This is a genomic window from Streptomyces sp. NPDC001889, assembly GCF_053594535.1.
In genome coordinates this window covers 336,638-381,044 of sequence record NZ_JBSFER010000003.1, presented here as the reverse complement: position 1 = coordinate 381,044, position 44,407 = coordinate 336,638, and the positions used below count along the sequence as shown (strand labels likewise).

36 protein-coding genes and 2 pseudogenes (1 of these 38 only partly in view) are annotated in these 44,407 nt (G+C 72.1%); 22 read left to right on the top strand and 16 right to left on the bottom strand.

Annotated features, from left to right (window positions below):
• Nucleotides 1-466: 466 nt before the first annotated feature.
• Nucleotides 467-2,560 carry a TPM domain-containing protein gene (locus ACWCRA_RS05215; RefSeq protein WP_451066873.1) on the top strand — a complete coding sequence of 698 codons (2,094 nt, stop codon included), beginning with the start codon at nucleotides 467-469 and terminating at the stop codon, nucleotides 2,558-2,560.
• 107 nt (nucleotides 2,561-2,667) lie between these two features.
• Entirely contained in the window at nucleotides 2,668-3,381 is a 714-nt protein-coding gene (locus ACWCRA_RS05210; protein WP_351555490.1) for a PspA/IM30 family protein, read from the top strand.
• A gap of 77 nt (nucleotides 3,382-3,458) precedes the next feature.
• Here the strand turns inward: ACWCRA_RS05210 and ACWCRA_RS05205 are convergent, their stop codons facing one another.
• The 5 genes from ACWCRA_RS05205 to ACWCRA_RS05185 all read right to left on the bottom strand — a co-directional run bounded on the left by ACWCRA_RS05205 (nucleotide 3,459) and on the right by ACWCRA_RS05185 (nucleotide 8,697).
• Complete coding sequence (locus ACWCRA_RS05205) at nucleotides 3,459-6,122, bottom strand: SpoIIE family protein phosphatase (RefSeq protein ID WP_451066872.1); 2,664 nt, start codon at nucleotides 6,120-6,122, stop codon at nucleotides 3,459-3,461.
• Nucleotides 6,123-6,269: 147 nt separating this feature from the next.
• On the bottom strand, nucleotides 6,270-6,686 hold the full coding sequence (locus tag ACWCRA_RS05200) for an ATP-binding protein (protein ID WP_351555496.1): 417 nt from the start codon (nucleotides 6,684-6,686) through the stop codon (nucleotides 6,270-6,272).
• Nucleotides 6,687-6,888: 202 nt separating this feature from the next.
• A complete protein-coding gene (locus ACWCRA_RS05195; protein ID WP_451066871.1) occupies nucleotides 6,889-7,290 on the bottom strand; it encodes an NUDIX hydrolase in 402 nt (133 codons plus the stop codon).
• Between the two features lie 215 nt (nucleotides 7,291-7,505).
• The gene (locus tag ACWCRA_RS05190; RefSeq protein WP_351555502.1) at nucleotides 7,506-7,688 is read right to left on the bottom strand and encodes an SPOR domain-containing protein; all 183 of its coding nucleotides are present in this window, start codon (nucleotides 7,686-7,688) and stop codon (nucleotides 7,506-7,508) included.
• A gap of 256 nt (nucleotides 7,689-7,944) precedes the next feature.
• Nucleotides 7,945-8,697 (bottom strand): GntR family transcriptional regulator, encoded by a 753-nt coding sequence (locus tag ACWCRA_RS05185; RefSeq protein WP_351555505.1) that lies wholly within the window; start codon nucleotides 8,695-8,697, stop codon nucleotides 7,945-7,947.
• Between the two features lie 241 nt (nucleotides 8,698-8,938).
• Here ACWCRA_RS05185 and ACWCRA_RS05180 point away from each other — a divergent pair, with 241 nt between their 5' ends.
• Nucleotides 8,939-10,354, top strand: a complete 1,416-nt coding sequence (locus tag ACWCRA_RS05180; protein WP_451066870.1) for a glycoside hydrolase family 18 protein — start codon at nucleotides 8,939-8,941, stop codon at nucleotides 10,352-10,354.
• Between the two features lie 103 nt (nucleotides 10,355-10,457).
• Here the strand turns inward: ACWCRA_RS05180 and ACWCRA_RS05175 are convergent, their stop codons facing one another.
• Together ACWCRA_RS05175 and ACWCRA_RS05170 are read right to left on the bottom strand one after the other, a co-directional pair.
• Nucleotides 10,458-11,747 (bottom strand): DUF4190 domain-containing protein, encoded by a 1,290-nt coding sequence (locus tag ACWCRA_RS05175; RefSeq protein WP_451066869.1) that lies wholly within the window; start codon nucleotides 11,745-11,747, stop codon nucleotides 10,458-10,460.
• Nucleotides 11,748-11,890: 143 nt separating this feature from the next.
• Nucleotides 11,891-13,477 carry a S8 family peptidase gene (locus tag ACWCRA_RS05170; protein WP_351555513.1) on the bottom strand — a complete coding sequence of 529 codons (1,587 nt, stop codon included), beginning with the start codon at nucleotides 13,475-13,477 and terminating at the stop codon, nucleotides 11,891-11,893.
• A 288-nt stretch (nucleotides 13,478-13,765) separates the two neighbouring features.
• On the opposite strand from ACWCRA_RS05170, the pseudogene ACWCRA_RS05165 reads away from it, so the two are divergent.
• The 3 genes and pseudogenes from ACWCRA_RS05165 to ACWCRA_RS05155 form a co-directional block, all read left to right on the top strand.
• A pseudogene (locus ACWCRA_RS05165) lies at nucleotides 13,766-14,019 on the top strand (type II toxin-antitoxin system RelE family toxin); the annotation flags it as partial.
• 332 nt (nucleotides 14,020-14,351) lie between these two features.
• Entirely contained in the window at nucleotides 14,352-14,621 is a 270-nt protein-coding gene (locus ACWCRA_RS05160) for a type II toxin-antitoxin system Phd/YefM family antitoxin (protein WP_007266282.1), read from the top strand.
• Nucleotides 14,614-14,877: a type II toxin-antitoxin system RelE family toxin gene (locus tag ACWCRA_RS05155; protein ID WP_351555517.1), complete on the top strand. Its 264-nt coding sequence runs from the start codon at nucleotides 14,614-14,616 to the stop codon at nucleotides 14,875-14,877. Before ACWCRA_RS05160 ends, ACWCRA_RS05155 begins: the two co-directional genes overlap by 8 nt.
• 133 nt (nucleotides 14,878-15,010) lie before the next feature.
• Here ACWCRA_RS05155 and ychF read toward each other — a convergent pair whose 3' ends face one another.
• On the bottom strand, nucleotides 15,011-16,099 hold the full coding sequence (gene ychF / locus ACWCRA_RS05150; RefSeq protein WP_351555520.1) for a redox-regulated ATPase YchF: 1,089 nt from the start codon (nucleotides 16,097-16,099) through the stop codon (nucleotides 15,011-15,013).
• Between the two features lie 188 nt (nucleotides 16,100-16,287).
• Here ychF and ACWCRA_RS05145 point away from each other — a divergent pair, with 188 nt between their 5' ends.
• Nucleotides 16,288-16,860, top strand: a complete 573-nt coding sequence (locus ACWCRA_RS05145; protein ID WP_451066868.1) for a DUF6542 domain-containing protein — start codon at nucleotides 16,288-16,290, stop codon at nucleotides 16,858-16,860.
• A 59-nt stretch (nucleotides 16,861-16,919) separates the two neighbouring features.
• On the opposite strand, the gene ppgK is transcribed toward ACWCRA_RS05145, so the two are convergent.
• Both ppgK and ACWCRA_RS05135 read right to left on the bottom strand, forming a co-directional pair.
• Nucleotides 16,920-17,666: a polyphosphate--glucose phosphotransferase gene (ppgK, locus tag ACWCRA_RS05140; RefSeq protein ID WP_351555525.1), complete on the bottom strand. Its 747-nt coding sequence runs from the start codon at nucleotides 17,664-17,666 to the stop codon at nucleotides 16,920-16,922.
• Between the two features lie 30 nt (nucleotides 17,667-17,696).
• Nucleotides 17,697-18,728 carry a 4-hydroxy-3-methylbut-2-enyl diphosphate reductase gene (locus tag ACWCRA_RS05135; RefSeq protein WP_351555528.1) on the bottom strand — a complete coding sequence of 344 codons (1,032 nt, stop codon included), beginning with the start codon at nucleotides 18,726-18,728 and terminating at the stop codon, nucleotides 17,697-17,699.
• An 85-nt stretch (nucleotides 18,729-18,813) separates the two neighbouring features.
• Between ACWCRA_RS05135 and ACWCRA_RS05130 the strand changes: the two genes are divergently transcribed.
• From ACWCRA_RS05130 to ACWCRA_RS05115, 4 genes are all read left to right on the top strand, one after another.
• Nucleotides 18,814-20,202 carry an APC family permease gene (locus ACWCRA_RS05130; RefSeq protein ID WP_351555531.1) on the top strand — a complete coding sequence of 463 codons (1,389 nt, stop codon included), beginning with the start codon at nucleotides 18,814-18,816 and terminating at the stop codon, nucleotides 20,200-20,202.
• A gap of 537 nt (nucleotides 20,203-20,739) precedes the next feature.
• Nucleotides 20,740-21,948 (top strand): exodeoxyribonuclease VII large subunit, encoded by a 1,209-nt coding sequence (gene xseA / locus ACWCRA_RS05125; protein ID WP_451066867.1) that lies wholly within the window; start codon nucleotides 20,740-20,742, stop codon nucleotides 21,946-21,948.
• A 95-nt stretch (nucleotides 21,949-22,043) separates the two neighbouring features.
• Entirely contained in the window at nucleotides 22,044-22,307 is a 264-nt protein-coding gene (locus ACWCRA_RS05120) for an exodeoxyribonuclease VII small subunit (protein WP_351555537.1), read from the top strand.
• Nucleotides 22,308-22,452: 145 nt separating this feature from the next.
• The gene (locus tag ACWCRA_RS05115; RefSeq protein ID WP_351555540.1) at nucleotides 22,453-23,043 is read left to right on the top strand and encodes a malonic semialdehyde reductase; all 591 of its coding nucleotides are present in this window, start codon (nucleotides 22,453-22,455) and stop codon (nucleotides 23,041-23,043) included.
• 155 nt (nucleotides 23,044-23,198) lie between these two features.
• On the opposite strand, the gene ACWCRA_RS05110 is transcribed toward ACWCRA_RS05115, so the two are convergent.
• Nucleotides 23,199-23,741, bottom strand: coding sequence for a DUF4245 domain-containing protein (locus ACWCRA_RS05110; protein WP_351555555.1), 543 nt, complete (start codon nucleotides 23,739-23,741; stop codon nucleotides 23,199-23,201).
• Between the two features lie 160 nt (nucleotides 23,742-23,901).
• Between ACWCRA_RS05110 and glpX the strand changes: the two genes are divergently transcribed.
• Nucleotides 23,902-24,933: a class II fructose-bisphosphatase gene (gene glpX / locus ACWCRA_RS05105; protein WP_351555543.1), complete on the top strand. Its 1,032-nt coding sequence runs from the start codon at nucleotides 23,902-23,904 to the stop codon at nucleotides 24,931-24,933.
• Between the two features lie 135 nt (nucleotides 24,934-25,068).
• Here glpX and ACWCRA_RS05100 read toward each other — a convergent pair whose 3' ends face one another.
• Both ACWCRA_RS05100 and ACWCRA_RS05095 read right to left on the bottom strand, forming a co-directional pair.
• The gene (locus ACWCRA_RS05100) at nucleotides 25,069-25,422 is read right to left on the bottom strand and encodes a WhiB family transcriptional regulator (protein ID WP_351555546.1); all 354 of its coding nucleotides are present in this window, start codon (nucleotides 25,420-25,422) and stop codon (nucleotides 25,069-25,071) included.
• A 154-nt stretch (nucleotides 25,423-25,576) separates the two neighbouring features.
• Nucleotides 25,577-26,257, bottom strand: coding sequence for a DUF1707 SHOCT-like domain-containing protein (locus ACWCRA_RS05095; RefSeq protein ID WP_351555549.1), 681 nt, complete (start codon nucleotides 26,255-26,257; stop codon nucleotides 25,577-25,579).
• 163 nt (nucleotides 26,258-26,420) lie between these two features.
• Here ACWCRA_RS05095 and ACWCRA_RS05090 point away from each other — a divergent pair, with 163 nt between their 5' ends.
• A complete protein-coding gene (locus ACWCRA_RS05090; protein WP_351555552.1) occupies nucleotides 26,421-28,085 on the top strand; it encodes a fumarate hydratase in 1,665 nt (554 codons plus the stop codon).
• Between the two features lie 474 nt (nucleotides 28,086-28,559).
• Here the strand turns inward: ACWCRA_RS05090 and ACWCRA_RS05085 are convergent, their stop codons facing one another.
• On the bottom strand, nucleotides 28,560-30,101 hold the full coding sequence (locus ACWCRA_RS05085; RefSeq protein WP_351547120.1) for a ricin-type beta-trefoil lectin domain protein: 1,542 nt from the start codon (nucleotides 30,099-30,101) through the stop codon (nucleotides 28,560-28,562).
• A gap of 135 nt (nucleotides 30,102-30,236) precedes the next feature.
• Between ACWCRA_RS05085 and ACWCRA_RS05080 the strand changes: the two genes are divergently transcribed.
• From ACWCRA_RS05080 to ACWCRA_RS05065, 4 genes are all read left to right on the top strand, one after another.
• On the top strand, nucleotides 30,237-31,634 hold the full coding sequence (locus ACWCRA_RS05080; RefSeq protein ID WP_451066866.1) for a class II fumarate hydratase: 1,398 nt from the start codon (nucleotides 30,237-30,239) through the stop codon (nucleotides 31,632-31,634).
• A gap of 44 nt (nucleotides 31,635-31,678) precedes the next feature.
• Complete coding sequence (gene fomD / locus ACWCRA_RS05075) at nucleotides 31,679-32,359, top strand: cytidylyl-2-hydroxypropylphosphonate hydrolase (RefSeq protein ID WP_351547114.1); 681 nt, start codon at nucleotides 31,679-31,681, stop codon at nucleotides 32,357-32,359.
• Nucleotides 32,360-32,705: 346 nt separating this feature from the next.
• Nucleotides 32,706-34,580, top strand: a complete 1,875-nt coding sequence (locus ACWCRA_RS05070; RefSeq protein ID WP_351547111.1) for a SpoIIE family protein phosphatase — start codon at nucleotides 32,706-32,708, stop codon at nucleotides 34,578-34,580.
• A gap of 132 nt (nucleotides 34,581-34,712) precedes the next feature.
• On the top strand, nucleotides 34,713-36,176 hold the full coding sequence (locus tag ACWCRA_RS05065; RefSeq protein WP_351547108.1) for a catalase: 1,464 nt from the start codon (nucleotides 34,713-34,715) through the stop codon (nucleotides 36,174-36,176).
• Between the two features lie 96 nt (nucleotides 36,177-36,272).
• On the opposite strand, the gene ACWCRA_RS05060 is transcribed toward ACWCRA_RS05065, so the two are convergent.
• Nucleotides 36,273-38,543, bottom strand: coding sequence for a transglycosylase domain-containing protein (locus ACWCRA_RS05060; protein ID WP_351547106.1), 2,271 nt, complete (start codon nucleotides 38,541-38,543; stop codon nucleotides 36,273-36,275).
• A gap of 349 nt (nucleotides 38,544-38,892) precedes the next feature.
• On the opposite strand from ACWCRA_RS05060, the gene ACWCRA_RS05055 reads away from it, so the two are divergent.
• The 5 genes and pseudogenes from ACWCRA_RS05055 (at nucleotide 38,893) to ACWCRA_RS05035 (ending at nucleotide 43,933) form a co-directional block, all read left to right on the top strand.
• Nucleotides 38,893-39,828 carry an SPFH domain-containing protein gene (locus ACWCRA_RS05055; protein ID WP_451066865.1) on the top strand — a complete coding sequence of 312 codons (936 nt, stop codon included), beginning with the start codon at nucleotides 38,893-38,895 and terminating at the stop codon, nucleotides 39,826-39,828.
• Nucleotides 39,825-40,037: a hypothetical protein gene (locus tag ACWCRA_RS05050; protein ID WP_351547100.1), complete on the top strand. Its 213-nt coding sequence runs from the start codon at nucleotides 39,825-39,827 to the stop codon at nucleotides 40,035-40,037. The genes ACWCRA_RS05055 and ACWCRA_RS05050 overlap by 4 nt, the downstream gene beginning before the upstream one ends.
• A gap of 83 nt (nucleotides 40,038-40,120) precedes the next feature.
• A pseudogene (locus tag ACWCRA_RS05045) lies at nucleotides 40,121-40,636 on the top strand (PadR family transcriptional regulator); the annotation flags it as partial.
• A gap of 211 nt (nucleotides 40,637-40,847) precedes the next feature.
• The gene (locus ACWCRA_RS05040) at nucleotides 40,848-41,534 is read left to right on the top strand and encodes an ABC transporter ATP-binding protein (RefSeq protein WP_351547098.1); all 687 of its coding nucleotides are present in this window, start codon (nucleotides 40,848-40,850) and stop codon (nucleotides 41,532-41,534) included.
• A complete protein-coding gene (locus tag ACWCRA_RS05035; RefSeq protein WP_451066864.1) occupies nucleotides 41,531-43,933 on the top strand; it encodes an FtsX-like permease family protein in 2,403 nt (800 codons plus the stop codon). Before ACWCRA_RS05040 ends, ACWCRA_RS05035 begins: the two co-directional genes overlap by 4 nt.
• Before the next feature lie 80 nt (nucleotides 43,934-44,013).
• On the opposite strand, the gene ACWCRA_RS05030 is transcribed toward ACWCRA_RS05035, so the two are convergent.
• On the bottom strand, nucleotides 44,014-44,407 hold the end of the coding sequence (locus ACWCRA_RS05030) for a LysR substrate-binding domain-containing protein (protein ID WP_351547093.1). It continues 551 nt past the right edge of the window; only the last 394 of its 945 coding nucleotides appear in the window; its start codon lies beyond the right edge, outside the window; its stop codon occupies nucleotides 44,014-44,016.

Below are 44,407 nucleotides of genomic sequence, written 5' to 3'. Positions count from 1 at the left end.
GAGGACGGACCCTGTGCCACAGGACCCCGCACCCTGCGGGCCACGGTCGGGGGCCAGCCCCCGAACCCCCGCGCCTCAAACGCCGGCGAGGCTGGATGTTGCGCCCCAGCCCGCCAGCAAGGCCGGGTCTGCTCCGGTCACCGGCGAGGACGGATTCGCTCAGGTCACACGCGAGGCCGGGAACACTCGGATCACCCCCGAGGACAGGTTCACACGGGCCACCCGCGTGGGCGGATCGCACGAGCCACACACGAGAACAGGTTCACACGGGCCACACGCGAGGCCGGGTTCACACAGACCACACGCGAGGCCGGGTTCGCACGAGCCACCCCGAGCCCAGGAACCCTCGGGCCACCCCGAGCCCAGAAACCCTGGTCCCCCACACAAAACCCAGCTCCCCCAGGTCAGCCTCCGAGGCACCAGCGTCCGGTCGCGAGGGCGAGGAGCGGGACTTAGCCTCCGAGATGTGACGCGAATCGCCACCCCGGTGCTGCTCGCCGCGCTCCTCGCGGCGTGGACACCGACCGCGCCCCGCGCCCCCTCCACCCCCGACGACCCCCCCGCCCCCCTCTCCCGCCAGGGCCAGATCACCGACCGGGTCGACGCCCTCGCCGGGCGCAGGCCCCAGGTGGTCCGCGCACTCGACCGGCTCTGGAGCGACGAGCGGCTTCAGCTCTTCGTCGTCTACGTCCGCGACTTCTCCGGGCGCTCCGCACCCGAGTGGGCCGACGCCACCGCCCGGAAGAACGGCCTGGGCGTCGACGACGTCCTCCTCACGGTCGCCACCCACGACCGGCAGTACACCTACTGGGTGGCCGCCTCCTCCCGGCTGAGCGATCCCCAGCTCACCCGGGTCGCCACCACCGCCATCGAACCCGCGCTGCGGGAGAGCGACTGGGCGGGCGCGGCCATCGGCGCGGCCGACGGCTACGCGGCGGTGCTGAACGGGCGGCCCGTGCCCACCCCCGCGATCACCCCCGGCATCCCCGACCCCGGCGGCGACGGCGCGGGCAGCAGCGCCGGCGACCTGGTCCTCCCCATCGCCGTGGCCGGCGGCGCCGCCGCGCTCGGGGCGTACGCCTGGACCCGGCGCCGGCGGCGCACCGCGACCCGTACCACCCCCGGGGGCGACCGGGCCGGCTGGAGCAGCGGCCCGCCGCCCGAGGTGCCGCTCGCCGAGCTGGACACCCGGGCCCGGCAGGCCCTGGTCGACACCGACGACGCGCTCCGCACCAGCCAGGAGGAGCTGGGCTTCGCCGCCGCCCAGTTCGGCGACGACGCCGCCCGCCCGTTCCACGACGCGGTCGGCTGCGCCAGAACCCAGCTCATGGGCGCCTTCCGGCTGCGCCAGCGGCTCGACGACGCCCACCCGGAGGACGACACGGAGCGCCGGCGGATGCTCGACGAGATCCTCTCCCGGTGTACGGAGGCCAACAGACGGCTCGACGCGGAGTCGGACGCCTTCGACCGGCTGCGCGCCCTGGAGCGGAACGCTCCGGAGGCGCTGGCCTCGGCCCGGCGCGCGTTCGCCGGACTCGACGGCCGGGTGCTCACCGCGGAGGCGACGCTGTCGGTGCTGCGGGACCGGTACGCCGCGTCCGCCGCCGCGCCCGTCGCGGACAGCGCCGTACAGGCCAGGGAGCGGCTGCTGTTCGCCGGGCACAGCCTGGACCGGGCGGACGCGGCGGTCGCGGGCTCCGACAACGGGGCCGCGGCCGTCCAGGTGCGGGCGGCGGAGGGCGCGCTGGCACAGGCGGCCCGGCTGGTGGAGGCCGTGGACCGGCGCGCCCAGGAGCTGGCGGAGGCCGCGGGCCGGCTGCCGGGGGCGCTCACCGAGACGGACAGCGACCTGGCCGAGGCGGGCGGGCTGCTGAAGGGCACGGCCGAGGGGACGCCGACGGCCGGTCTCCAGGGCAGTATCGCGCGGGCCGGGACCGTCGCCGCCGAGGTGCGCGCGGAGCTGGCGGCCGGACCGTACGACCCGATCGACGCGCTGCGGCGGGTCGAGGAGGCGGACGCGGCCCTGGACGAGGCGCTGGCGGGGGCGCGGGAGAACGAGCAGGGCGCTCGGCGGTCCCGGGAGCTGCTCGGCCAGGCGACGCTGGGTGCCCGTTCGGCGATCGGCGCGGCGGCCGACTACATCACCACCCACCGGGGCGCGGTCGGCAGCGAGGCGCGGACCCGGCTGGCGGAGGCCCAGCGGCGGCTGCGGCGCTCGGACGAGCTGGCGGGCGGCCCGGGGGCGGGCCGGACCGACGCCCGGGGCGCGCTGGCCGAGGCACAGCAGGCGGACGCGCTGGCACGGCAGGCACAGCGCCTGGCCGAGGAGGATGTGCGCGGCTTCGGCGGCGGGGGCGGGGGCGGGGGCGGTTTCGGTCCCGGCGGTGCGCGGGGGCCGGGCGGTGGCCTCGGGGGCGCGGTGCTCGGCGGAATCCTCCTCGGCGGCCTCTTCGGCGGCGGAAGAGGCGGCGGCGGTTTCGGCGGCGGGGGCTTCGGCGGCGGTCCCGGGAGCTTCGGCGGCGGCGGGACCCGGGGCCGTATGGGAGGTGGCCGGTTCTGAACCCGGGTCCGGTCCCGGCTCCCGGCGCCCGTCCCCACCCGCTCCCACTCCACCCCCGGACCCCGGGCCCCCGGGCCTCCGGCCCCCGGCTCACCAGGAGAAGCACCATGACCAAGCAGACCGTCCTCGGCCGCGTCACCCAGTTGGCGAAGGCCAACATCAACGCCCTGCTCGACCAGGCCGAGGATCCGGAGAAGATGCTCGACCAGTTGATCAGGGACTACACCGACAACATCGCCGAGGCCGAGGCGGCGGTGGCGGGCACCATCGGCAATCTGCGGCTGATGGAGCAGGACCACGAGGAGGACGCGGCGGCGGCCCGGGAGTGGGGCGGCAAGGCGCTGGCGGCCAGCCGGAAGGCGGATGAGCTGCGGGTGGCCGGGCAGGGCGCGGAGGCGGACCGGTTCGACCATCTGGCGAGGATCGCGCTGCAGCGGCAGCTCCAGTCCGAGCGGGAGGCACGGACGGCGGAGCCGGTGATCGCCTCCCAGTCGGAGATCGTGTCCGAGCTGCGGACCGGTCTCGACCGGATGAAAGCGAAGCTCGGGCAGCTGGGGGCCAAGCGGGACGAGCTGGTGGCCCGCTCGCGGACGGCGGACGCCCAGAACCGGATGCTGGACGCGGTGAAGAGCGTCGATGTGCTGGACCCGACGAGCGAGCTGCACCGCTTCGAGGACAAGGTCCGGCGGGAGGAGGCACGGGCGCTGGGGAAGCGGGAGCTGGCGGCGTCCTCGCTGGACGCCCAGTTCGAGCGGTTGGACAGCCTGGGCGACACGGCCGAGGTGGAGGCGCGGCTCGCCGCTCTGAAGACCGGGGCCTGAGGTGCGGGCCGGAAGCGGGAGCAGGAGCCGGGGCCGGGGCAGAAGGGCCGCCCCGGAGCCGTGCGCCGGGCCCCGGGTCAGAACATGCTGAGCAGTTGCTCCACCGTGGGCTCGGCCGCCGGTCCCCCGGCGGGCAGCGCGAGTTCGAACCAGACGGTCTTGCCGATCGGGGTGCGCCGGGAGCCCCAGGCCGCGCTGAGCAGCCCGACCAGCTGAAGCCCCCGGCCGCCCTCGTCGGTGTCGCGGGCGCGCCGCCTGCGGGGCTGCACCAGACCCGCGTCCCAGACCTCGCAGACGAGGGTGCGGTCGCGCAGCAGCCGCAGCCGGATCTCGCCCTCGCCGTACCGCAGGGCGTTGGTGACCAGCTCGCTGACGAGCAGTTCGACGGTGTCCGTCAGGGCTTCGAGGTCCCAGGAGGCCAGCAGGGCGCGCGAGAGTTCACGCGCCCGGCCGACCGAGCGGGGCTCGCGCGGCAGCACCCAGTCGCCGACGGCCTCGGCGGGCAGCCCCTGCACCCGGGCCATCAGCAGCGCGATGTCGTCCTCGCCGTGCCGGGTGTTGAGCGTGTTCAGCACGTGGTCGCAGACGTCCTCCAGCGACCGGGAGAGATCGGCCCGCACCGCCTCGGCGGGAGCGCCGGCGCGGACCGCCGGGTCGGACCCCACCGTCCGTACCGCCGGCTCGGACCCCGCCGTCCGGGTGCGCGAGGGCTCGGCGAGGGCGGTGCGGAAGGCCCGCAGCCCCTCGTCCAGCGGATGGTGCCGGGATTCGACCAGACCGTCGGTGTAGAGCGCGAGGAGCGCCCCCTCGGGCAGCTCGACCTCCACCTCCTCGAAGGGCTCGCCGCCCACGCCGAGCGGCATCCCCGGCGGTACGTCGAGCAGCAGCGCCTCCTGGCCCGGCTCGACCAGCACCGGGGGCAGATGCCCGGCGTTGGCGAAGGTGCAGCGGCGGGTGACCGGGTCGTAGACGGCGTACACACAGGTCGCGAGGTAGACCTCGGAGAGGTCGGCCCCGGGGGACTTGTGGGCCGTCCGGGACGCCTGCTGGGCGCCGATCGGGCTGCCGAGCCCCCGGGCGATCTCGTCGAGCGCGGAGAGCACCTCCGCCGGTTCGAGATCGAGGAGGGCGAGGGTCCGCACGGCGGTGCGCAGCTCCCCCATGGCGACGGCGGCCCGCAGCCCGCGCCCCATCACATCGCCCACGACCAGGGCGGTGCGGTGGCCCGGCAGTTCGATGACGTCGAACCAGTCGCCGCCGACCTCGGTGGCGGTGTTGCCGGGGAGGTAGCGGCAGGCGATGTCCAGCCCGGCGGCCTCGGGGTCACCGGGGGGCAGCAGGCTGCGCTGGAGGATGAGGGCGCGCTCGTGCTCCCTGCGGTAGAGCCGGGCGTTGTCGATGCAGACGGCGGCGCGGGCGGCCAGCTCGACGGCGAGCGCCCGGTCGCGCTCCCCGAAGGGTTCGCTGCCCTTGGTGCGGGAGAACTGGACCAGCCCGACGACCCGGTCGTGGGCGACCATCGGGACGGCGAGGGTGGACTGCACCAGGCTGCCGTCCCGGCCGGGTATGGACTGGACCCTGGCGGTGCGCAGCGCGGCGGCGCACGGCGAGTGGAAGGAGTAGCGGTGGACCTCGCCGACGGCGGTGGGCGCGCCGTCGCGGGAGCCGCACCCCGGGGTGGTGATCAGCGGGGAGTCGGAGACGGCGCTGGCGAAGGCGACCCGGCGCAGGGCGGCGCTCCCGCCGCCGAAGTTCTCGGCCCCGGGCGAGTCCCACCGGCCGGGCGGTGCCTCCTCGCCGGTGAGCAGATCCTGGACCAGGTCGACCGAGGCGAGGTCGCAGAAGCCGGGGACGGCGACGTCGAGCAGTTCGCGGGCGGTGGTCTCCAGATCGAGGGAGTTGCCGATCCGGGCGCTGGCCTCGTTGAGCAGGGCGAGGTTGCGGCGGGCGCTGGCGGCCTCGCGGACGGCGGCGTGGCGGCGGGTCACATCGGTGCCGACCCCGGCGACGCCGATGGGGCGGCCGGAGCCGCTGTGCACCCGGTAGAGGTTGACGGACCAGTGCCTGCGGTCGGCGCCGTCCCGGGCCACCCCGACGAGCTGGAGGTCGACCGCGGGCTCCCCGGTCTCCAGGACCCGGCGGAGCGCCGCGTCCATCCGTTCGGCCTCGGGGCGGGAGAGGTAGTCGTGGACGGTGCGTCCCCGGTGGTCCTCGATGCTGCCGCCGAAGACGGTGGCGACGCGCTGGTTGGCGCGCTGGACCCGCAGATCGGTGCCGAAGAGCAGAAATCCAAAAGGGGATTGTCCGAAAATGGCCTGTGAGGCGGCCAGATCGGTCTCCACCTGCCGCAGGGTCCGGACATCGACGACCAGACAGAGCGCCGCTCGCTCGCCGTTCTCCGTCTCGCTGGGCATCACATAGACCTCGGCGACCCCTCGGGGCTCGGCCCGTCCCGGCACACGGAAGGGGACCAGACCGGTCCACTCCTTGCCGTCGAGGATCTCGCCGACCTGCCGGCGGCCCTGTGTCCGCAGGTCGGACGAGAGGAAGACCTCGACCGGGTCCTTGCCCCTGACCTCGGCGGCAGTGATGCCGAAGAGATCGGCGGCACGCCGACTCCACTGGTCGACCAGCCCATCGGGGCCGATCGAGAAGGCGGCGGCCCCTATCGAGTCATAGATCGAGCCAGGCGGGCTGCTCTGCCATACGACACCGTTCGTCGTCCCAGGTATCTCGCTCACGCGACCGTCCCCTCCAGCTCACCGCACCGGACCGGCCATGACCGCAGTATTCAGCACTACGGCTCTGACGCACACGGCGTTCACGATCACAGCACGGTCTCGTTCATTTTGCGCCGACTCAGCGGTGATCGTTATCCCTTCACACTCTTAACCAGTAAGAGCCAGCTCGAACCACACTGTCTTCCCTGTCCTGCCCCTTCGGGTACCCCAGCGTCGCGCGGTTCCGGCGATGAGTTGAAGACCGCGTCCGCCCTCGTCGTCGGGGGCGGCGACGCGCTCCGTGGGCGGATCGGGCAGCGGATCGGAGACCTCCACCAGCAGGAAGGGCGCGTTCCCGTTCCGCTCGCGGTGGCCCAGCCGGACTCCGATGGGGCCGGAGGCATAGCGCAGGGAGTTGGTCACCAGCTCGCTGACCAGCAGGACCGTCACATCGGCGACAGCGGGGTCGAGCCCCCAGGCGCGCAGTGTGTCCCTGACGGCATGACGGGCGGTGCGCACCGCACCGGGCTCGGCGGGGAAGGTCCACTCGGCGCGCGCGCCGTCGGAGTCGATCACGCCGCTCACTTCCCGGACCAGCAGCAGACCCGCATCCCTTGTAGGGGGGCTAATCACCACATACCCGATATTTGGGACGAGATACCCGCTCAGCCCGTTAAGTGGTGCATGGTTGACACAAACGGCGTACGGACGGGGCCCCGCGCCCTCCGGGGCGCGCCGAACCGCCCCCGGGGACCGCCGTGAGCGCGCCCGCGGGCGGCGGAGGAGGTCATCGCAGGGTGCCCGATGCCTTGAGGTCGTCGAAGAGGAGCTGGTCGACCGGGGGGACGAGGGCGCGGTCGGCGTAGGAGAACCACGCCATCTCCTCGATCTCGGCGCTGGCCACGAGGCTGCCCCGGTACTCGCCGGTGTAGCAGCTCATCCGCACCACCGCGCCGCCCGTCAGCTTCTCGTCCCGGGCCTCATAGGTGCCCACATGGGCCACGGTCGCGGGGACGATCGACACCGTCAGCTCCTCCGCCACCTCGCGCAGCAGGGTTTCGAGATCGCTCTCCGCGCCCTCGCGCTTGCCGCCGGGGATGTAGAAGACATCTTTCCCCCGGGGGCGCGCGCAGAGAATCCTGCCGCCCTCCACCCGTACCCATGCCACCGTGTCGATCAATGCCGGCATTGCCTGCCTCACTCACGCGGAACCCGGTCAGGCTGGAGACCCTACCGGGGCGCCGCGCTCCGCCCTCGGGCGGGCGGACCGCGGGGGGAGCGCGGGGGGAACGCGCCAGGGGGCCGCGCGCCCGGCACGGGTCGGTCCGGCATCCGGGGCCGGGAGCCCCGGGCCGCTGTGGATCGGCGGCGGGCCGGCGGCAGACCGGCGGCGGGCGCGTCCGGTCAGTAGGCGGTGGTCCGCCCGACGCGCTCCACCCAGTAGAGCTGCTCGCGTCCGGCGACATCGAGCGTGTCGGCCATCTGCTGGGCCTCGTCCTCGGTCGCGTACCGACCGACGCGATAGCAGTTGCCGTTGTCGTCCTGGCGTATGACGAGCCAGGGGAGCACCGGGCCGGCGTCATTCATCGCGCACCTCCCCACCTCGCTCCGCGGGCCATCGGAAGTGGCCCGGAAACCGCGCTATGCATATGCCAGAGCCTACGCCTGACCCTCACTCAGCGGATACGGATTCACACAAAGAGAAAGGAAAGAGGGGGCGCGTCCGATCACGCGCGCCCCTCCCCCGACGCCGGACGACCCGGGATCACCCTCCTCCGGCCCGGGCCCCTCCGCCCCGGCCGGGCCGCCTCAGCGGGCCGCCTCAGCGGGCCACTTCACCGGGTCACTTCACCGGGAGGTGGTAAGCGATCCGGAAGCGGTCCGAGGGGACGACGAGGTCCGCCGTCTCGACCGCGCGCCCCGAGGCGTAGTACGTCCGCGCCAGGACCAGCACCACCTGTCCCGGCGCCCCGCCGAGAGCGCGCAGTTCCTCCGTGAGCCCGGGGCGCGCGCCGATCTCCTCCGCGACGTTGTCCACGACCAGGCCGATGGCGGCCATCCGCTCCACCACCCCGCGCCCGCCCACCGGCCCCTCCTCGGGCAGCATCACCGGGGTGCGCCCGGTGAGGTCGAGCGGCTCCCAGGAGGTGGAGAGCATCATCGGCTCGCCGCCGTCGCGGAACACATAACGCGTACGCATCAGGGGCGCGCCGGCCTCGACGCCCAGCCGCTCGGCGATCCCGGCGCCCGCCGGCGCGCGCTCACTGCCGGACTCCCAGGTGCCGCGGACGCCGTCGGCGGTCTGCTCCTGGCGGAAGAGGGAGGAGCCGGAGGCGGGCCGGTAGCCGGAGCGGGAGATACGGCGCGGCACCGGCCGCTCGCGCACATAGGTGCCGGAGCCCGAGCGGCCCTCCACCAGGCCCTCGGCCATCAGGACCCGGCGCGCCTCCAGGGCGACCGTGTCGGAGACTCCGTACTCCCGGCAGATCCGGGCCTGGGAGGGGAGCCGGGAGTGCGGCGGCAGGGAGCCCGTGACGATCTGCCGGCGGAGATCGCTCGCGATGCGCTGGTAGGCGGGCTGCTCACCGAAGGCCACTGATCACTCCCATCATCTTGACATACGGCAACAGACTGACAACCGTGGGTTGTTGACCGCAACCATGGGCCAAGGTTTCACCCGAAGTGATGAGTTGGACGCCGGAGACGGTTACCCCAGGTACCCGCGCCCGGACCATTGACCTCAATGGTCCAGACCAATACGGTCCTGACTGCACGACGCCGTTCACGGAAATGCTCCCGCGTACGCGTACGCGGGGGCACGCACAGGAATGAGTCCCATGCGTCGAAGAACCCTTGTACGCACCACGGTCGCGGTCAGCTCCCTCGCGCTCCTCGCGACGATCGCCCCCGCCGCCACCGCCACCGCCGACACCTCCGCACAGGCCCGGTCCGAGGCCCGAGCCCAGGCGGCGGACCGGGACCGGGGCCAGGACCGCGACGATGACGACGACGACGACCGCAAGCGCTCGTACAAGCGCATCGGCTACTTCAGCCAGTGGGGCATCTACGGCCGGGACTACCACGTCAAGAACCTGGAGACCAGCGGCCAGGCGGCGAAGCTGACCCATATCAACTACGCCTTCGCCAATGTCAGCCCCGAGGGCAAGTGCCTGATCACCGGCCCCCTCGGCGAGGCCGACTCCTGGGCCGACTACGTCCGCCCCGTGGACGCGTCCCAGTCGGTGGACGGCGTCGGCGACACCGCCGACCAGCGGCTCGCGGGCAACTTCAACCAGCTGCGCGAGCTGAAGGCCAAGAACCCGAACCTCAAGGTGCTGATCTCGCTCGGCGGCTGGACCTGGTCCACCCACTTCTCCGAGGCGGTCTTCACGGCGGAGAAGCGCAAGTCGCTGGTCTCCTCCTGCCTCGACATCTACATCAAGGGCAATCTGCCCGTGGACGGCGCGCGCGGCGGCGAGGGCGCGGCGGCCGGGGTCTTCGACGGCGTGGACATCGACTGGGAGTGGCCCGGCTCGGCGGGCGAGGCGGACACCCCGTACCGCCCGGAGGACAAGAAGAACTTCACCGCGCTGGTGAAGGAGTTCCGGACCCAGCTCGACGCGCACGCCAGGAGCGAGGCGCGGAAGACGGGCAAGAAGGCCAAGCACTACGACCTCTCCGCCTTCGTCCCGACGGCCCCCGCCAAGATCGACGCGGGCTTCGAGGTCCCGAAGATCATGCGGGACTTCGACTTCGTCAACCTCCAGGGCTACGACTTCCACGTCTCGGGCGAGAAGACCACCGCCCAGCAGTCCGCGCTCTACGCGAAGAACGACTTCAGCGTCCACCAGACGGTGGGCGACTGGCTGAAGCGCGGCGCCCCGGCACACAAGCTGGTCGTGGGCATGCCGTTCTACGGCCAGGGGTGGACCGGCGTCTCCGGCGGCGGCGACGGCATGGGCCAGCCGGCCGAGCGGCCCGCCCCCGCGGTGCACCAGCCGGGCTTCGAGGACTACAAGGTCCTCAAGAAGCTGGCCGATTCGGGGAAGTACCAGGTCCACCGGAAGCACGGCCAGGCGTGGCTGTTCGACGGGACCACCCTGTGGACGTACGACGACCCGAAGGTGCTCGACGCCAAGACCGAGTACATCCGTGACCGGGGTCTCGGCGGGGCGATGTTCTGGTCCCTCGACGGGGACACCGAGAACGGCGAGCTGGTGAAGGCCGTCGACCGCGGGCTGAAGCGGCGCTGACGGCATCCGCGCGCCCCGGACAGGGGTCGGGGCGCGACCGGTACGGGGCCGGTGTTCCAGGGCTGTCGGTGGCCCGGGGGCACCGGCCTCCCGCGTGTACGTCTCAGGAGGCGGGCCCGTCGGGTCCGGCGGGGGTGGCGGGGGCGCCGGGGACGGCTCGGTCCGCCGGGGGCACGGCCTCCAGCCCCAGCGCGCGGCGGATGGCGGACTCGGTCCCCACCTCCAGTGCCTTCTCGGCCGCCTGGGAGGTCCGCCAGAAGGCGTCCTCGCGATCGCTGTCCCGCTCCAGCGCCTTCAGATCGTCGTCCCGCTTCCCGTCCCGCCCCGCTTCCCCCCGCTTCTCCCTCTTCTCCTCCCATTTCCGCTCCCACTGTTCCTCCCACCGCTCGTCCCACCGCTCGTCACCGACCCGGGACGCCTTCCGCCACAGTCCGCCCGCCCGGTCGAACTCCGCGGCGCGCCGGTCCGCGGCCCCGGCCGCCCTCGCGGGCCAGTCGTACTCCCGCAGCACCCTCGCCTGCTCGGCGTGGACCGCGGCGGACTCCGCCGCCCACTCCCGGACGGCCTCGGCGTGCTCCGGCTCCGGCTGCCCCAGGAGGACGTCCCCGATCTTCGCCTCCAGCGCCACATAGGCGTACTGATCCCTGTTCAGTCCGCGCGCCGGCCCCCGGAGCGAGCCGGTGATCCGCGTCCCGTCCACGGTGGCGAGACCGCAGTGGACGGTCCGGTCCCCGGCGGCCCACTCCTCCCGGCCGGGCCGGTGGACGTACGGCTCCACATTCCGGGGAATCCGCCAGGGGTCCAGCACATACGCCAGGTGGAACGCGTCGCAGCGCTCCCAGGCCTCATGGGCGAGCGGTGTGTCGCCGGGGTACTCCGTGAAGCCGGTGACCGGGAAGGAGGCCGTGATCTCCCCCTCGTGGGGGGTGCCGCACCCGACCACATCGGCCGGCATCGCCGCGCCGTGGGCCGGTGGGTCCGTGCTGGGCAGACGGACGCAGTCCCCGCTGCGCAGCTCCGGTGCGCGCGGGCTCCGGGAGGCGTCCCTCCACCCCTCCCGGAAACCGTTCCACGCCTCCCCCGCCACACCGGTGAGCAGCAGCATCAGCACCAGCGCCGTGCTGAGGGAGGAGAGCGCCGCACCCGCGACCGCCAGCCCCCGGCCGCGCTGCCCCCGCCGCCGGATCTGCGCCAGCGCGATCAGCCCCAGCACCAGCCCGAGCGGCGGCAGACAGCAGACGACCCCGGTCACCAGGGAGGCGATGGAGAACCTGTTGACCGGGGCGGGCGCCGGGGGCGTCCCGTACCCCGGATACAGGTGATACGCCTGGTACGCGGGGTGCTGCCCGCCCGGACGGGGTGGCGGGGGTCCGCCCGGCTGTGCGGGGTCCACGGGTGCGGTGCTCCTCGTCGGATCGGGGATGCGGCAGGCCGGAATCGTATAAACCGAACGGCGGTGCCGGCGGCCCGGGTTGGGCTTTCCGACGCGGGAGCGGGGTGGCCGCCTCGGCGACCACCCCTGGATACGGCCCGGACTCAGAACTGGAGCGCCCAGGAGTCGATCTTCCCGGTGTCCTGCGCGGCGTTGTCGCCGACGCGCAGCTTCCAGACGCCGTTGGCGCTCTCGGACGACGCGTTCACCGTGTACGTGGTGTTCACGTTGTCGGCGCTGCCGCCCGACCCGTACGCCTTGAGGTTGTAGACGGTGCCGTCGGGGGCGACGAGATCGATCCGGAGGTCGCCGATGTAGGTGTGCTTGATGTCGACGGGCACGCTCAGGGCGGCGGGTGCGTTCCCGGGGACGCCGCTGACGGTGACCGGGGACTCCACCGTGGTGTTGTCGCTGATCGCGTAGTCGTTGACGTTCTCGAAGCGGTCACCGGGGGGCTGGGTCCCGCCCGCGCCGACCCGGAGCAGCCGGTTCGGGGAACCGGTGCCGGGAGAGGTCACCACACCGGTGGTGGCGGCGCCGGTGAGCGCGGTGGAGACCTGCGCCGGGGTCGCCGAGGGGTTCGCCGCGAGGTGGAGCGCCGCCGCGCCCGCGACATGCGGCGCCGCCATCGAGGTGCCGGAGATGGAGCTGGTGGCGGTGTCGTTGGTGTTCCAGGCGGAGGTGATGGCCGAGCCCGGGGCGAAGAGGTCGAGCACGCTGCCGTGGTTGGAGAAGCTGGAGCGGGCGTCGGTGCTGGTCGTCGAGCCGACGGTGAGGGCCTCGGTGACCCGCGCGGGCGAGTAATTGGAGGCGTCGGCGTTCGAGTTGCCGGCGGCGATCGCGTAGGTGATGCCGGAGGCGATGGAGTTGCGCACGGCGGCGTCGAGCGTCGCGTCGGCCCCTCCGCCGAGGCTCAGGTTGGCGACGGCCGGCTTGACGGCGTTCGCGGTCACCCAGTCGATGCCCGCGACGACCTGAGCGGTGGTGCCCGATCCGGCGTTGTTCAGCACCCGGACGCCGACGACCCTGGCCTTCTTGGCGACACCGTGCGCCGTCCCGGCGACGGTTCCGGCGACATGGGTGCCGTGGCCGTGGCCGTCCTGGGCGGTGTTGTCGTTGTCGATGGCGTCGTAGCCGTAGCTCGCCCGGCCGCCGAAGTCGCCGTGGGAGATCCTTACGCCGGTGTCGATGACATAGGCGGTCACCCCCTCGCCGGCGGTGTCCGGGTAGGTGTAGCTCTGGTTGAGCGGAAGGGCCGCCTGGTCGGTCCGGTCCAGACCCCAGGACGGCGGGTTGGTCTGGGTGGCGGTGGTGGTGAACACCCGGTTCTGCGCCACGGTGGCGACGGCCGGATCGGCGGCGAACTTCTTCGCCTGCGCCTCCGAGAGCTGCACCGCGTACCCGTTGAGCGCGGCCTCGTACGTCCGGTTGATCTTCGCCCCGTACGCGGCGGCGAGCGCCTTCCCGGCCCGGGACCCGGCGTCCACCGCGGAGTCACGGAGGGTGACGATATAGCTGTCCTTGATGACCCCCGGGGCCCCCGCGTTCTGAATAACCCCCTCCGCGGCCACCGGCCCGGCCGCGGTGGCGGCGGTGGCCGGAAGCACGGAGACCGCGCCGAGCGCGAGCGAGGCGACTGCTGTGGCGCTGACCGTGGTGAGTCTTCGACGCGAGATACGCATCACTGACATGGGGAGGTCCTCCTCGTTGAATGGCGCGTCACAGATAAAAGCGTCAGGTGCATGACATGAATGGGCCGCTGGATCTGCCATGCTCATGCCGTGCTTGCCTGCCGAGCGAAAGATTGTCCGACCCACGGGACCGGCACAAGGGCGCCCGGGGTGCTGTAACACTTGCGCCACACTGGCCATACAACTGTCATGCGCCGCAAGGCTGTTGATCGCTCGGGTCACAGGGGCGCCACAGGAGGCGGGGGGTGCGGGCCGGGGCCGCGCCGGCGCGCGGTGAGTGAGCACAGCGTGAGTGCCTGCCGAACCGCCTTCCGCCCCGAGGCGCAGGCCGAGCTTCGGAAGATCCCGCGCGAGACGGCGCCGCGCGTCCTGGCCGAGCCGACCGAGCCGGAAAGCGATCCGCCCGGCTTCAACACCACCGCACTCGTGTCCCAGCCGGATCGCCGGCGCCACGGGTCGGCGACTACCGCGTCGTCCACACGATCGACAACGGGGAGCCGGCGGTCCGGGCCGTTCACGTGGGGCACCGGCCCACCGTTCACGGCATCCGACCACCGCTGACCCCACGTCAGACTATCCAGCACCCATCAACAGCACGGGGACGACGAAGGGGCCGGGCTCGACAGAGCCCGGCCCCTTCTGACGTGTACGTTCGACTCAACGCTCGGCATACAGTAGGCGCACGGCTACACGTTGCAGCGGAACGTTCAACACACAGCTCCCACCTGCGGAAACGCGGTTCTCGGTGCCCTGATCCAGCACCGATCCAGCACGGTGCGAGTCCATCCGGCACATCCAGCACGCACGACCGCGACGAACACCCACCACCCGCGATGCGTTGTGTACACATGGGACACTCGGTACCCTTGGGCGCATGACGCAGCCGCTGCCCATAGAGTCCATCCGCGACGTGCGTGCCCACCTCGCCGAGGTCGTGGAGCGCGCCGATCGCGACGACGTACCCACAGTGATCACGCGCCGAGGCAAGGAAGTCGCCGCCGTCGTCTCCATCGAGGTACTGCGCAAGTATCAGGAATGGGAAGAGCGCGAGATCAATCGGATCATCGACGAGCGCATGGCCAACCCAGCACCCGGCATCCCGATCGAGGACATCATGAGGGAGACGCTGGCGCGCAGTGAGTGAGTACCGAACCGTCTTCCGCCCCGAGGCGCAGGCCGAACTTCGGAAGATCCCTCGCGACATGGCGCTGCGCATCCTGGCCAAGCTGACCGAGCTGGAGACCGACCCCCTCGGTTTCCACACCATCGCACTCGTGTCACAACCCGACCGCCGTCGCCTGCGGGTCGGCGACTACCGCGTCGTCTACACGATCGACAACGGAGAGCTCGTGGTGTGGGTCGTTCACGTCGGACACCGCTCCACCGTCTACGACACTTGATGCTGGCTGAGTCGGCGTCAGAACATCCAGCACCCATCCAGCACGGTGACGACGAAGGGGTCGCCTCCCGGAGGAGGCGACCCCATCTGAACTGGACGTTTGCCAGATCAGCAACGTGGCGCTACGTGACGCATCACACGTTGAACCGGAACTCCACCACATCGCCGTCCTGCATCACATACTCCTTGCCCTCCATGCGCGCCTTCCCCTTCGCGCGCGCCTCCGCCACCGAGCCCGTCTCGACGAGGTCGCCGAAGGAGATGACCTCCGCCTTGATGAAGCCCTTCTGGAAGTCGGTGTGGATCACACCGGCCGCCTCCGGGGCGGTCGCGCCCTGGGGGATCGTCCAGGCGCGGGTCTCCTTGGGGCCGGCCGTCAGATAGGTCTGGAGGCCGAGGGTGGCGAAGCCGACGCGGCCGAGGGTGGCGAGGCCGGGCTCCTCCTGGCCCATGGACTGGAGGAGCTCCAGGGCCTCGTCGTCGTCCAGCTCGATCAGCTCGGACTCGATCTTGGCGTTGAGGAAGATGGCCTCCGCCGGGGCGACCAGGGCGCGCTGCTCGTTCTTGAAGTCCTCGTCGACCAGTTCGTCCTCGTCGACGTTGAAGACATAGAGGAAGGGCTTGGTCGTCAGCAGGTGCAGCTCGTGCAGCAGGTCGCCCTGCTCCGTGCCCTTGGTGACACCGGCCGAGAACAGGGTCTCGCCCGACTCCAGGATCTTCTGCGCCGCCTCGACCGCCGCGAGGACCGCGATCTTGTCCTTCTGGAGGCGGGACTCCTTGGTCAGGCGCGGGACCGCCTTCTCGACCGACTGGAGGTCGGCGAGGATCAGCTCGGTGTTGATGGTCTCGATGTCGTCCTTGGGCGAGACCTTGCCGTCCACATGGACGACGTTCTCGTCCTTGAAGGCCCGGATGACCTGGCAGATCGCATCCGACTCCCGGATGTTCGCCAGAAACTTGTTCCCCAGGCCCTCGCCCTCGCTGGCGCCGCGCACAATGCCCGCGATGTCCACGAAGTCCACCGTCGCGGGCAGAATCCGCTGCGATCCGAAGATCTCCGCGAGCGTGGCGAGACGGGCGTCGGGGACGCCGACCACACCCACATTGGGCTCGATCGTGGCGAACGGGTAGTTGGCCGCCAGCACGTCGTTCTTGGTCAGGGCGTTGAACAGGGTCGACTTGCCGACATTCGGCAGACCGACGATTCCGATCGTGAGCGACACGTTGGCGACTTCCTGAGTGAGGGCTGGGGGACGAGGCGGAGAGGGGCCCGTGGACGGGCCGATCCCCCAGTTTACGGGCGGGGCGAAGCGGGCACGGACGGGAGCCGCCGCTCGAACCTTTCGCCAAGGTCGCCCAAAGGGCGTGTCCCGCACCTGATTCCTCCCCACTCGCCGCCTACGTTGGTCGCGTGGAGCAGCCCAGGACCCGTCCCCCCCAGAGCCGGCAGCGGCCCCAGCCCCCTCTGTCGTCACCGAGCGCGCTCGCCGAGAGCCCCGCCGTGTACGGCGTACGGCCCTCCGCGCGCCCGGCGCGTCCCGTGCCGCCGGTGGTGCGCACCCTGCGCCGGCTGCCCGGCCCACGGCTGACGGGTCTCGGCGGCGGGCTCTTCGCCTGTGTCGCGATGCTGCTGATCGGAACGCTGGACCGGCTGCTCCTGGACGGCTCCGCCGTGGTGTACGGGGTGCTCTTCCTGCCCGTCTGCGCGCTCACCGCGCTCTGGGTGCGGGAGGCGGACATCGTCACCGCCCCGATCGGGGTGCCCATCGCCTTCGCCACCGGCATCGTGCCGATCTCCGGCGGCGAGGGCGGCCTCGGCGAGCAGATCATGGCCGTGGTGACGGCGCTGGCCCTGCACGCGGGCTGGCTGTACGGCGGCACCCTCGTCGCCGGGCTGATCTCCTGTGTCCGGAAGGTACGCCAGATGGGGCGGCGCAGGCGCCGGGTGCGGCCCGGGCCGCCGGTGAGGCCGGGCCGCCGGTGAGGCCGGGCCGCCGGTAGCCGGTCGGTCGTCAGTGGCGGCAGTCGGTACGCGGGGGCCGCTCAGCCCCGGCCGCCGGCCGACGCCATGGCCGCGCCCACGATCCCCGCGTTGTTCTGGAGCTCCGCCGGAACGATCTCCGCCCGGATGCCCTCCAGATGCGGCAGGAACTTGTCCGCCTTGCGGCTCACCCCACCACCGATGATGAACAGCTCCGGCGAGAACAGCATCTCCACATGGGCGAGGTACTTCTGGAGCCGGTGCGCCCAGTGGTGCCAGCTGAGGTCCTCGTCCTCCTTCGCCCTGGTCGAGGCGTGCTTCTCGGCCTCCCGGCCGTGCAGCTCCAGATGGCCCAGCTCGGTGTTGGGCACCAGGCGCCCGTCGATGAAGACCGCGCTGCCGATCCCCGTACCGAGGGTCAGCAGCATCACCGTCCCCCCGCGGCCGCGGCCGGCCCCGAAGGTCATCTCGGCGACCCCGGCGGCGTCCGCGTCGTTCAGCAGGGTCACCTCGGCCCCGTCGAGCCGCTCGCTCAGCAGCTTCGCGGCGTCCAGGTCGATCCAGCCCTTGTCGACATTGGCCGCGCTGCGGGTGACGCCCCCGGTCACCACGCCGGGGAAGGTGATGCCGACCGGGCCCGACCACCCGAAGTTCCGCACCACCTCGGCGACGCCGTCCGCCACCGCGTCCGGTGTCGCCGGGTGCGGGGTCAGCACCTTGTGGCGCTCCTGGGCCAGGTCGCCGCGGTCCAGATCCACGGGAGCGCCCTTGATCCCCGAGCCGCCGATGTCCACTCCGAAGACGTTCATGGAGCCAACGTTACGGGCAGCGCCCGGCTGTTACTCGTCGGACGAGGCCACGGAGGCGGGGACCTGCGCGGTCCCGGCCGCCTTCGCCATCAGCTCGGCGGCCTCCGCGCGCAGATCGCGGCGCAGCTCCTTCGGCAGCGAGAAGGTGATCGACTCCTCGGCGGCCTTCACCAGCTCCACGTCCTGGAAGCCGCGCTGCGACAGCCACTCCAGCACGCCCTCGACGAGGATCTCCGGCACGGAGGCCCCGGAGGTGAGACCGACCGTGGAGACGCCCTCCAGCCAGCTCTCCTCGATCTCGGCCGCCTCGTCGACCAGGTGGGCGGCGCGGGCGCCGGCGCCGAGGGCGACCTCCACCAGCCGGACGGAGTTCGAGGAGTTCTTCGAGCCGACGACGATGACCAGGTCCGCGTCGGCGCCCATCTGCTTGACCGCGATCTGGCGGTTCGACGTGGCGTAGCAGATGTCGTCGCTGGGCGGGGAGATGAGCTGCGGGAACTTCTCCTTCAGCCGGTCGACGGTCTCCATCGTCTCGTCGACGGAGAGGGTGGTCTGGGAGAGCCAGACGACCTTGGAGTCGTCGCGGACCTCGACCTTGGCCACATCGTCGGGGCCGTCGACCAGGGTGATGTGGTCGGGGGCCTCGCCGGAGGTGCCGATGACCTCCTCGTGGCCCTCGTGGCCGATGAGGAGGATGTCGTAGTCCTCCTTGGCGAACCGGACGGCTTCCTTGTGCACCTTGGTGACCAGGGGGCAGGTCGCGTCGATGGTCGCGAGGTTGCGGCCGGCGGCCTCGTCGTGGACGACCGGGGCGACGCCGTGGGCGGAGAACATGACGATGGACCCCTCGGGGACCTCCGCCGTCTCCTCGACGAAGATCGCGCCCTTCCGTTCCAGGGTCTGGACGACGTACTTGTTGTGGACGATCTCGTGGCGGACATAGACCGGCGAGCCGTACTGCTCCAGGGCCTTCTCAACGGCGATCACGGCGCGGTCCACGCCCGCGCAGTAGCCACGGGGAGCGGCGAGCAGGACGCGGCGGGCGGGAGACGTAGCAGTCATGGACCCATCGTAAGGCCGTTCAGAACAGGCGAGCCGCCGGTGCCTGGGGGAAGACTGGGACGGCACGCGACGGACGGAGGGCCGGATGACCAAGGGCAGGGGCCAGGACACGGGCGCGGTCGCGGGCGCGGTCCCGGCCGGAGGGGAGCTTCGGCGGAGTCTCGGGTTCCGGGATCTGGTGGTCTACGGTCTGCTCTTCATCGCGCCCATGGCCCCCGTGGGCGTGTACGGCACCCTCGACGCCAAGTCGCACGGCGCGGTCGCGCTGGTGTACGCGGTGGCCACCGTCGCGATGGCGTTCACCGCCCTCAGCTACGCCCAGATGGTGCGGGTCGCCCCGCAGGCCGGGTCGGTCTTCACCTACGCCCGGAAGGCGCTGGGCGAGGGGCCCGGGTTCATCGCCGGGTGGATGGCGCTCCTGGACTATCTGCTGATCCCGGCCGTCGCGTATCTCTTCTCCGGGATCGCGATGGAGGCGCTGGTCCCCCAGGTGGACCGGTGGGTGTGGACGGGGATCGCCGTCGTGGTGACCACGCTGCTGAATCTGTGGGGGGTGCGGGCGGCGGCCCGGGTGGGGTTCGCGGTGCTGGCGATGGAGATCGTGGTGCTGGTGGTCTTCGTGGTGTCGGCGGTGGTGGTGCTGGCGCGGGACGGGGCGCGGCGCGACTGGCTCTCGCCGCTCACCGGGGACACCGCTTTCTCGATGACGGCCGTGTTCGGCGCGGTGTCGGTGGCGGTGCTGTCGTATCTGGGCTTCGACGCGATCGCCTCCTTCGCGGAGGAGGTGACGGGCGGGTCGCGGAAGGTCGCCAGGGCGGTGCTGTTCTGCCTGGGGCTGGCGGGGGTGCTGTTCTTCGTCCAGACGTATCTGGTGGCGCTGCTGGAGCCGGTGTCGTCGGCGGAGCTGGCGGCCGATCCGGCCCGGCAGGGGTCGGCGTTCTACGACGCGGTGGATGTCTCGGTCGGGTCCTGGCTGCACGATCTGATCGCGGTGAGCAAGGCGATCGGCGCGGCGTTCGCGGCGCTGGCGGGGCAGGCGGCGGCGGGGCGGCTGCTGTTCGCGATGGCGCGGGAGCGGCGGCTGCCGAAGGTGCTGGCCCGCACCGACCGGGGTACGCCGAGGGTGGCGCTGCTGCTGGCGGCGGCGGTGAATCTGGTGGCGGCGGTGTGGGCGGCGCGGCGGGCGGACGGGCTGGACCACCTGGTGTCGGTGGTGGACATCGGGGCGCTGACGGCGTTCGTGCTGCTGCACGCGAGCGTGGTGGGGTGGTTCGTGGTGCGGCGGATGGAGGGGCCGCCGCGGTGGTGGAGGCATTTGGTGGCGCCGGCGGTGGGGGCGGCGATCCTGATCGCGGTGATGGTGGAGGCTTCGGGGACGTCGCAGGTGGTGGGGGTGGTGTGGCTGGGGGTGGGCCTGGTGGTGCTGGCCTTCCTCTGGGGCCGCCCCAGCCCCCCGGGGGCCCCGGAGCGCTGATGCGCGGGGCCTCGCGGGCGTTTGAGGGCCGCGCACCGGCCCAGCCGCGCCGGTGGGTGCCTCCCCCAGAGGCAGCTCTGGGGGGAGATCGAGCCGCACCATCCCAGCCCCGGTTGAGCCGCACCATCCCAGCCCCGGTTGAGCCGCACCATCCCAGCCCCGCCGACCGGGCCGAGGCACGGAATCCGGCCCCGCCGACGAGCTGAGGCACCACATCCGGCCCCGCCGCCGTTTGAGCCGTACACCTCGGCTTCCCCCTGACGTTTGAGCCGCACCTCCAGCCCCCGCCGGCGGCTGGGGCGCACCACCTCAGCCCCTCCGGCGATTGAGGAGCGGGGGTTCGGGGGCCGGCCCCCGAACCGGGCCCGCAGGGTGCGGGGCTCCCGCGGCACAGGGGCCGTCCTCGAACCCCCGCTCCGGCTGGGAAGCCCAAGGCACCCGAGGTGCGGAGCCGTCCTCGGATGACGGGGCGGCCGGAGAAGGGCCCGTGGGGAATGGCGCGGGAGGGGTGTCCGAGGGGGCCGTTAGGCTCGGGGGATGGCTTTGAATACGTCGCCCGAGACGCCGCTCCCCGTCGGCGAGGTGTCCCGGCTGATCGGCGGGTGGATCGACCGGCTCGGCGCGGTCTGGGTCGAGGGCCAGATCACCCAGCTCTCGCGCCGCCCCGGCCAGGGAGTCGTCTTCCTCACCCTCCGCGACCCGTCCCACGACATCTCCGTCGGCGTCACCTGCTACCGCCAGGTCTTCGACGCCGTCGCGGGCGTCGTCACGGAGGGCGCCCGCGTCGTCGTGCACGCCAAACCCGAGTGGTACGCGCCGCGCGGCCAGCTCTCCCTGCGGGCCGTGGAGATCCGGCCCGTCGGCGTCGGCGAGCTGCTGGCGCGGCTGGAGCAGCTCAAGCGCTCCCTCGGCGCCGAGGGCCTCTTCGCCCCCGAGCGCCGCAAACCCCTCCCCTTCCTCCCGCATCGGGTGGGCCTGGTCTGCGGCCGGGCCTCCGCCGCCGAGCGCGACGTCCTGGAGAACGCCCGCCGCCGCTGGCCCGCTGTCCGCTTCGAGGTGCGCAATGTCGCCGTGCAGGGGGTGCGCGCGGTCGCCCAGGTGGTCGCCGCGGTCCAGGAGCTGGACGGCATCCCCGAGGTCGATGTGATCATCGTGGCGCGCGGCGGGGGCAGCGTCGAGGATCTGCTCCCGTTCTCGGACGAGGCGCTGGTGCGCGCGGTGTCCGCGTGCCGTACGCCGGTGGTCTCCGCCATCGGCCACGAGCCGGACTCCCCGCTGCTCGACCTGGTCGCCGATCTGCGCGCCTCCACCCCGACGGACGCGGCCAAGAAGGTCGTCCCCGACGTGGGCGAGGAGCTGGAGCGGGTGCGGCTGCTGCGGGACCGCGCGCTGCGGACGGTCCAGGGGCTGCTGGAGCGCGAGGAGCGCGGTCTCGCCCACGCCCTGGGCCGCCCCTCGATGGAGCATCCGCACCGGATGGTGGAGCAGCGGGAGGCGGAGACGGACGCCCTGGTCGCCCGCAGCCGGCGGGTCCTGGGCCATCTGCTGGACCGGGCCGTGTCGGAGCTGGCGCACACCCGAGCCCGGGTGCTCTCGCTCTCCCCGGCGGCGACCCTGGAGCGGGGGTACGCGGTCCTCCAGCGGGAGGACGGGGCGGTGGTCCGCTCCCCCGATGAGGTCGCGGCGGGGGACGCGCTGCGGGCCCGGGTCTCGGCGGGCGAGTTCGCCGTCCGGGTGACGGAGTGAGCGGCGCGCCCCGGTCCGGCCCCCGCACCGGCCCCCGCGCCGGGAATGACACCCCACCCGAGGTCACAGAACCCGAGATCATGGAAATGGATCACATGACTGACAGCACGGCCGGCGGCTCCGACGGGACCGCGCCCGGCTACGAGCAGGCGAGGGACGAGCTGATCGAGGTGGTGCGCCGGCTGGAGGCGGGCGGCACCACCCTGGAGGAGTCGCTCGCGCTCTGGGAGCGCGGCGAGGAGCTGGCGAGGGTCTGCCGCCACTGGCTGGAGGGCGCCCGCGCCCGGCTGGACGCGGCGCTCCGCACCCCGGAGAGCGAGGGCGAGAGCGCGGAGAGCGACGGCACCGGCCCGCGGTGACCCCGGGAGCGGGGCCGGGAGGGGCGCGGCGGCTGTGCGTGCGGCATGTGAGTCCGGCCACGCCCCACAATTAGTTGAAATTTAATCTACTGCGCTACGGTTACACCCTCCCGTACGCCACTCCCCGCCCCGAAAGGTGCGCCGCATGCCCCTCGTCCTCGACCCCGTCGCGCAGGACCTCCTCTTCCGCGAGGCCCGCACCGCCAACACCTTCACCGACGAGCCGGTGACCGACGAGCAGGTCCAGGCGATCTACGACCTGGTCAAGTTCGGCCCCACCGCGTTCAACCAGAACCCGCTGCGGGTCATCCTGGTCCGCTCCGCCGAGGCCCGGGAGCGCCTGGTCGCGCACATGTCCGAGGGCAACCGGCCCAAGACCAGCACCGCGCCGCTCGTCGCGATCCTCGCCGCGGACAACGAGTTCCACGAGGAGCTGCCCCGGCTGATGCCGCACTTCCCGCAGGCCAAGGACGTCATCTTCGGCGACCGTCCGGTCCGCGAGGAGAACGCGAGCCTGAACGCCGCGCTCCAGGCCGCGTACTTCATCGTCGGCGTCCGCGCGGCCGGTCTCGCCGCGGGCCCGATGACCGGCTTCGACTTCGCCGGTGTGCGGAAGGAGTTCCTGGACGACGACCACACCCCGCTGATGGTCGTCAACATCGGCCGCCCGGGCGAGGACGCCAGCTTCCCGCGCAACCCCCGCCTGGACTACTCCGACGTGGTCACCACCGTCTGACCCGTCACGGGTACGCGACAGGGCCGCCGCACCCCTCCCGGGCGCGGCGGCCCTGTCGCACACCCACCGCCGACCGGCGGCCAGGTCGTCTCTTTCGGATCGTGCCGGGCTCGCGAGCCCCGCTCACCGATCCGGCACGATCCGAAAGAAACTCCCTAGGACTTCACCTCGGCGGCCGGCTGCGAGGGCTTCGCCTCCAGGGCCGCCGCCATCTCGGCGAGCCGCTCCAGAGGTGCCGTCCCGGTCACCACCGTGGTCGCGCCGCCCTTCTCCTCGCGCACCAGGGCGTCGTACTTCCCGCCCTCCCAGCGCTGCCAGACCTCGGCGCCGACGCGCTCCGTCCTCCCGGTGTCCTCGGCCTGGTGGGTGACGCGCGGGATGAACTTCTTCGGGTCCTCGGTGGACTGCTCGACCGCGACGTACTGCTTCTGCGGGTCGAGGAAGCCGAGGTGCCAGGCGTCGGACTCCGAGCCCCGGAAGGAGACCGAGGTCGCCTTCCACTCCTTCGGCAGCCCCTGGGGGGCGAACACCGGATACGGCGCCGCGCGCTGGGCGGTGACCTGCTCCAGCCGGTACTCGACCCGCTTCAGCGGATCGCCGTTGTCATCGTTCGGGAGGAAAATGTAGATCGTCCCGACGACGGCGCCGATGGCCGCCATGGAGAGGACCATGTCGCGGATTGTCTGTCTGCCTCGCATACCTGCCACGCGCCTATCGTCGCATCCACCACCCGTGCTCAAACGTGGGGGCCTCTGCTCATTTTGTCGACGTACGGATAATGTGTGGTCCCGGGGGCGCTCCCGGACTCCTCCACACCACCCTCATTCCGGCCGTCGCCGTACAGAAAGGTGCGCTCCGATGACCGAGCACAGTCTGCCGTCCCAGCTGGAGGTCTCCCCCGAGGCCCCCGACCGCAACCTCGCCCTGGAGCTGGTGCGGGTCACCGAGGCCGCCGCCATGGCGGCCGGCCGCTGGGTGGGGCGCGGCGACAAGAACGGCGCCGACGGCGCGGCCGTCAAGGCCATGCGCACCCTGGTCCACACCGTCTCGATGAACGGCATCGTCGTCATCGGCGAGGGCGAGAAGGACGAGGCGCCCATGCTCTTCAACGGGGAGCACATCGGTGACGGCACCGGCGCCGAGTGCGACATCGCCGTCGACCCGATCGACGGCACGACGCTGGCCGCCAAGGGCATGCCCAACGCCATCGCGGTCCTGGCCGCCGCCGACCGGGGCGCGATGTTCGACCCGTCCGCCGTCTTCTACATGGACAAGCTGGTCACCGGCCCGGAGGCCGCCGACTTCGTCGACATCAACGCCCCCGCCTCGGTCAATATCCGCCGGGTCGCCAAGGCCAAGCGCTCCGCCCCCGAGGACGTCACGGTCGTCATCCTCGACCGGCCGCGCCACGAGTCCATCGTCAAGGAGATCCGCGAGACCGGCGCCCGGATCAAGTTCATCTCGGACGGCGACGTGGCCGGCGCGATCATGGCCGTGCGCGAGGGCACCGGCGTCGACCTGCTGATGGGCGTCGGCGGCACCCCCGAGGGCATCATCACCGCCTGCGCCATCAAGTGCCTCGGCGGCACCATCCAGGGCAAGCTCTGGCCGAAGGACGAGGCCGAGCGGCAGCGGGCGCTGGACGCGGGCCACGACCTGGACCGGGTGCTGCTCACCGACGACCTGGTGGAGGGGGACAACGTCTTCTTCGTCGCGACCGGGATCACCGACGGCGAGCTGCTGCGCGGAGTGCGGTACGGAGGGGAGACCGCGACGACGCAGTCGCTGGTGATGCGGTCCAAGTCGGGCACCATCCGGCAGATCGACTCGACCCACCGGCTGTCGAAGCTGCGCGCCTACAGCCAGGTCGACTTCGACCGGGCGCAGTAGCCGCTCCTGCCCCGGGAACGGACGGACAGACGGACAGACGGACCGGCGAACGAACGACACGAACCGGCTGACCGACGGACCACAGTGAGGGGGGTCGCCCATGTGCGGTGGGCGACCCCTGGCCGGATGCCCGGCTCAGGCCGCCGACCGGTCCTTCTTGACGTCCACATCACGCCGCCTGCGCCGCGCCAGCACCACCCGGCGCTCGGCCGCGGTCAGCCCGCCCCACACTCCGTACGGCTCCGGCTGGAGCAGCGCGTGCTCCCGGCACTCGACCATCACCGGGCAGCGGGCGCAGACCCGCTTGGCGGCCTCCTCACGGGACAGCCGCGCGGCCGTCGGCTCCTTCGACGGCGCGAAGAACAGCCCGGCCTCGTCCCGACGGCACACCGCCTCCGCGTGCCAGGGTCCGTCCTGGTCTTCCCTGGCCGGCACCCGCTGGGACGGCACAGCGGTCACCTGCAGGGACTGGTACGACAGTTGCAGCACGGTCTACTCCTGACGACGGCTTCGCGAGCGAGAGACGATGCAGCTCTCCCTACCCGCTGTACGCACTCCTATGCACTGAGTGGTACACGCTTCCCGGGGCCGGGAATCCTGCGCGGGCGCTCATGGCCGAAAAAATCGCTCCGGAGCGGAGCCGTCAGCCCAGAAAGTACTTCCGCACGCGGTGCTGGAGATCGGCGACCCGGCTTCCGCGCTTCGCCTTGGCCTCGACGTTCCCGAAGACCGAGTACCCGTTGACCACCACCGTGGGGGCCTCGCGGTCGGCCGACTCCAGCGTCCGCACCTCGAAATTGCCGAAAATCCCATTGCCATTTCCGCGCAGGGTGATGTTCTCCGGAACCCGGACCTCCACATTGCCGAAGATGGAGGTGGCGTTGATCACCGTGACCCGCTGCTCGAAGAGCGCCTGGGTGAGGTCGATCTCGATGCTGCCGAAGAGGGAGAAGGCGTTGGTGCGCGGGCCGACGCGCCACCGGCCCCTGCGGACGGAGGCGGAGAAGACGGCGACCAGGTTCTCCGCGACCTCCCCCGGCTCACCGGCCTGGTACGCGTACGCGGCGGTCTCGGGCTGCTTGCGGGCCGCGGGCAGGTCCTGGACGAGCGGCTGGAGTTCGCCGACCGTCTTGGCCCGCAGGACGGCGTCGATCCGCTCGGAGTGCTCCTCGGGGTCGAGCCGGCCCTCCGCCAGGGCGTCCCGGAGGATGTCGGCGATCCGGTCGCGGTCGGCGTCGGACGCGCGGATGGCATCGGAGGCACGGGGGGTGGCGCCGGGCTCAGCGGGGACGACAGGCTTCTGGGGCTGCTTTTCGAGGTCCACGGAGCCAGGGTATCCAAACGCGATAGATCGCGACCAGGGGCAACACGGCGCGGGCTGCCCCGGTCCACTGAGCCTTACCTCACCGCAGGGGCGCGCGGGAGCGCGCTCTACGCTGGGAGCCGCGCCGCTGTCCGTCAAGTCTGCCGAGTGAGGAATGGCCGCAATGCCAGAGTTTGCGTACTCAGATCTGCTCCCCCTGGGAGAAGACACCACGCCCTACCGGCTGGTGACCGCCGAGGGTGTCTCCACCTTCGAGGCCGACGGACGTACGTTCCTCAAGGTCGAGCCGGAGGCGCTGCGAACCCTCGCCGCCGAGGCCATGCAGGACATCTCGCACTATCTGCGGCCCGCGCACCTCGCGCAGCTCCGCCGGATCGTGGACGACCCGGAGGCGTCCGGCAACGACAAGTTCGTCGCCCTCGACCTGCTGAAGAACGCGAACATCTCGGCGGCCGGGGTGCTGCCCATGTGCCAGGACACCGGCACCGCGATCGTGATGGGCAAGCGCGGACAGAACGTGCTGACCGCGGGGGGTGACGAGGAGGCGCTGTCGCACGGGATCTTCGACGCCTACACCAAGCTGAACCTCCGCTACTCGCAGATGGCCCCCCTCACCATGTGGGAGGAGAAGAACACCGGGTCCAACCTGCCCGCGCAGATCGAGCTGTACGCGACCGACGGCGGCGCGTACAAGTTCCTCTTCATGGCCAAGGGCGGCGGCTCGGCGAACAAGTCGTTCCTCTACCAGGAGACCAAGGCGGTCCTCAACGAGACCGCCATGATGAAGTTCCTGGAGGAGAAGATCCGCTCGCTGGGGACGGCGGCGTGCCCGCCGTACCACCTGGCGATCGTGGTCGGCGGCACCTCGGCGGAGTTCGCGCTGAAGACCGCGAAGTACGCATCGGCGCACTATCTGGACGAACTGCCCGCCGAGGGGTCGCCCCTCGGGCACGGCTTCCGGGACAAGGAGCTGGAGCAGAAGGTCTTCGAGCTGACCCAGCGGATCGGGATCGGCGCGCAGTTCGGCGGGAAGTACTTCTGCCACGACGTCCGGGTGGTGCGGCTGCCCCGGCACGGCGCGTCGCTGCCGGTGGCGATCGCGGTGTCCTGCTCGGCGGACCGCCAGGCGGTCGCGAAGATCACCGCCGAGGGGGTCTTCCTGGAGCAGCTGGAGAAGGACCCGGCGCGCTACCTCCCCGACACCACCGACGAGCACCTCTCGGACGAGGACGTGGTGCGGATCGACCTCAACCGCCCCATGGACGAGGTGCTGGCGGAGCTGACCCGCTACCCGGTGAAGACCCGGCTGTCGCTGACGGGGCCGCTGGTGGTGGCGCGGGACATCGCCCACGCGAAGATCAAGGAACGGCTGGACGCGGGCGAGGAGATGCCGCAGTACCTGAAGGACCACCCGGTGTACTACGCCGGTCCGGCGAAGACCCCTCAGGGGTACGCGTCGGGTTCCTTCGGCCCGACGACGGCCGGGCGGATGGACTCGTACGTCGAGCAGTTCCAGGCGGCCGGCGGGTCGAAAGTGATGCTGGCGAAGGGGAACAGGTCGCGGCAGGTGACGCAGGCGTGCGGGGCGCACGGGGGGTTCTATCTGGGGTCGATCGGGGGGCCGGCGGCGAGGCTGGCGCAGGACTGCATCAAGAAGGTGGAGGTGGTGGAGTACGAGGAGCTGGGGATGGAGGCGGTGTGGCGGATCGAGGTGGAGGACTTCCCGGCGTTCATCGTCGTCGACGACAAGGGCAACGACTTCTTCACCGAGCCCGCCCCGTCCCCCACCTTCACCTCCATCCCCCTCCGCGGCCCCGGCCTGTCCTAGCCTCCGCGCCGGGCCCGGCCCGTCCGACACCCCCAGCCCGTCCGGCGTTTGAGGACGGCCCCCGTGCCCCAGGAGACCCGGGCAATCTCAGCCCGTCCGGCGTTTGAGGACGGACCCCGTGCCACAGGACCCCGCACCGTGCAAGATGCAGCCCGTCCGGCGATTGAGGACGGACCCCGCGCCACAGAACCCCGCACCGTGCAAGATGCAGCCCGTCCGGCGATTGAGGACGGACCCCGCGCCACAGGACCCCGCACCGTGCGGGCCCGGGTCGGGGGCCAGCCCCCGAACCCCCGCGCCTCAAACGCCGGCGGGGCTGGATTTCGTGCCTCAGCTCGCCGGCGGGACTGAAGTGGTGCGGCCCAAACGCCGGCGGGGCTGGATTTGGTGCCTCAGCTCGCCGGCGGGGCTGAAGTGGTGCGGCCCAAACGCCGGCGGGGCCGGCCCCATGTCCAGGTCCCCGGGGCCGCCGGGTCAGGTCCAGTTCTGGGTGGGGGAATCCGTGCAGGGCTGGAGGGTGAGGGGGGCTCGGGGGGACGGGTGGGTGAGGCAGAGGGAAGGGGACGACGACGGGCGGATGGTCGCCCCGGTGCGGGCGAATCGCTGGTTCGCCGCGCCCGAGCAGTCCCAGACGATCAGCCGCGCCCCGGCCCGGTACTCCCCTCCGGGCACATCCAGACACCGGTCCTGGCTCAGCTCCGTGTGCAGCGACCCCCGCCCCGGGTCGTACCACCACCCCTGGTTGCGGCCCCCGTGGCACCCCCACCCCACCACGGCGGTCCCCTTGCGGCTCACCGCCTCCGACACATCGGCACACTCCCCGGTCGCCCCGTTCCGCAGCGGCCGGTACAGCTCGTCCCAGACCCCCTCGTACAGCTCCGGGCGCCCGCCGGAGGCGACATCCGCGCAGCTCGCCTCGCGCAGTCCGGAGGCGTACAGCCGGGTGAGGCAGGACGCGAAGGCGGCGTGGCCCCGGGCGTTGGGGTGGAAGGACTGGCGGACCGAGTTCTCGTCCCAGGGGAAGGCCCCCAGGTCGATGGAGAGCCCGCGGGCCCAGGTGTTGTCCGAGCAGACCTCGTGCCCGTGGAAGAGGCGCGAGTTGTCGAGGTGCACCGCACCCGCAGAGCGGGCCGCCTGCCGTATCCCCCGGGCGAAGGCCGGCACCGCCGAGTCGCGGCCCCACCGGGTGTCGGAGTCGTATCCCTGCCCGCCGCAGGCGACCTTCCCCGGGAAGTTCGGGTTGTCCCGGAAGTCCGGCCCGATCGGGCTGGGGTACCCCATGACCACCAGCCGGTAGTCGCCGTCCGCGTACCCGGCGTCCCGCATCACCGTGCGCAGATCGCGGATGGTCCCCTCCACCTTGGGCACCAGAGCGTCCACCCGCGCCTGCCAGCCGCCCGCGTACTTCGGCTCGCAGGGCCCCTGGAGGGTGACGTAGCGGACGACGCAGTCGGTCATGACCGGGCCGAACTGGAGGTCGTCGTTGGCCCCGGCCACCAGCAGCACCATCTTGATGCGGGTGTTGCGCGCCTTGATGGCGAGGCTGTCGCTCTGGACCGGCTCATCGGCGTACTGCCGGGTGCCGCCGATGCGGATGTTCGCGGTGGACGCCCCGGAGCAGGCCACGTTGTAGGTGACGTCGGCCGAGATCCCGGTGCGGTGGATCGCCGCGTCCGGTGAGCGGTGGCACCAGTTGTCGGGCCCGTTGGTGCCCGGCTCGTAGCTCCCGACGCCCTCCCCGGAGATCTCGCTGTCGCCCAGCGAGATCAGCCCGGTGCGGCGCTCCGCGAGCGGGCGCTCGGCGGGGCTGCCGTAGAGCTTCACGGCCTCGGCGGCGCGGAGGGACTCCAGGGCGGGCGGCAGGGGCGCGGAAGTGCTCGCGCCGGCGTCCCGGGGCGCGGCCGCGGCGGGGGCGGGGGCGGTGAGCCCGAGGAGCCCGGCGGCGAGTGCCAGCGCCGTCGCGGTCGTGCGGCGGAGTCGGTGACGGCGGTGAAGTCGTTGCCTCGTGCGTGTCATGGTGCCTCCACAGGGTTGTGTTACCCCAGGTATTTACTGGTCGGTAGCGGAGATGGGAATAGCCGTGACAGGACGGGCGCTCACCCCACTGCGGGGCGGGGCCCCGCCGAACCCAGCACAGGAGGCAGCGCAGCCATGACCGACGCCGGCGACGACTACCGCATCGAGCACGACTCCATGGGCGAGGTGCGGGTCCCCGCCCACGCCAAGTGGCGGGCCCAGACCCAGCGGGCCGTGGAGAACTTCCCGGTGTCGGGGCAGCGTCTGGAGCGGGCGCACATCGAGGCCCTCGCCCGGATCAAGGGCGCCGCCGCCCGGGTCAACGCCGAGCTGGGCGTGATCGGCGCGGATGTCGCCGAGGCCATCGCGGACGCCGCGGCCGAGGTCGCCGACGGCCGGTGGGACGACCACTTCCCGGTGGATGTCTTCCAGACCGGCTCCGGCACGTCGTCGAACATGAACACCAACGAGGTGCTGGCCACCCTCGCCACCGAGCGCCTGGGCCGCCCGGTCCACCCCAACGACCAGGTCAACGCCTCCCAGTCGTCCAACGACGTCTTCCCCTCCTCCATCCACATCGCCGCCACCGCCGCCGTCACCGCCGATCTGATCCCGGCGCTGGAACATCTGGCCGCCGCGCTGGAGCGCAAGTCCGCCGAGTTCGCGGAGGTGGTCAAGTCCGGGCGTACGCATCTGATGGACGCCACCCCGGTCACCCTCGGCCAGGAGTTCGGCGGCTACGCCGCGCAGATCCGGTACGGGGTGGAACGGCTGCGCTCGGCCCTCCCCCGCCTCGCCGAACTGCCTCTGGGCGGCACCGCCGTCGGCACCGGCATCAACACCCCGCCCGGGTTCTCCGCGGCCGTGATCGCCGAGGTCGCCCGCGCCACCGGGCTGCCGCTGACCGAGGCCCGGGACCACTTCGAGGCCCAGGGCGCGCGGGACGCGCTGGTGGAGACCTCCGGGCAGCTCCGCACGGTCGCCGTCTCCCTCACCAAGATCGCCAACGATCTGCGCTGGATGGCCAGCGGGCCGCGCACCGGGCTCGCCGAGATCAACCTGCCCGACCTCCAGCCCGGTTCCTCGATCATGCCCGGCAAGGTCAACCCGGTGATCCCGGAGGCGGTGCTGATGGTGGCCGCCCAGGTGACCGGGAACGACACCACCGTCGCCGTCGCCGGGGCCGCGGGGAACTTCGAGCTGAATGTGATGCTCCCGGTGATGGCGCGGAATCTGCTGGAGTCGGTGCGCCTGCTGGCCGCCGCGTCCCGGCTGCTCGCGGACCGCACGGTCGACGGGGTCACCGCCAACGCCGAACGGGCGAGGGAGTACGCCGAGTCCTCGCCGTCGGTGGTCACCCCGCTCAACAAGTACATCGGGTACGAGGAGGCCGCGAAGGTCGCCAAGAAGTCGCTCGCCGAGCGCCGGACGATCCGCGAAGTGGTCCTGGACGCGGGGTACGTGGAGCGCGGCGACCTCACCCTGGAGCAGCTCGACGAGGCCCTGGACGTGCTGCGGATGACGCGCCCGTGATCCGGATCGCTGCGCGGACGGGCGCGTACTCCTAAAATCTGCTCATGACAGGCACGGAACGCATCGCACGCTGGAACCCCGGGGACCACATCCTCTGGCGTTATCGCGGCCATGCCCCGGACCCGGCGGGGCGTGGACAGGTGGACATCTGCCGCCCCGTGACCGTGGTGCGGGACACCGAGGAGATACTCGCGGTCTGGATGGCACCGGGTACCGAGTGCGTCAAACCGGTGCTCGTGGACGGCACCCCCGTCCACGAGCAGCCGCTCGCCACCCGCTACACGGCCCCGCGCACGGTGGTGCGGGGCCGCTGGTTCGGCAGCGGGGTGCTCAAGCTGGCGCGGCCCGGGGACCCCTGGTCGGTGTGGCTGTTCTGGAACGCCGGCTGGGAGTTCCGGAGCTGGTACGTCAACCTGGAGGAGCCGCGTACCCGATGGGCTGGCGGGATCGACTCCGAGGACCACTTTCTGGACATCTCGGTCCTGCCGGACCGCAGTTGGTCCTGGCTCGACGAGGACGAGTTCGAGCAGGCCCAGCGGGTCGGCCTGATCACCCCGGAGAAGGCCCGCTGGGTGCGGGCCGCCGGGGAGGCGGCGGTGGCGTCCATCAGGGCCTGGGGGAGCCCTTTCTCGGACGGCTGGGAGAACTGGCGTCCCGACCCCGGCTGGCGGGTGCCCGAGCTGCCGGCGGACTGGGGCCGGCTGCCGGCCCGGCTGGCGTCATGAGCACGCCGGCCGCCGGGCGGGCCCGGGAGGGCGGGCGGCACCGCCCCCGCAAGATGTCCGACTCCCGTCCGGGAACTCGCTCCGGCGCATACGGCGTCGTGAGACTCTTGATACGCCCCCTGGGGGCAAACGTAGGATCGTCGTCCGCAGGGCTGCGCCGTTCGGCAGGTGTTCGGTAATCATGGAGCGCAGCAACGGATCTGACCGCAAGTCACCACGAGTCACTTCTAGGGGGTGGAGCCGTGCCGGATGCGCGCCGCCCTGTCGACGCCACCCGTAGAGCGGGTATACCGCCTCACGAGGCGTTCGCATCGCACACCCGGCCCAGACGGACGGAAGCCCACGCGTGACGGAGCAGCCCACCTCCCACGAAGGCCGGCAGCCCTTGGCTGCCCGGCCGCAGGAACGCACCCGGCCCCGGGCGGAGACGGCCGGCGCCACAGCCGTGCCCGGGCCCGCCGTCCCCACGCCCAACGGCCCGCCACAGGACCTCCAGGACCTCGCGGCCACCGCGCGGCGCGAGGGGGACCGGCTCCGTTTCGTCGGCGCCGCCACCCGCCGGATCGCCCGGGGCATAGACCTGGACGAGATCGTGCTGGGGCTCTGCCGGGCGACGGTGCCCACCTTCTCCGACGCGATCCTGGTCTATCTGCGCGATCCGCTGCCGGTCGGCGACGAGCGCCCGGTCTCGCCCTTCGTGCTACGGCTGCGCCGGACGGACCGGCTGCGTTTAGCTGAGGACATCGCCGACTTCGGCGCCGCCTCCCCCATCCCCGTCATCGACCCGCACAACGACCTCACACCGGCCGCGGAGCTGTGTGAGGTGCGTTCCGGCGGGGCGCTGTCGGAGGTGCTGCGCGGGGTGCGGCCCGTCTTCGGCGACTCGGCGGCGGCACGGGCGGCCCTGCCCGAGCTGCTCGGCGCGGACCGGACCGTGCCCAACGGCCACCGCGCCATACTCGCCCCGCTGCGCGGCCGCCGGCGGGTGATCGGTGCCGCCGTCTTCCTGCGGCGTCCCGACCGGCCGGCCTTCGAGCCGAACGATCTGCTGGTCGCCGCCCAGCTCGCGACGCACACGGCGCTGGGCATCGACAAGGCGGTGCTGTACGGCAGGGAGGCGTACATCGCGGACGAACTCCAGCGCACCATGCTGCCGGACTCGCTGCCGCAGCCCACCGGCGTGCGGCTCGCCTCGCGCTATCTGCCCGCGGCGGAGACCGCGCGGGTGGGCGGGGACTGGTACGACGCGATCCCGCTGCCCGGCAGCCGGGTGGCGCTGGTCGTCGGCGATGTCATGGGCCATTCGATGACCTCGGCGGCGATCATGGGCCAGCTGCGGACCACGGCCCAGACCCTGGCCGGTCTGGATCTGCCGCCGCAGGAGGTGCTGCACCATCTGGACGAGCAGGCCCAGCGGCTCGGCACGGACCGGATGGCGACGTGCATGTACGCGGTGTACGACCCGGTGGCGCACCGGATCACCATCGCGAACGCGGGCCATCCGCCGCCGGTGCTGCTGCACCTGGGCGGGCGGGCCGAGGTGCTGCGGGTGCCGCCCGGGGCGCCGATCGGGGTCGGCGGGGTGGACTTCGAGGCCGTGGAGCTGGACGCGCCCGCCGGGGCGACGCTGCTGCTGTACACCGACGGTCTGGTGGAGTCCCGGCTGCGGGACGTGTGGACCGGGATCGAGCAGCTCCGGGAGCGGCTGGCCGCGACCGCCCAGCTCACCGGACCGGACCACTCGCCGCCGCTGGAGGCGCTCTGCGACGACGTGCTGGACATGCTCGGCCCGGGCGACCGGGACGACGACATCGCGCTGCTCGCGGCCCGTTTCGACGGGATCGCGCCCAGTGATGTCGCCTACTGGTTCCTGGAGCCGGAGGACGCGGCCCCGGGCCGGGCCCGCCGGCTCGCCCGCAGGGCGCTCTCCCGGTGGGGCCTGGAGGAGATGAGCGACGCGGTGGAGCTGCTGGTGAGCGAGGTGGTCACCAACGCGGTGCGGTACGCGGAGCGCCCGGTGACCCTGCGGTTGCTCCGTACGGACGTACTGCGCTGCGAGGTCGGTGACGACTCTCCGCAGCTGCCCCGGCAGCGCAAGGCGCGGGACACGGACGAGGGCGGGCGCGGGCTCTTCCTGGTGAACCGGCTGGCGAGGAGGTGGGGGGCGACCCGGCTCTCCAGCGGGAAAGTGGTCTGGTTCGAGCTGCCCACCCGCCCCTAGCGGACCCCGTGCGGGCCCGCCGGGGGCGGGCCCGCGTCCGGGCAAATGTTGCCGACAAGGTGTCGGCGGAGTTGACTGGGGAACACGGCCGAAGCGACCACACCCTCATTCCCCATGGACGGGAGGACGCTCGTGACCGAGTCACCCCCCAAGGCCCCGTACACGACCAACAACGCCGGGAACCCGGTGGAGAGCGACGAGCACTCGCTCACCGTGAGCCCCGACGGCCCGATTCTGCTCCACGACGCCTATCTGATCGAGAAGATGGCCCAGTTCAACCGTGAACGGGTCCCCGAGCGGGTGGTGCACGCCAAGGGAGCGGGCGCTTACGGCTTCTTCGAGGTCACCCAGGACGTGAGCCAGTACACCAGGGCCGCGGTGTTCCAGCCGGGCACGCGGACCGAGCTGCTGGCCCGGTTCTCCACGGTCGCCGGTGAGCAGGGCTCCCCGGACACCTGGCGGGACCCGCGCGGCTTCGCCCTGAAGTTCTACACCGAGCTGGGCAACTACGACATGGTCGGCAACAACACGCCGGTCTTCTTCGTCCGCGATCCCCAGAAGTTCCAGGACTTCATCCACTCGCAGAAGCGCCACCCGGCCACCGGGCTGCGCAACAACGAGATGCAGTGGGACTTCTGGACCCTCTCCCCCGAGACCGCGCACCAGGTGACCTGGCTGATGGGCGACCGGGGGGTGCCGAGGTCGTACCGCTTCATGAACGGCTACAGCTCGCACACCTATATGTGGGTGAACGGCGGCGGTGAGCGGTTCTGGGTGAAGTACCACTTCAAGACCGATCAGGGCATCGACTTCCTCACCCAGGAGGAGGCCGACGAGCTGGCCGGGCACGACGCGGACAGGCACCGCAGGGATCTGTACGAGTCGATCGAGAAGGGCGACGCGCCGAGCTGGAGCCTGAAGGTCCAGGTCATGCCGTTCGAGGACGCGCCGGGGTACCGGTTCAACCCCTTCGACCTGACGAAGGTGTGGCCGCACGGCGACTACCCGCTGATCGACGTGGGCCGGTTCACGCTGAACCGGAACCCGGAGGACTACTTCGTCCATATCGAGCAGGCCGCCTTCGAGCCCTCGAATCTGATCCCGGGCATCGGGCCGTCACCGGACAAGATGCTGCTGGGCCGGATGATGTCGTACCCGGACACCCACCGGTACCGGATCGGTCCGAACTACAACCAGCTCCCGCCGAACCGGCCGCACTCGGGGGTGAACTCCTACTCCAAGGACGGCCCGATGCGGTACTTCCCGTCGAACGCCTCGATGCCGTACGCGCCGAACTCCTTCGGCGGCCCGGCGGCCGATGTGGACCGCTACGGCGAGCCGGCCGGGTGGGCGAGCGCGGGCGAGATGGTGCGCCACGCGTACACCCTGCACTCCGAGGACGACGACTGGGGCCAGGCGGGCACGCTGGTCCGTCAGGTGATGGACGACGCGGCCCGGGAGCGGCTGGTCTCCAATGTCGCCGGGCATCTGAGCCAGGGCGTCTCCGGCCCGGTGCTGGAGCGGGCGTTCCAGTACTGGCGGAACATCGACCGGGAGACCGGCGACAGGATCGCCAAGAAGGTCAACGGCGGCTGACCGCCCAGGGCGCGGAGGAGCGAAACGGCACGGTGCCTGTGCCACCCGGAGGCGGGTGGCACAGGCACCGTGGTGTTTCCCGGCTCTCCGTCCGGGTCAGCGCCGGAAGCCGTCGGCTCCCGTGACCGGCTCGTCCGGCCCGCCCGGCTGGCCCGTGCCCGGCGGCGAGGACGAGGAGGACGTGGTCGGGCCGGGCGACTGGCTGAAGGTCGGCGACGAGGGCGCGGACGGCGACGAGGGCGGCGAGGACGACCGCGTCGGGGAGGGCGGCGGCGAGGTCGACGCCTCGGGCTCCTCCTTCTCCGACTCCGTCGGCGAGGGCGACGGCGAGGAGGGCGGCGGCGAGGACGGCTCCGGGGGCGACGAGGACGGCGCGGTCCGCACCGGCTTCTTCACCTTCAGATCGAACCTCGCGTCCGCGTCGGCGCCGACCAGCGCTCCGGTGGTGTACGCCTTCCAGATCTGGGCCGGGATGGCGCCACCGTTGGCGCGGCCCGGGTTGATGGTGTCGGTCAGGGTGACCTGGCCGGTGCCGTCGGACTTCTCGCCGAACAGGGCCACGGCGGTGACCAGCTTGGGTGTGTAGCCCACGTACCACGCGGACTTGTTGTTCTCGGAGGTGCCGGTCTTGCCCGCGGCCTGGTAGTCACCGGCCGCCTGGATTCCGGAGCCCTCCTTGACGACGCCCTCCAGGGAGCGGGTCACGGTGTCGGCCGTCTCCCGGCTGATGGCCTGGTCGCCGGTGCCCTTCTTGGTGTCGGCCTTGCGGACCTGGTGCTCGGCGGACTTCACGATGGTCGGGGTGACCTTCTTGCCGTGGTTGTCCAGGGTCGCGTACACCCCGGCCATGTCCCAGGTGGAGGCGTTCATCGTGCCCAGCGACATGGCGGGCTGGGCGGGCCAGCCGGCGCCGTCGCGCATGCCCATGTCGAGGGCGGTCTTCTTGGTGGGCGCGGGACCCACGTCCACGATCATCTGGGCGTAGACCGAGTTCACCGAGTTGTTGGTGGCCTCCTGGACCGTGATCGGCCCATGGTCCTTGTCATTGATGTTCTCGGGCGCGAAGGCGACATCGCTGCCCTCGACCGGCCGCTTGCTGTCGCCGTCGTAGATCGTGTTGAGCCCGATCGGCAGCTCTTCCTGGGTCCTGGCCTCGTTCTCCAGGGCGGAGGCGAGCACGACGGGCTTGAAGGTGGACGCGGGCTGGTAGTCGCGCCGGGTGGCGTTGGAGAGCCAGTGCTCGGTGGCGCCGATACCGCCGTAGAGGGCGACGACCTCGCCGTTCTCCGGGTCGACGGAGGTGGCGCCGGCCTGGACGGTGGCGTGCTTCTTGTTGCCCTTGCGGTCGAGCTTGGCCTCCAGCTGCCGCTCGACGGCCTTCTCCAGGGCCTGCTGGCGCTTCTTGTCGATGTTGAGGGTGATCGTCCAGCCGCCGGCCTTGATGTCCTTGTCGCTGATGCCCTGCCGCTCCAGCTCGGTGTTGGCGGCGTCGACGAGATAGCCGACCTGGCCCTCCATCCCGGGGGCGGCCTTGGGGGCCTTGGGCACGGGGAACTTCCGCATGCCGTCGCGGGCGGACTTGTCCAGCCAGCCCTCCTCGACCATGTTGTCCAGCACGTAGTGCCAGCGCTCGGTGACGAGTTTCTTGCTGCCGTCCGATGCCAGCGCCCAGTCGTACTGGTTGGGGGCCTGGAGCAGAGCCGCGAGATAGGCGCCCTGTTCGAGGCTCAGCTCGGGGGCGTCGACGCCGTAGTAGGCCTGGGCCGCGGCCTGGATGCCGTACGCCCCGCGCCCGTAGAAGCTGGTGTTCATGTAGCCGGCGAGGATGTAGTCCTTGTCCTTCTCCTCGTCGACCTTGAGCGAGATCACCAGTTCCTTGAGCTTGCGGCTGAAGGTCTGGTCCTGGACCAGGTAGTAGTTCTTCACATATTGCTGGGTGATGGTCGAGCCACCCTGCTTGCCCTTGCCGGTGATGGTGTTGAGCAGACCGCGTGTGGTGCCCTTGATGTCCACGCCGTGGTCCTTGTAGAAGGACTTGTTCTCGGCCGCGACAAAGGCGAGCTGGACATCCCTGGGGATCTTCTCCAGGCCGACGATCTCCCGGTTGATCTGACCGGTGCGGGTCAGGATCGTGCCGTCGCTGTACTTGTAGACATTGCTCTGGAGCTCGGCCTCGGCATTGGCCTTGGGCACCGGGACCATCAGATAGACGACATAGAAGGCGCCCATGCCGAGCAGGCAGAGGCCGAGGAACGTGCCCAGCATCTTCTTCCAGGTGAAGAAGCGCCGTATGCCCTTGGGCTTCCCGGCCTTCCTGGCCGCCCGGGTCTCGCTCTCCCGCGCCCGTCGCGCCTCCGCTCGGCCCATCGCTCGTTCCGCTCCGCTCTTCGGTTCTTCGGTCTCGTCCACAAGTGCCGTACCGCCGCGGGCAGTCCGCCGGCCGCGCCGTCGGACCGCGCCGGCGTTCCCGCCCCGGGTCCCACGGATAACCAGCTCAGCAAACTAACACCGGTCGCTATGACAAAGGTCGACCGATCCGGACTTTCCGGACGTGACAATCAGCACCCCGCTCCCTGGAACCGACTCACGAGAGGTGCACAAGGTTGCGATATCGATTAATGTGTAATCACATTGCTAGCCGATCGCTAGCGTGCCCGGCCGCGCCGCTCCGCCGCGGGGCGGCCGGGCGGGCACACGGAACGAGACGGGGGACGGCATGACCGCCACCAGCACCACCACCCACGAGGACCTCCCGGACATGCCGGCACCCACGGTCCGGGAGTTCGCGGCCGGCAGTATCGGCGGCGGGCTCGCCCTGCTGCTCGGGCTGCTCGGCGTCCTCGTCGGCACCGGGATGATCGTCGCCGGCGCGGTCTCCGGCGCGGCGGCGGCGAAGATCGCCCTGATCGCCGCCGGCGTGGTCGTCGTCGCCGGCGCGCTCTTCGCGATGGGCGGGCTGAACATGGTCGCCCCCGGCGAGGCCCGGGTCGTCCAGCTCTTCGGCCGGTACCGGGGCACCATCCGCACCGACGGACTGCGCTGGGTCAACCCGCTCACCTCGCGGGAGAAGATCTCCACCCGGGTGCGGAACCACGAGACGGCCGTCCTCAAGGTCAACGACGCCTACGGCAACCCCATCGAGCTGGCCGCCGTGGTGGTGTGGAAGGTCGAGGACACCGCCCAGGCGCTCTTCGAGGTCGACGACTTCCTGGAGTTCGTCTCCACCCAGACCGAGGCCGCCGTCCGGCACATCGCCATCGAGTACCCCTACGACGCCCACGACGAGGGCGGCCTCTCGCTCCGGGGCAACGCCGAGGAGATCACCGAGAAGCTCGCCGTCGAGCTGCACGCCCGGGTCGAGGCGGCGGGCGTCCTCATCATCGAGTCCCGCTTCACCCACCTCGCGTACGCCCCCGAGATCGCCTCCGCGATGCTCCAGCGCCAGCAGGCCGGTGCCGTGGTCGCGGCCCGGCGGCTGATCGTGGACGGCGCGGTGGGCATGGTCGAGGAGGCCGTCAACCGGATCACCGAGCGGGACATCGTGGAGCTGGACTCCGAGCGCAAGGCCGCGATGGTGTCCAATCTGCTGGTGGTGCTGTGCGGTGACCGCTCGGCCCAGCCGGTCCTCAACACGGGCACCCTCTACCAGTGACCCCGCCCCCGGAGCGCAAACAGGTCCTGCTGCGGCTCGACCCGGCGGTGTACGAGGCGCTGGCACGGTGGGCGTCGGACGAACTGCGCAGCGCCAACGCGCAGATCGAGTTTCTGCTCCGGCGGGCACTGGCGGAGCACGGGCGGCTGCCCGGCGGCGCGGCCCCCATCCCCAAGCGGGGCCGGCCGCCGAAACCGCCGGAGAAGTGAGACCCGGGACCCGCGCCACGGCCGTGGCGCGGGTCCCGGCGTCCTCTACAGCCCGGCTATACACACCCCGTACAGTGCGGTGCATGTCCATCGGTCACACCCTCCTCGCGCTGCTGGAGTCCGGTCCGCGCCACGGCTATGACCTCAAGCGCGCCTTCGATGAGAAGTTCGGCCACGACCGGCCGCTGCACTACGGCCAGGTCTACTCGACCATGTCCCGGCTGCTGCGGAACGGTCTCGTCGAGGTGGACGGCGTCGAGGCCGGGGGCGGCCCCGAGCGGAAGCGGTACGCCATCACCGCCGCCGGGATCACGGATGTCGCGCGCTGGCTCGCACAGCCCGAGAAGCCGGAGCCCTACCTCCAGTCGACGCTGTACACCAAGGTGGTGCTGGCCCTGCTCACCGGCCGGAGCGCCACCGAGCTGCTCGACCGCCAGCGCACCGAACACCTGCGGCTGATGAGGATTCTGACCGACCGCAAGCGCGGGGGCGACCTCGCCGACCAGCTGATCTGCGACCACGCCCTCTTCCATCTGGAGGCGGATCTGCGGTGGCTGGAGCTGACCTCGGCCCGGCTGTCCCGGCTGGCGGCGGAGATCGGCACGGGGACGGCCTCCCCCGAGGCCCCCGGCGGCCCCGGACCGGACGCCTCCGGACCCGGTGCTCCCGGACCGGGCGCCCACCGGCCCGGTGTTCCCGGCCCCGGCGGACCGGGCGCCTCCGGGACCCGCCCCGGCACCACCGGGGGGACCCGCGCATGACCCCCGTACATCCCGAGCGCTCCCGGCGCCTCCGGAAGGAACCCGGCGCATGATCCCCGCAGGCTCTCTCCTCGTCGCCGAGGACCTGCACAAGAGCTACGGCCGCACCCCCGCACTCGACGGGGCCGGCTTCTCCATCCACCCCGGCGAAGTGGTCGCCGTCCTGGGCCCCTCCGGCTCCGGCAAGTCGACCCTGCTGCACTGTCTCGCCGGGATCGTCCCGCCGGACAGCGGCACCGTCCGCTACGACGGGCGCGACCTCACCGCGCTCAACGACGCCCGGCGCAGCGCGCTGCGGCGGACGGATTTCGGCTTCGTCTTCCAGTTCGGGCAGCTCGTGCCGGAGTTGACCTGTACGGAGAATGTGGCGCTGCCGCTGCGCCTTGCCGGTGCCCGGCGCCGGGCCGCCGAGCGGACCGCCGCGCAGTGGCTGGAGCGGCTGGAGGTCGAGGACATCGGGCACCAGCGCCCCGGGGAGGTCTCCGGCGGCCAGGGCCAGCGGGTCGCGGTCGCCCGGGCGCTGGTCACCTCGCCCCGGGTGGTCTTCGCCGACGAGCCGACCGGGGCACTGGACTCGTACAGCGGGGAGCGGGTGATGCAGCTCCTGACGGAGGCCGCCCGCTCCACCAACGCCGCCGTCGTGCTGGTCACCCATGAGGCGCGGGTCGCCGCCTACTCGGACCGCGAGATCGTCGTCCGCGACGGACGGACCCGCGACGTGGACCACGCCCTGTGACCCTGTCCGCCGACCGGAGGCCGATCGCGCCCCCGGTGCACGAACGGCGGGGGCCGGTCACGGTGTGGCTGCGGGATCTCTGCCTCGGGCTCCGCTTCGGCGCGCACGGCGGCCGGGAGGGGTGGATTCGCAACGCGCTGACCGCCACCGGCGTCGGACTCGGTGTCGCGCTGCTGCTGATCGCCTCCTCGCTGCCGCAGATCATGGACAGCCGCGACGACCGGCTGGACGCCCGCACCCCGGCCGGGATGCTGCGGGCGGAGCCGTTCGAGCCCTCGGCCACCTCCCTGGTGTGGGCGCAGGCCGGCACCGAGTACCGCGGGCGGACGGTCGGCGGCCATCTGCTGCGGGCGGACGGCGACCGGCCCGCGCTGCCGCCCGGTGCCGGCCGGATGCCGGGTCCCGGCGAAATGCTGGTCTCCCCGGCGCTCGCCGGGCTGCTCGGCTCGCCCGAAGGACGGATGCTCGCCGGCCGGCTCGACCACCGCACGGTCGGCACCATCGGGAAGTCCGGTCTCGTCGACCCCGGCGAGCTGCTGTTCTACGCGGGCAGCGCGACCATCACCGCCGAGAACGGCGGCGCCCGCACCGACGGCTACGGCGGTCCCCGCATCGACTACGGTCCGGTCGCCCCCGTGTTCACCGCGCTGGCGACGCTGATCTGCGTGGTGCTGCTGGCCCCGGTGGCGGTCTTCATCGCGACCGGCGTCCGCTTCAGCGGCGAACTGCGCGACCGCAGGCTCGCGGCGCTGCGGCTGGTCGGCGCGGACATCCGCACCACGCGCCGGATCGCCGCGGGCGAGGCCCTCTTCGGTTCGGCGCTGGGGCTGGCGGTGGGCTTCGGGATCTTCGCCCTGGCCCGGCTGTTCGCCGGGTCGGTACGGATCTGGGGGCTGAGCGCCTTCCCCTCGGACGTGGTGCCCGTGCCCGGCCTCGGAGCGCTGGTGCTGCTGGCCGTGCCCGTGGGGTCGGTGCTGGTGACGCTGGTGGCGCTGCGCTCGGTGACGATCGAGCCGCTGGGGGTCGTACGGAACGCGGCGCCGCGCCGGCGGCGGCTGTGGTGGCGGCTGCTGCTGCCGGTGCTGGGGGTGGCGGTCCTGCTGGCGTCGGACGCGGTCGCGGCCCGCCAGGCCCCGGGGACGATCCATTCGCGCCCGCTCGCGGCCGGGGCGATCCTGGTGCTCCTCGGGGTGACGGCGCTCTTCCCGTGGGTGGTCGACGCGGTGGTGGGGCGGCTGCGCGGGGGCCCGGTCTCCTGGCAGCTCGCGGTGCGCGGGCTCCAGCTCAGAAGCGGGGCCGCGGCCCGGTCGGTCAGCGGGATCATGGTCGCGGTGGCCGGGGCGATCGCCCTCCAGATGGTGTTCGCGGGGATGCACGACGACTTCCGCAGAAACAACGGCAGCCATCCGCTCTGGCACCAGCTGGAGATCTCCGCCGACTATCCGAGCACCGGGACCGCCCGGCGGATGAGCGCGGAGTTCGGCGCGACGGAGGGGGTCAGCGAGGCCCTCAGCATGGTCGAGACCTCGGTGTACGCGCAGGGGCGGGACCCGGACGACTCGCGGGAGCCCTGGTCCGCCGGACTGACCATCGCCGACTGCCGGGTGCTCACACGGCTCGCGAGGATCGCCTCCTGCGCCGACGGGGACGTCTTCCTCCTCAGCAGCAACCGGTCTCCGGAGGCGAGGACCTGGGTGGACCGGATGGCCCGCACGGGAGGGGTGCTCCTGCTGGAGGGCCCCGGCCCCGAACGGCTGCGGTGGAACCTGCCCCGGAACACCCCGACGGTGACGCCGCACCGCCCGGCGGAGACGGCCTGGCAGCACGACGGCCTGTACGCGACACCCGGCGCGCTCGACACCGGCCGGCTCTCCGAGGGCAGCACCAGGGTGCTGGTCGAGGCGGACGAGAACGTTCCCGAGGCACAGGAGCACATCCGCAACACGGCCGCCCGGATCGACCCCTCGCTGGCGGTCTGGACGATCAGGACGCCCGGGCAGGAGCAGAAGTACACCAGCATCCACAACGGGCTGCTCGCGGGCGCCACCGGGACCATGGTGCTGATCGCGGCCTCGATGCTGATCTCCCAGATCGAGCGGCTCCGGGAGCGCCGGAGGCTGCTCCCGGTGCTGGTGGCGTTCGGCACCCGCCGTGCCACGCTCGCCCGGTCGCTGCTGTGGCAGACCGCGCTGCCGGTGGTGCTGGGGACGGCGGTGGCGGTGGCGAGCGGGCTGGTGCTGGGCGCGGTGCTGCTGAGGCTGATCAACAAGGAGTTGACGGACTGGTGGCTGTTCCTGCCGGTGGCGGGGACGGGCGCGGGGGTGATTCTGCTGGTGACGGTGGTGAGCCTGCCGGCGCTGTGGCGGATGACGCGCCCGGACGGGCTGCGTACGGAGTAGCCGCGCCCCGGCGCGGCTCGGGTCGGACGGCTCAGCCCGGCTCGGCTCGGGTCGGACGGCCTGGGCGGCCCGGGCGGGTCTCAGCGGGTCAGGCGTACGGGCAGGGGGCGCAGCGAGGCCCGCAGAGCCGCCGCGAACTGCTCGAACTCCTCCTGGCGCGCGGCGCCCGCGCGCATCGCGAGGGCGATCCGGCGGGCGGGCGCGGGATCGGCGAAGCAGGCGGTCTGGAGCCCGCCGCCGCGCCCGGTCTCCACCTCGACGGCGATCCTCGGCAGCAGCGTCACACCGAGCCCGCCGGCCACCAGCTGCACCAGGGTGGCGAGCCCGGCGGCGGTGGTGGTGACCGGTGTGCCGTCGCCCCGGCCCGCCTCCCGGCAGATGTCGAGCGCCTGGTCGCGCAGGCAGTGGCCTTCGTCCAGGAGCAGCAGCGGAAGCTCGCGCAGCGCCTCGCGGGGTATGTCCTCGCGTCCGCCG

Excerpts from the sequence above, each read along its gene's own strand:
- ACWCRA_RS05080 (WP_451066866.1), top strand. The coding sequence starts at position 30,237 with ATGACCGACGCCGGCGACGACTACCGCATCGAGCACGACTCCATGGGC.
- ACWCRA_RS05190 (WP_351555502.1), bottom strand. The coding sequence starts at position 7,688 with ATGAATGACGCCGGCCCGGTGCTCCCCTGGCTCGTCATACGCCAGGAC.
- ACWCRA_RS05055 (WP_451066865.1), top strand. The coding sequence starts at position 38,893 with ATGACCGCCACCAGCACCACCACCCACGAGGACCTCCCGGACATGCCG.
- ACWCRA_RS05120 (WP_351555537.1), top strand. The coding sequence starts at position 22,044 with ATGACTGACAGCACGGCCGGCGGCTCCGACGGGACCGCGCCCGGCTAC.
- ACWCRA_RS05130 (WP_351555531.1), top strand. The coding sequence starts at position 18,814 with ATGACCAAGGGCAGGGGCCAGGACACGGGCGCGGTCGCGGGCGCGGTC.
- ACWCRA_RS05210 (WP_351555490.1), top strand. The coding sequence starts at position 2,668 with ATGACCAAGCAGACCGTCCTCGGCCGCGTCACCCAGTTGGCGAAGGCC.
- xseA (WP_451066867.1), top strand. The coding sequence starts at position 20,740 with ATGGCTTTGAATACGTCGCCCGAGACGCCGCTCCCCGTCGGCGAGGTG.
- ACWCRA_RS05060 (WP_351547106.1), bottom strand. The coding sequence starts at position 38,543 with ATGGGCCGAGCGGAGGCGCGACGGGCGCGGGAGAGCGAGACCCGGGCG.
- ppgK (WP_351555525.1), bottom strand. The coding sequence starts at position 17,666 with ATGAACGTCTTCGGAGTGGACATCGGCGGCTCGGGGATCAAGGGCGCT.
- ACWCRA_RS05135 (WP_351555528.1), bottom strand. The coding sequence starts at position 18,728 with ATGACTGCTACGTCTCCCGCCCGCCGCGTCCTGCTCGCCGCTCCCCGT.
- ACWCRA_RS05180 (WP_451066870.1), top strand. The coding sequence starts at position 8,939 with ATGCGTCGAAGAACCCTTGTACGCACCACGGTCGCGGTCAGCTCCCTC.
- ACWCRA_RS05040 (WP_351547098.1), top strand. The coding sequence starts at position 40,848 with ATGATCCCCGCAGGCTCTCTCCTCGTCGCCGAGGACCTGCACAAGAGC.
- ACWCRA_RS05115 (WP_351555540.1), top strand. The coding sequence starts at position 22,453 with ATGCCCCTCGTCCTCGACCCCGTCGCGCAGGACCTCCTCTTCCGCGAG.
- ACWCRA_RS05195 (WP_451066871.1), bottom strand. The coding sequence starts at position 7,290 with ATGCCGGCATTGATCGACACGGTGGCATGGGTACGGGTGGAGGGCGGC.
- ACWCRA_RS05170 (WP_351555513.1), bottom strand. The coding sequence starts at position 13,477 with ATGTCAGTGATGCGTATCTCGCGTCGAAGACTCACCACGGTCAGCGCC.
- fomD (WP_351547114.1), top strand. The coding sequence starts at position 31,679 with ATGACAGGCACGGAACGCATCGCACGCTGGAACCCCGGGGACCACATC.
- ACWCRA_RS05160 (WP_007266282.1), top strand. The coding sequence starts at position 14,352 with ATGACGCAGCCGCTGCCCATAGAGTCCATCCGCGACGTGCGTGCCCAC.
- ACWCRA_RS05110 (WP_351555555.1), bottom strand. The coding sequence starts at position 23,741 with ATGCGAGGCAGACAGACAATCCGCGACATGGTCCTCTCCATGGCGGCC.
- ACWCRA_RS05090 (WP_351555552.1), top strand. The coding sequence starts at position 26,421 with ATGCCAGAGTTTGCGTACTCAGATCTGCTCCCCCTGGGAGAAGACACC.
- glpX (WP_351555543.1), top strand. The coding sequence starts at position 23,902 with ATGACCGAGCACAGTCTGCCGTCCCAGCTGGAGGTCTCCCCCGAGGCC.
- ACWCRA_RS05085 (WP_351547120.1), bottom strand. The coding sequence starts at position 30,101 with ATGACACGCACGAGGCAACGACTTCACCGCCGTCACCGACTCCGCCGC.